Annotated in this window: 49 protein-coding genes and 2 pseudogenes (2 of these 51 only partly in view); 27 read left to right on the top strand and 24 right to left on the bottom strand. The window is 60.8% G+C overall.

The annotated features are described in order from the left end of the window. The 3 genes in view from IEY47_RS11160 to IEY47_RS11150 are tightly spaced (at most 14 nt apart) and all read right to left on the bottom strand, a layout consistent with a single transcriptional unit that may run on beyond the window. Positions 1-180 carry the start of a GGDEF domain-containing protein gene (locus tag IEY47_RS11160; RefSeq protein WP_188983302.1) on the bottom strand. Its footprint begins 1,725 nt before the window's first position, so 180 of the gene's 1,905 nt are visible here — the first part of the coding sequence; the start codon lies at positions 178-180; its stop codon lies off the left edge, out of view. A 3-nt stretch (positions 181-183) separates the two neighbouring features. Further along, positions 184-1,047: an endonuclease/exonuclease/phosphatase family protein gene (locus IEY47_RS11155; RefSeq protein WP_188983301.1), complete on the bottom strand. Its 864-nt coding sequence runs from the start codon at positions 1,045-1,047 to the stop codon at positions 184-186. A gap of 14 nt (positions 1,048-1,061) precedes the next feature. Next, on the bottom strand, positions 1,062-1,691 hold the full coding sequence (locus IEY47_RS11150) for a thiol:disulfide interchange protein DsbA/DsbL (RefSeq protein ID WP_188983300.1): 630 nt from the start codon (positions 1,689-1,691) through the stop codon (positions 1,062-1,064). 269 nt (positions 1,692-1,960) lie between these two features. On the opposite strand from IEY47_RS11150, the gene yihA reads away from it, so the two are divergent. From yihA to IEY47_RS11120, 6 genes are all read left to right on the top strand, one after another. Further along, positions 1,961-2,599 carry a ribosome biogenesis GTP-binding protein YihA/YsxC gene (gene yihA, locus IEY47_RS11145; protein ID WP_188983299.1) on the top strand — a complete coding sequence of 213 codons (639 nt, stop codon included), beginning with the start codon at positions 1,961-1,963 and terminating at the stop codon, positions 2,597-2,599. A gap of 645 nt (positions 2,600-3,244) precedes the next feature. Further along, positions 3,245-4,666, top strand: a complete 1,422-nt coding sequence (locus tag IEY47_RS11140) for a glycoside hydrolase family 5 protein (RefSeq protein WP_188983298.1) — start codon at positions 3,245-3,247, stop codon at positions 4,664-4,666. A gap of 432 nt (positions 4,667-5,098) precedes the next feature. Continuing rightward, positions 5,099-5,821, top strand: a complete 723-nt coding sequence (locus IEY47_RS11135; protein ID WP_188983297.1) for a carbonic anhydrase — start codon at positions 5,099-5,101, stop codon at positions 5,819-5,821. Positions 5,822-6,017: 196 nt separating this feature from the next. Continuing rightward, the gene (locus IEY47_RS11130; RefSeq protein ID WP_188983296.1) at positions 6,018-7,562 is read left to right on the top strand and encodes a SulP family inorganic anion transporter; all 1,545 of its coding nucleotides are present in this window, start codon (positions 6,018-6,020) and stop codon (positions 7,560-7,562) included. Between the two features lie 150 nt (positions 7,563-7,712). Further along, a complete protein-coding gene (locus IEY47_RS11125; RefSeq protein ID WP_373293568.1) occupies positions 7,713-7,940 on the top strand; it encodes a hypothetical protein in 228 nt (75 codons plus the stop codon). A gap of 94 nt (positions 7,941-8,034) precedes the next feature. Beyond that, positions 8,035-8,664: an SCO family protein gene (locus IEY47_RS11120; protein WP_188983294.1), complete on the top strand. Its 630-nt coding sequence runs from the start codon at positions 8,035-8,037 to the stop codon at positions 8,662-8,664. A gap of 33 nt (positions 8,665-8,697) precedes the next feature. On the opposite strand, the gene IEY47_RS11115 is transcribed toward IEY47_RS11120, so the two are convergent. The 3 genes from IEY47_RS11115 to IEY47_RS11105 form a co-directional block, all read right to left on the bottom strand. Further along, positions 8,698-8,922: a DUF1161 domain-containing protein gene (locus IEY47_RS11115; protein ID WP_188983293.1), complete on the bottom strand. Its 225-nt coding sequence runs from the start codon at positions 8,920-8,922 to the stop codon at positions 8,698-8,700. A 67-nt stretch (positions 8,923-8,989) separates the two neighbouring features. Beyond that, positions 8,990-9,205 (bottom strand): dodecin, encoded by a 216-nt coding sequence (locus tag IEY47_RS11110; RefSeq protein WP_188983292.1) that lies wholly within the window; start codon positions 9,203-9,205, stop codon positions 8,990-8,992. A 99-nt stretch (positions 9,206-9,304) separates the two neighbouring features. Beyond that, complete coding sequence (locus IEY47_RS11105) at positions 9,305-9,565, bottom strand: DUF1652 domain-containing protein (protein WP_188983291.1); 261 nt, start codon at positions 9,563-9,565, stop codon at positions 9,305-9,307. A 386-nt stretch (positions 9,566-9,951) separates the two neighbouring features. Here IEY47_RS11105 and IEY47_RS11100 point away from each other — a divergent pair, with 386 nt between their 5' ends. After that, the gene (locus IEY47_RS11100) at positions 9,952-11,865 is read left to right on the top strand and encodes an alkaline phosphatase D family protein (RefSeq protein ID WP_188983290.1); all 1,914 of its coding nucleotides are present in this window, start codon (positions 9,952-9,954) and stop codon (positions 11,863-11,865) included. Between the two features lie 247 nt (positions 11,866-12,112). Here IEY47_RS11100 and IEY47_RS11095 read toward each other — a convergent pair whose 3' ends face one another. After that, entirely contained in the window at positions 12,113-13,690 is a 1,578-nt protein-coding gene (locus IEY47_RS11095) for an aldehyde dehydrogenase (NADP(+)) (RefSeq protein WP_188983289.1), read from the bottom strand. A 943-nt stretch (positions 13,691-14,633) separates the two neighbouring features. Between IEY47_RS11095 and IEY47_RS11090 the strand changes: the two genes are divergently transcribed. Further along, a complete protein-coding gene (locus tag IEY47_RS11090) occupies positions 14,634-16,592 on the top strand; it encodes an AAA family ATPase (RefSeq protein ID WP_188983288.1) in 1,959 nt (652 codons plus the stop codon). 224 nt (positions 16,593-16,816) lie between these two features. On the opposite strand, the gene norR is transcribed toward IEY47_RS11090, so the two are convergent. Beyond that, on the bottom strand, positions 16,817-18,367 hold the full coding sequence (gene norR / locus IEY47_RS11085; protein WP_188983287.1) for a nitric oxide reductase transcriptional regulator NorR: 1,551 nt from the start codon (positions 18,365-18,367) through the stop codon (positions 16,817-16,819). Between the two features lie 143 nt (positions 18,368-18,510). Between norR and hmpA the strand changes: the two genes are divergently transcribed. After that, complete coding sequence (gene hmpA, locus IEY47_RS11080) at positions 18,511-19,692, top strand: NO-inducible flavohemoprotein (protein WP_188983286.1); 1,182 nt, start codon at positions 18,511-18,513, stop codon at positions 19,690-19,692. A gap of 99 nt (positions 19,693-19,791) precedes the next feature. Here the strand turns inward: hmpA and IEY47_RS11075 are convergent, their stop codons facing one another. From IEY47_RS11075 to IEY47_RS11060, 5 genes and pseudogenes are all read right to left on the bottom strand, one after another. Further along, entirely contained in the window at positions 19,792-21,231 is a 1,440-nt protein-coding gene (locus IEY47_RS11075; RefSeq protein ID WP_188983285.1) for a chemotaxis protein CheW, read from the bottom strand. Then, positions 21,231-21,674: pseudogene (locus IEY47_RS20770) on the bottom strand (methyl-accepting chemotaxis protein); the annotation flags it as partial. The gene IEY47_RS11075 and the pseudogene IEY47_RS20770, both read right to left, overlap by 1 nt. A 162-nt stretch (positions 21,675-21,836) precedes the next feature. Beyond that, positions 21,837-22,982 (bottom strand): annotated as a pseudogene (locus IEY47_RS11070) (PAS domain-containing protein); the annotation flags it as partial. A 436-nt stretch (positions 22,983-23,418) separates the two neighbouring features. Continuing rightward, positions 23,419-24,642, bottom strand: a complete 1,224-nt coding sequence (locus IEY47_RS11065; RefSeq protein ID WP_188983283.1) for a CaiB/BaiF CoA transferase family protein — start codon at positions 24,640-24,642, stop codon at positions 23,419-23,421. Positions 24,643-24,786: 144 nt separating this feature from the next. Next, positions 24,787-25,968, bottom strand: a complete 1,182-nt coding sequence (locus IEY47_RS11060) for an acyl-CoA dehydrogenase (RefSeq protein WP_188983282.1) — start codon at positions 25,966-25,968, stop codon at positions 24,787-24,789. A 203-nt stretch (positions 25,969-26,171) separates the two neighbouring features. On the opposite strand from IEY47_RS11060, the gene IEY47_RS11055 reads away from it, so the two are divergent. Next, positions 26,172-27,095, top strand: a complete 924-nt coding sequence (locus IEY47_RS11055; RefSeq protein WP_188983281.1) for a LysR family transcriptional regulator — start codon at positions 26,172-26,174, stop codon at positions 27,093-27,095. Positions 27,096-27,241: 146 nt separating this feature from the next. Here the strand turns inward: IEY47_RS11055 and IEY47_RS11050 are convergent, their stop codons facing one another. Genes IEY47_RS11050 through IEY47_RS11040 form a run of 3 tightly spaced genes read right to left on the bottom strand, consistent with a single transcriptional unit; the run spans position 27,242 to position 29,744 of the window. Continuing rightward, a complete protein-coding gene (locus IEY47_RS11050) occupies positions 27,242-28,018 on the bottom strand; it encodes a MetQ/NlpA family ABC transporter substrate-binding protein (protein ID WP_188983280.1) in 777 nt (258 codons plus the stop codon). Positions 28,019-28,053: 35 nt separating this feature from the next. Then, the gene (locus IEY47_RS11045; RefSeq protein ID WP_188983279.1) at positions 28,054-28,731 is read right to left on the bottom strand and encodes a methionine ABC transporter permease; all 678 of its coding nucleotides are present in this window, start codon (positions 28,729-28,731) and stop codon (positions 28,054-28,056) included. Further along, positions 28,731-29,744 (bottom strand): methionine ABC transporter ATP-binding protein, encoded by a 1,014-nt coding sequence (locus IEY47_RS11040; protein WP_188983278.1) that lies wholly within the window; start codon positions 29,742-29,744, stop codon positions 28,731-28,733. Before IEY47_RS11040 ends, IEY47_RS11045 begins: the two co-directional genes overlap by 1 nt. Before the next feature lie 374 nt (positions 29,745-30,118). On the opposite strand from IEY47_RS11040, the gene katE reads away from it, so the two are divergent. After that, positions 30,119-32,257, top strand: a complete 2,139-nt coding sequence (gene katE / locus IEY47_RS11035; RefSeq protein ID WP_188983277.1) for a catalase HPII — start codon at positions 30,119-30,121, stop codon at positions 32,255-32,257. Between the two features lie 213 nt (positions 32,258-32,470). Here the strand turns inward: katE and IEY47_RS11030 are convergent, their stop codons facing one another. Continuing rightward, positions 32,471-33,400, bottom strand: coding sequence for a sigma 54-interacting transcriptional regulator (locus tag IEY47_RS11030; protein WP_188983276.1), 930 nt, complete (start codon positions 33,398-33,400; stop codon positions 32,471-32,473). A gap of 13 nt (positions 33,401-33,413) precedes the next feature. Further along, positions 33,414-33,989 carry an RBBP9/YdeN family alpha/beta hydrolase gene (locus IEY47_RS11025; RefSeq protein WP_188983275.1) on the bottom strand — a complete coding sequence of 192 codons (576 nt, stop codon included), beginning with the start codon at positions 33,987-33,989 and terminating at the stop codon, positions 33,414-33,416. Positions 33,990-34,199: 210 nt separating this feature from the next. Here IEY47_RS11025 and oscA point away from each other — a divergent pair, with 210 nt between their 5' ends. From oscA to IEY47_RS11000, 5 genes are all read left to right on the top strand, one after another. Further along, on the top strand, positions 34,200-34,376 hold the full coding sequence (oscA, locus tag IEY47_RS11020; RefSeq protein ID WP_188983274.1) for a sulfur starvation response protein OscA: 177 nt from the start codon (positions 34,200-34,202) through the stop codon (positions 34,374-34,376). A gap of 87 nt (positions 34,377-34,463) precedes the next feature. Further along, positions 34,464-35,468, top strand: coding sequence for a sulfate ABC transporter substrate-binding protein (locus IEY47_RS11015; RefSeq protein ID WP_188983273.1), 1,005 nt, complete (start codon positions 34,464-34,466; stop codon positions 35,466-35,468). 170 nt (positions 35,469-35,638) lie between these two features. After that, positions 35,639-36,451, top strand: a complete 813-nt coding sequence (gene cysT / locus IEY47_RS11010) for a sulfate ABC transporter permease subunit CysT (protein WP_188983272.1) — start codon at positions 35,639-35,641, stop codon at positions 36,449-36,451. Between the two features lie 150 nt (positions 36,452-36,601). After that, positions 36,602-37,456 carry a sulfate ABC transporter permease subunit CysW gene (gene cysW / locus IEY47_RS11005; protein ID WP_188983271.1) on the top strand — a complete coding sequence of 285 codons (855 nt, stop codon included), beginning with the start codon at positions 36,602-36,604 and terminating at the stop codon, positions 37,454-37,456. Positions 37,457-37,599: 143 nt separating this feature from the next. Beyond that, a complete protein-coding gene (locus tag IEY47_RS11000; RefSeq protein WP_188983270.1) occupies positions 37,600-38,568 on the top strand; it encodes a sulfate/molybdate ABC transporter ATP-binding protein in 969 nt (322 codons plus the stop codon). Positions 38,569-38,711: 143 nt separating this feature from the next. On the opposite strand, the gene IEY47_RS10995 is transcribed toward IEY47_RS11000, so the two are convergent. Both IEY47_RS10995 and rph read right to left on the bottom strand, forming a co-directional pair. Next, entirely contained in the window at positions 38,712-39,077 is a 366-nt protein-coding gene (locus IEY47_RS10995) for a DUF4870 domain-containing protein (RefSeq protein ID WP_188983269.1), read from the bottom strand. Positions 39,078-39,097: 20 nt separating this feature from the next. Beyond that, on the bottom strand, positions 39,098-39,817 hold the full coding sequence (rph, locus tag IEY47_RS10990) for a ribonuclease PH (protein ID WP_188983268.1): 720 nt from the start codon (positions 39,815-39,817) through the stop codon (positions 39,098-39,100). 165 nt (positions 39,818-39,982) lie between these two features. Between rph and IEY47_RS10985 the strand changes: the two genes are divergently transcribed. The 7 genes from IEY47_RS10985 to IEY47_RS10955 all read left to right on the top strand — a co-directional run bounded on the left by IEY47_RS10985 (position 39,983) and on the right by IEY47_RS10955 (position 47,065). Next, the gene (locus tag IEY47_RS10985) at positions 39,983-40,846 is read left to right on the top strand and encodes a YicC/YloC family endoribonuclease (protein WP_188983267.1); all 864 of its coding nucleotides are present in this window, start codon (positions 39,983-39,985) and stop codon (positions 40,844-40,846) included. A 5-nt stretch (positions 40,847-40,851) separates the two neighbouring features. After that, complete coding sequence (gmk, locus tag IEY47_RS10980) at positions 40,852-41,472, top strand: guanylate kinase (RefSeq protein ID WP_188983266.1); 621 nt, start codon at positions 40,852-40,854, stop codon at positions 41,470-41,472. A gap of 166 nt (positions 41,473-41,638) precedes the next feature. Then, positions 41,639-41,902, top strand: a complete 264-nt coding sequence (gene rpoZ / locus IEY47_RS10975) for a DNA-directed RNA polymerase subunit omega (protein WP_188983265.1) — start codon at positions 41,639-41,641, stop codon at positions 41,900-41,902. A 48-nt stretch (positions 41,903-41,950) separates the two neighbouring features. Further along, positions 41,951-44,056: a bifunctional GTP diphosphokinase/guanosine-3',5'-bis pyrophosphate 3'-pyrophosphohydrolase gene (spoT, locus tag IEY47_RS10970; protein ID WP_188983264.1), complete on the top strand. Its 2,106-nt coding sequence runs from the start codon at positions 41,951-41,953 to the stop codon at positions 44,054-44,056. Positions 44,057-44,288: 232 nt separating this feature from the next. Then, positions 44,289-44,669: a deaminase RidA gene (ridA, locus tag IEY47_RS10965; RefSeq protein ID WP_188983263.1), complete on the top strand. Its 381-nt coding sequence runs from the start codon at positions 44,289-44,291 to the stop codon at positions 44,667-44,669. A 309-nt stretch (positions 44,670-44,978) separates the two neighbouring features. After that, complete coding sequence (locus IEY47_RS10960; protein WP_188983262.1) at positions 44,979-46,415, top strand: amidohydrolase family protein; 1,437 nt, start codon at positions 44,979-44,981, stop codon at positions 46,413-46,415. Between the two features lie 182 nt (positions 46,416-46,597). Continuing rightward, a complete protein-coding gene (locus IEY47_RS10955) occupies positions 46,598-47,065 on the top strand; it encodes a hypothetical protein (protein WP_188983261.1) in 468 nt (155 codons plus the stop codon). 139 nt (positions 47,066-47,204) lie between these two features. Here IEY47_RS10955 and IEY47_RS10950 read toward each other — a convergent pair whose 3' ends face one another. Next, positions 47,205-47,960, bottom strand: coding sequence for an SDR family oxidoreductase (locus IEY47_RS10950; RefSeq protein WP_188983260.1), 756 nt, complete (start codon positions 47,958-47,960; stop codon positions 47,205-47,207). Between the two features lie 119 nt (positions 47,961-48,079). Between IEY47_RS10950 and IEY47_RS10945 the strand changes: the two genes are divergently transcribed. The 3 genes from IEY47_RS10945 to IEY47_RS10935 all read left to right on the top strand — a co-directional run bounded on the left by IEY47_RS10945 (position 48,080) and on the right by IEY47_RS10935 (position 52,033). After that, complete coding sequence (locus IEY47_RS10945) at positions 48,080-48,592, top strand: sigma-70 family RNA polymerase sigma factor (RefSeq protein ID WP_188983259.1); 513 nt, start codon at positions 48,080-48,082, stop codon at positions 48,590-48,592. Beyond that, positions 48,592-49,548 carry a FecR domain-containing protein gene (locus IEY47_RS10940; protein ID WP_188983258.1) on the top strand — a complete coding sequence of 319 codons (957 nt, stop codon included), beginning with the start codon at positions 48,592-48,594 and terminating at the stop codon, positions 49,546-49,548. The genes IEY47_RS10945 and IEY47_RS10940 overlap by 1 nt, the downstream gene beginning before the upstream one ends. Positions 49,549-49,639: 91 nt before the next feature. Continuing rightward, positions 49,640-52,033 (top strand): TonB-dependent siderophore receptor, encoded by a 2,394-nt coding sequence (locus IEY47_RS10935; protein ID WP_188983257.1) that lies wholly within the window; start codon positions 49,640-49,642, stop codon positions 52,031-52,033. An 84-nt stretch (positions 52,034-52,117) separates the two neighbouring features. Here the strand turns inward: IEY47_RS10935 and IEY47_RS10930 are convergent, their stop codons facing one another. Next, positions 52,118-53,008 (bottom strand): LysR family transcriptional regulator, encoded by an 891-nt coding sequence (locus tag IEY47_RS10930; protein WP_188983256.1) that lies wholly within the window; start codon positions 53,006-53,008, stop codon positions 52,118-52,120. Positions 53,009-53,110: 102 nt separating this feature from the next. Here IEY47_RS10930 and IEY47_RS10925 point away from each other — a divergent pair, with 102 nt between their 5' ends. After that, complete coding sequence (locus IEY47_RS10925) at positions 53,111-54,268, top strand: L-talarate/galactarate dehydratase (RefSeq protein ID WP_229779373.1); 1,158 nt, start codon at positions 53,111-53,113, stop codon at positions 54,266-54,268. Between the two features lie 225 nt (positions 54,269-54,493). On the opposite strand, the gene ppnN is transcribed toward IEY47_RS10925, so the two are convergent. Continuing rightward, positions 54,494-55,867, bottom strand: a complete 1,374-nt coding sequence (ppnN, locus tag IEY47_RS10920) for a nucleotide 5'-monophosphate nucleosidase PpnN (protein WP_188983254.1) — start codon at positions 55,865-55,867, stop codon at positions 54,494-54,496. 241 nt (positions 55,868-56,108) lie between these two features. After that, positions 56,109-57,458, bottom strand: partial view of a cardiolipin synthase gene (gene cls, locus IEY47_RS10915; protein ID WP_188983253.1) — the 3' portion only. 96 nt of this gene lie beyond the right edge of the window; only the last 1,350 of its 1,446 coding nucleotides appear in the window; its start codon lies beyond the right edge, outside the window; its stop codon occupies positions 56,109-56,111.

Here is a 57,458-nt window from a genome sequence, read left to right as displayed (position 1 = left end):
GACATTGCGCAGCTCCTTCATGCACTGATCAACCGCCTTGTCGCTTCCTTCTGCTGCAAGGCTGCTCCGGACCAAGCCACGGCGCAGCAGGTCCAGGCGCGTTTCCCAGCGCTGTTCGAACACTTCCTGCTGCTCGAGACTTTCAAGGTACTTCGTTTTCCAGCGCTGTTCGTCACTCATAATTCACGACTGAGCGGGTACGGGGAGGTTGGGATCGGTTCGATGACTATCAGGAAGCCGAATCTCCACAGCCACTGGGAGATGATCGGAAACCGGTAACGGCAATACACCAACGTTACCAAGCGTCAGCTCAGGGCTGATAAGAATGTGGTCCAGGCAACGCTGCGGCCGCCAGCTTGGGAACGTGGGCTGTATCTGGGGCGCTAGCAGCCCGAGATCGCGCAACGCAGACCGCTCCAGCAGGTCATTGGCATGGGTGTTCATGTCCCCCATCAGCACCTGATGGCGGTAACCCCCAATCAGCTCCCGGATGTATCCCAGCTGCAAGGCACGGGTTTTCGCGCCAAGCGCCAAATGCATCATGACGACGACCAGTGCATCGCTGCCCTCGCCGAAACGCATGAGGATCGCCCCTCGCCCAGGCGGACCCGGCAGCGGATGATCTTCCAAGGCTGTCGGCTGCAATCGGCTTAGCACGCCATTGCTGTGCTGTGCGAATTTACCGAGATTCCGATTGAGCTGTTGATACCAATACGGAAACGCCCCGAGCCGCGCCAGTTGCTCGACCTGATTGACGTAACTCGAGCGCAGGCTGCCGCCATCCGCTTCCTGCAGGGCAACCAGGTCGTAGTCCGCGAGAATCTGCCCGATGCGTTGCAGGTTCGCGCCACGACCACGGTGCGGCAAGAGGTGCTGCCAGCCGCGCGTGAGGTAATGGTGGTAACCCAAGGTGCTGTTGCCGACCTGGATGTTGAAGCTCAATAGCCGAAGCGTGCCGTCAGCCGGGAGCCCATGATGTGTACAAGCGGGATTGACGCGCGGATCGCAGACTGCGACCCGCCGTTCGGAAGTCCATCGACGCAGCATGGCAATCGCGCCGCTTACTCGGCGGCGCGCTCCTTCTCGATGAGTTGGTCGGCGACCTTCAGCGCGTTCTCAGGGCCACCTGCAGTGCCCAGGTCAAAACGGTACTTGCCGTTCACGATCATCACCGGCACGCCTTCGATCTGGTACGCCTCAGCCAATTTCTTGTCCTTCTCGACGCGGCTCTTCACGCCAAAGGAATTGTAGGTCTTGAGGAACGCATCGCGATCGACGCCCTGCTCCGCCACGAAATCCGCCATTTCTTCGGGGGTCGCCAACTTTTTGCGCTGGTTATGGATCGCATCGAAGATCGCGGTATGAACTTTGTGCTCGACATTCATGGCTTCGAGGGTAATGAACATCTGCCCGTGGACGTCCCAGATCCCGCCGAACATGGCTGGGATGCGTACGAAATTCACGTCTTCAGGCAGTTTCTCGATCCAGGGATTGATCGTGGGCTCAAACGCGTAGCAGTGCGGGCAGCCATACCAGAAGATTTCAACGACCTCGACCTTGTTCGGCTCGGCCGTGGGTACCGGATTGCTCAGTTCGACGTATTCCTTGCCGGCTTGGATGTCGGCGGCAAACGTGGGTGCGCCGATAAGGCTTAGAGCGGCGACGACCGCACCGAGTAGCAGATTACGCATTTGGCTCTCCTGTATGAGTACATTCCGTATCGACAACGCGTACGGTTTCTAGAGTCCGGGGACATCGCGTTTCGCGCCCAACGGCGCGCAAGCGTAAGCTCCGCGGTCTGGACGCATTGTAGCGACGCTAACCGTCGTAACGTCGATGTTTACAAAGCTTTTATCTTTCACCGTCAAACGGGCCCAACGCGACGACGAGTGACCGAAGTCATGGTCAAGGCATCTATAATGCCGGCCATTTTGCGGATACGAGCGGGAAACGGACGTACATGTCATTCAAGAATCCGATCATCGGGCTGTGCCAGCAGGCTTCCTTCCTCATCAGCGCCGCGAAAGTGGACCAGTGTCCAGAAGACGACGGCTTCGAGGTTGCCTTCGCGGGCCGCTCGAACGCAGGTAAATCCAGTGCGCTGAACACGCTGACGCATGCCAACCTCGCCCGCACGTCCAAGACGCCAGGTCGCACCCAACTGCTGAACTTCTTTCGCCTGGATGACGAACGCCGTCTAGTCGACCTTCCTGGTTACGGCTACGCGAAGGTACCCATTCCACTCAAGCAGCATTGGCAGAACCACCTGGAAGCGTATCTGGGAAGCCGGCGCAGCTTGTCCGGCGTGATCCTCATGATGGATATCCGCCACCCGCTGACCGAGTTCGACCAGATGATGCTTGACTGGGCGCGGGCGAGCCAGATGCCGCTCCATATCCTGCTGACCAAAGCCGACAAACTCGCCTACGGTGCGGCGAAGAACGCTTTGTTGAATGTGCAGAAGTCGTTACGGCAGCAGTGGGGCGATGTGGCCAGCATCCAGCTCTTCTCGGCGCCCAAACGTCAAGGCATCGAAGAAGCCCAAGCGGTCCTAGCCGAATGGCTCGCGCTCGCGGCGGAGCCGGACTCACCGGCTTAGCGGCTCGTTTTACGCCTGGCTGCTCCAGGCAGCTTTCTTTGGACAAAAAAAACCCCGAGCTTCGTATGGGGAGGGGAGAGGCTCGGGGTTCAAGTCCGGACCGCTAGAACGAGTCCAGATATCTGCCAACACTAAACACAGCAAAAGGAGCATCGAAGGGCTGTTAAGCCATTCAGTGTTTCTGACGGGCCGTTCAATAAAAAGTTCAGACGAGCGCAGAAGGTTGGACGCGGATAACGAATTTGGCCGCACCGCAGGTCCGATCGACGACCGGTGCAATTGCAGATTGAGACACCCCTGCCACCGCTTTGACGCCACGTCTATCTCGCAATGGACAACGTCCGCAAACCATTGACGAACATCCAATGACCGTTCTGCTAGTCGTTGTCCTGTGACGCTCCGCGTGCCTTTGATAACGATCTTTCCAGCACTAATTCCTCGAAGTGCTCCAGTTGCGATTGCATTTAGCCATGATTGGCCCGCTCTCAATGCGCCGCTATCGTCCCCACGGGTTACGTGACACGTCTAGCACCTCGCTTGTGGGCTGTATCGCAATTGGACAAAACGCTGCCGCTTTCAGGAACCGCACCTATTAGATGAGGTCGCTGTCCCTACACTCGCACGTCTAAGGCATCGGAGAGCCAAATGAATCTAGTCAAACGCCTCGGCATCAGCCTCGGCCTACTCATGGCGATACCTGCCGTGGCTCAGGAAGCGCCACCTCAACTCATCAGCATTAACGTCGCCGGAGCCGGTTTCGCCGGCCATGTGCTGCCAGGCAAGGTGGGTACGAATTTCTTCTTTCCGAAGGATGGTTATTTCGCCAAGTGGAGTGACCGCGGCATCAAGACCGTTCGTTTTTCCTTCAAATGGGAACGCCTGCAGCCTAAAGCCATGGGAGAGTTCGATCCGGGGTATGCCGCGCTCATCGACAAAGCGCTGGATCAAGCCGGCGCCAATGGCATTCACGTCCTCTTGGACATCCACAACTACGGGCGCTACTACGGCGACATCGTCGGCGACAAAGTTCCTATGGATGCTTACCGCAACCTCATGGAACGCATCGCGCTACGCTGGGGTAACAACCCGGCCGTCTATGCCTACGACATCATGAACGAGCCACACGGCGGTGCTGACAAGTACTGGTTCGAGATGGCGCAGACCGGTATCGACGCGATCCGAAAATACGATCGGAAGAACACGCTGTACATCGAGGGACGTCGCTACTCCTCGGCGTACCATTGGCCCAAATACAACGATGATCTGCTGAACCTCAAGGATCCGTCGGACAACATCGTGTATTCCGCTCACATGTACGTCGATCAGAACTCGTCGGGCCTGTACAAGGAAGCCATCGGCGAAGGCAGCTACATGCCAGACCCAATGGTGGGCGTTAACCGTTTGAAGCCGTTCGTAGAATGGCTGGAGCGCAACGGTAAGCGTGGCCATATCGGTGAGTTCGGGCTGCCAGGCGATCATCCGCGCTGGTTGGAGATCCTGGAAAACACCCTTACGTATTTGCAACAGAACTGTATCCCCGTCAGCTACTGGGCGGCAGGCGAGTACTGGGGTAAGAATTACCCGGTATCGATCGAGCCAGAGAAGGACGGCAAGGATAAGCCGCAGTGGCTGATCATGAAGAAATACCTCGGCACGGGCGGATGCTCGGCGATTGGCCCGAAGAAAGTGGCGGACAAGGGCACCGACAGCGGCAAGGAAACATCTGGACCGGTCAACCCGACCAACCCAGGCAAACCGGAAACACCGGCCTCAACCTCGCCTGCACAACCGATTTCCTCATCTAAGCCGGCAACGCCCGTCGTCACTGCCCCTTCGGTACCTAACGACTCGACAGAAACGCCACCTGCTTCCAATGACGCGAACGCGGAAGTGCCAACCGCGCAGCCAGTGGCCAGTGCACCGACGGCAACAACACCGGCGACCAACCGCAGCAGTGCGGGACAGGCGACCAGTGGATCCTCGGGGCCAACCGGTCCGCAATGGAATGGCCAACGCGAATGGGCCGGTAAAGACGCCCCGGCCTATCAGACGATCGGTTCGCAGTGACGCTTCGGGCTGTATCGATGTGCGATCGTATGTCGATACAGCCTTTTTCACTCTTTTCCTTCACGCGTAACGCGGCCCATCAAAAAGGGTTTGAACGCCCTCCCGCTCTGGATTCGGTCTGCGATCCGCAGGCCACCCCCCTCCCGCTCTACTTGGCAAACCAGCCTGGATTCGCGCCTACGAAAATGTGATGTGTCGTTTTGTGTGTTAACTGCGTCGCAACATCACGAAATAACCGCCGTTGCGCACATTCATAAAACCCTGAACTAGAGCTGGGCTATAACGTCAGTTGCTGAGTGTCGATTCAGCTTGTTTTAAGGTTTGCGCGATAGCGTGTGCCGGACGTGATTGAGCAGCCTGACTTCGTACCGACATCCATAGGGCAGCGAGAACGTCATTGCGCCGTACTGCCCGTACTAGAGAGGAAAGACCATGCCTGGTAATCAGCCGACTCCCGAAGATCTCGCCGCGGAACAACACGAGACCGCCGATGAGGCGATGCAGATTATCGTCGACGGATTTCTCAAGTTCCGTCATGAAGTATTTCCAGAGCAAGAAGCGCTCTTCAAGAAACTGGCCGGGGCGCAACGGCCGCGCGCGATGTTCATCACCTGTGCAGACTCGCGGATCGTCCCGGAGCTCATTACGCAAAGTTCACCCGGTGACCTGTTCGTTACCCGTAACGTTGGCAACGTCGTTCCGCCTTATGGCCAGATGAACGGCGGGGTTTCGACTGCCATCGAGTACGCCGTTCTGGCGCTGGGCGTTAAACACGTGATCATCTGCGGGCACTCGGATTGTGGTGCGATGAAAGCGGTACTGAACCCCGATCCCCTTGAAAAAATGCCCACGGTCAAAGCGTGGCTCCGGCATGCGGAGGTCGCTCGTACCGTTGTTGCCGATAACTGCCCCGCGTGTAACAGCAGTGACATGCTCGGCGTGTTGACTGAAGAAAACGTCGTGGCCCAGTTGAACCACCTGTGCACGCACCCTTCCGTTGCGTCGCGCCTGGCCAGTGGCCAATTGTTCATCCACGGCTGGGTCTACGACATCGAAAGCAGCCAGATCAAGGCGTACGACGCGGAGGCCGGTAGCTTCCGTCCCATCGACGGTACCAACCCTCTGCCCATGGCAACGCCGAAGTCGCGCTACTGATAACGCATTAGTTCTGCCCTGCAGTTCCGGTTGGCCGATAGGCCAACCTTCTTTGCTCCTCGCTTTGAATGCCGGCTGAAGTTGACGACTGGCTGAACAATAAAACTCCCACCGCTGATGACAACGATGCCAAGCGCCCGCGCACGGCAACGCGGATTCGTTCGCGCTCAAAAATAAGTATTGTGGAGAACGTGCCATGCAAGAAAACTTCAAGTCCGCGCTCCCACGAGATGCGCTCGCATCCGTGGTCGTGTTCCTGGTTGCTCTACCCTTATGCATGGGTATCGCCATCGCATCCGGCGTAGAGCCGGCCAAAGGCCTGATCACGGGAATCATTGGCGGTTTGATCGTAGGTTTCATGGCCGGTTCGCCCCTTCAGGTCAGCGGCCCGGCGGCAGGTCTTGCCGTCCTCGTGTTCGAACTGGTTCGCACGCACGGGATCGAGATGCTTGGCCCAGTTCTGTTACTTGCCGGGGCCATACAACTACTGGCCGGTTGGCTGAAACTAGGTTGCTGGTTCCGCGTCACTGCGCCCGCGGTCGTCTACGGAATGCTCGCCGGCATCGGCATCCTGATCGTGTTGTCCCAGGTGCACGTCATGCTCGACGCCACACCTCAAGCGTCGGGACTGCATAACCTGATCGCGTTTCCGGGTGCCGTAGCCGAAGCGCTTCCCATCGTCGGGGGTGGCTTTGGTGCCGACGCATTGCTCATCGGCCTTGGCACGATCGCACTGATGTTTCTTTGGGACAAACTGCGTCCCCAGAACATGCGTTTTTTGCCTGGCGCACTCATTGGCGTTACAGCGATGACCCTTGTCAGTCTGTGGCTGGCGTTGAATGTGAACCGCGTTGAAGTGCCCGAGAACCTTGGCGACGCTATCGCCTGGGTCACCCCCGCAACCCTTTCGCAACTGCTGAACCCTACCCTTATCGTGGCGGCACTGGCGCTGGCCTTCATCGCCAGCGCTGAGACATTGCTCTCAGCGGCGGCCGTCGACCGTATGCACAGCGGTGAGCGCTCCAATTTCGACCGCGAGCTATCGGCGCAAGGGTTCGGCAACATGCTGTGTGGGGCGCTGGGCGCGTTGCCGATGACGGGCGTCATCGTGCGCAGCTCTGCGAATGTCCAAGCGGGCGCAAAAACCCGCACATCGACCATCTTGCATGGGGCCTGGCTGTTGGCGTTTGTTCTTCTACTGCCAGGCGTGCTGCAAAGCATCCCGGTTGCCAGCCTCGCTGGGGTTCTGGTCTATACCGGCATCAAATTGGTGGATATCAAAGCGATCCGCAGCCTCGGCCGCTACGGTCGCATGCCGGTGTTCATTTACGCAGCCACCGCCCTGGCAATCGTTTTCACCGATCTACTGACGGGTGTTCTCATCGGCTTCGCTCTGACGCTTGCGAAGCAGGCATGGCATAGCTCTCGCTTGAAGATCAGCGTGGTGCAGCACAGCGAAAAGGAAGCCGAGCTTCGCCTTGTCGGTGCTGCAACCTTCCTGCGGGTTCCAAAACTGGCCCAGACGCTGGAGTCGATCAAGCCCGATACGCGTCTTCATGTGCCCATGGACTACCTGCACTACATCGACCATTCCTGCATGGAGCTGCTGGACGATTGGGGGCGCGCCGCGGAGCGCAGTGGTGGTGAGCTGGTGATGGGCGAACGCGCACTCAAACGCCGCCTGGAAGGCCGTATGCGCACGACCAGCCGTATCGGCAGCGCAGCGCGCGCTGGAGGCTAGCGGGCACCGCCTCTATACGAAGCGATACCTCGGCAGGCTCAACCGCCGAGCGTATCGCCTGAACCCTTCCTCTTCGGGCCGCCCCAAACAGAAGTATCCCGAAGAAGGAGTGCGCTTTTGGATTTCATCGATTGGCTGCAGTGGCCTGCCATGCTGGCGACCGTCGCCGCAGCGTGGATGGTCGGATCGCTGCGGAGCAAGCGGCGCTTCGTCGGCTTCTACTGCTTTCTTGCGAGCAACCTGCTGTGGGTGGTGTGGGGGTGGCACACCAGCGCGTATGCCCTGATCATCCTGCAAATATGCCTTGCGGCGCTCAACATCCGCGGCCTGCTGAAAAATGATTCAGCCGCTACGACGACGAGCCATGGCACCGCGTGACAATGCGCCCCATGCCGTGTCGCCATTCATGGGTTAACCTTTACCGCTAACGAGGTGCCGCGCGCGCCCTCCCACGCCCAACGCTTGGATTCTCATGAGCCGCACCCAAAAACTTCTCATTCCCTTGATCGCGCTGATGCTCCTTCTGATTGGCGCGATCGTCTATCAAGTCATCGCGGGCAACGGCGAGGCGGACCGTTCGCGCCTGCTAAGCGCAGGAATTGTTCTGCTGCCGCAGAGCCGCGAGCTGCCTTCGTTGGAGATGACTGATCAGGATGGAGAGCCCCTTGCACTAGATGGGCTGACCGACAAGTGGAGCCTGTTGTTCTTCGGCTATACCTACTGCCCAGATATATGCCCGACGACGTTGGCCGAATTACGTCAGCTGGACGAGCAGCTCGCACCAGAGGTCAAGGAGCGTCTACGCGTGGTGCTGGTCACGGTTGACCCGGAGCGAGATACGCCCCAACAGCTTAAGCAATACCTCGCCTATTTCAATCCGACCTTCATCGGCCTCAACGGGGACATGGAGCAGATCAAAACCCTGGCGTCCCGCGTGAGCATCCCATTCATCCCGCCAGATACATCGAAGCCCGGCTATACCGTGGACCACAGCGGTAATCTCGCGGTTATCGGGCCAGACGGCAGGCAGCGTGGCTTCATACGCTCGCCGCTGGACGTGAAGGCGCTGGCAGAGCAGCTGCCGAATCTGATGGCCGAATAGAGCGATGCCCGGCTCATACCGGGCGCTCTGCTATCAACCGCGCTGATAGACGATGACGCGCTGCCCGCCGTCGCAACTTCCAACGGTTTGCAGTCCGGCTTCCTGGCCCTTTTCGACGATCTCCAAGGTGTACTGCGTAACGCCGTTGGCCTGGATCTTCGCCTCGATTTCCTGCTTCAGCTCTTCGCAAGGTTTGACCTGCGCCATACCTGCAGATGCGAAGCCCATCAGCGCTACCAACACACATAGTCTTTTCATCGTCGACACTCCTTCGTTCGTATCCCACGTCGTCGGGGCCATCACGGCCCCGTCCCCACCCGGCGTCTTAGCTGTTTACGATTCGAAAACCTACTTTTAGCGTGACTTGGTAGTGCGCGACCGCGCCGTTCTGAATGTGACCGCGCATCTCTGCCACCTCGAACCACTCCATCAACTCGACGCTCTTGGCCGCTTCCGCCAACGCATTGTTGATGGCGTCCTCGATGCTGGTAGTAGACGACCCTACTAACTCAACCTTCTTGTACGTGTGGTGATCAGTCATGCGCTTCTCCCATTTTTAAGTAGCCGTTATTCACGGCCTGTCATAAATGAGGCTACTGCGCAGGGTCAGAAGTTCAGGCCGGCACCGCGAGTACCGCGGTTACTCCATGCATTGCTTGATCATTGCCAGGGATTGGGGTGATACCGCTGCCAGATCCTCCTCCAGCGAGCGGATAAGCCCGCGCAACTGCTGCATGGATGGATTGTGTGGGCAGCGCAAGCCCCGCACCGCTAGCAAGGTTTCACCGCTAACAGGGTCATTGAGCTCAGCTTGGAATGCCCCTGCGCCATCCTTGCGCACGTCCACCCGGAATGGCTCGAAATAGATGTTCAATAATTCGCACGCGCGCGGAAATTCCATCGCCTATTGGCTCCCCCTCTCCACTCAGACCAACGTGCCCGATAGCCCCACAGACGGAATAGAAAGCGATCTATCCAGATCGCCAAGCAGCCAGCGCCGAACCCGCTGCCAAGCGAAACGATGCCCAAGCTTTAAGCGAAGCGCAACCCTACTTTCGGTCCCACGTGCTGCTCCCCATTTCCACACTCAAAAATCCCACCTATGGGAGAGCTTAGGCGATAGATAGCGGTCCGACACGCGCCGATGCAAGGGTGCCGATAACGGCATAAATCGCTCAACGACCGGCGCTCTGCAGGGGCAGAATACGGAACGGCGCCCCCCTAGGGTGGTCGATGATTCTTTCTCCGGTTGCGTAACCATTAACGCAACGACACCGTTGAGACCTCATGACACGCAACGCTTTGCCAGATGACTTACCTGCCGTACTCGCCGGCCCTTTGCTCAGACGAATTGAAGCCCAGCGAATTTGCCTCTGGCTGGTGGGTTCCGAGCACCTGTCGCTAACGCTCCAGCTACAAGGTGAAGGCTATGCGGCCGAATACCGGCTGTCCGCCTCACAGCTACGTGTGCTACCGCTGGGCACCCATGCCTTCCTGCATCTGATCGACGTCGAGCTGGAACGCGAGCTGCCTGTCGATCAACCGATCGCCTATGACTTGCTCATCGAGCATACGCAGGGCATCGCCCAGTGGGCCCCACATCTGTGTCATGCCAACCAAGCACGGCCGGACTTCGTACTGCGAGGCCGGCTGGATAACCTGCTGCATGGCTCCTGCCGCAAACCGCACCACCCCTCGCGGGATGGCCTGTCGCGGGTGGATGACCTGCTGGCCACGGCGCCCGCCGCGCACGAGCGCCCTGCGGTTCTGCTGATGACCGGCGATCAAATCTATGCGGATGACGTCGCCGGGCCGATGCTCGTTGCCATCCACCGCCTGATCGAGCGCCTGCAACTGTTCGGTGAATCGCTGGATGAGGCGACGACCGCAGACAGCGATGCCCTCTATGCCCATCCCGCGACCTACTACAGGCGCGAAGAGTTGTTACCTGCGATCAAGGCCAACCGTGACCTGCGCGAACGCTTTTTCGGCGGTACCGAGAAGCCGATCTTTACGAGCTCCAGCGCCCATAACCACCTCGTCACGCTGGCCGAAGTCTTCGCCATGTACCTCTTGGTCTGGTCGCCCACGCCATGGACCTTGATCGACATGGACATGCCGGCCCTCGCGGAGGAAAACGCCGAGCGCTACCGCCAAGAGCTGCCGTGCATCGAGGCCTTTCGCGACGGACTGCCTAACGTGGCGCGCGCCCTCGCGCACATCCCGACGTTGATGATCTTCGATGACCACGACATCAGCGATGACTGGAATCTGTCAACCCAGTGGGAGATGACCGCCTACGGTCACCCATTTTCCCGGCAGATCGTCGGCAACGCCTTGATCGGCTATTTGCTATGCCAAGGTTGGGGCAATCAACCGAACATCTTTGGCGAGCTGCTGGATGAATATCAGCAGATGGCGGAAAACGTCGACCAGCGTAACTATGTCGATGGCAAAAGGCTGGACGCTTTGATTGAGAACTTGAGCCGCTTCCAGCGCTGGGGTTACCACTTGGAAGGGACGCCAACGCTGATCGTGCTCGATACGCGCACGCGCCGTTGGCGTAGCGAATTTCACCCCAATCGGCCTTCCGGTCTCATGGATTGGGAAGCCCTTGTGGAGCTTCAGCAGGCATTGCTGGACCAAAAGAGCGCCGTCATCGTTTCGCCAGCGCCGATGTTCGGCGTAAAGCTCATCGAAGCGATACAGCGCATCTTCACCTGGACCGGCAACCCGCTGATGGTCGATGCCGAGAACTGGATGGCGCACCGAGGTGCCGCGCAGGTCATGATGAATATCTTCCGCCACTCCCGCACACCCGGTAACTACGTGATCCTGTCCGGCGACGTGCACTATTCATTCGTCTACGACATTCACCTGCGTCACCGGGACCGCGGCCCAAACCTCTGGCAGGTCACGAGCAGCGGCATAAAGAACGAATTTCCGCGACGACTGCTGGACTGGTTCGATCGCCTGAACCGCTGGCTGTATGCCCCTTGGTCGCCACTGAACTGGCTCACGAAACGTCGCGACCTCGAAGTGGTGCCCCGCGTACCCGACCGAGCGCGCTCTGGCGAACGGCTGTGGAATGGCGCCGGCATCGGTCAGTTGCACTTGAACGACGCCGGCGAACCCGTCGAAATCATCCAGCACAACGCGGATCACAGCCCGTCGGTGCGCTTCCACCGGCGGCAGCCTTAGGAACTCGGCTAGTAAAAGAGCCGCGGCTTTCACTCGCCCTACACGTAGGCGCTCCGAAGCCACGGCTGTCTCCTGCGAACCCCGCAGAAAGTCCCTCAGCGGAAAGCGCTGCTAACAACAACCGGCTCCAACCCCCTACGCATCCCTGCTCTGTAGGGCGGGTAAAACCCGCGGCTCTTTTCTTGCGCACCACGTAAAAAGCCCCTGACCCGCGAACGGGCCAGGGGCTTTCTTTACCGCACCGGTGTTACAGAGCGCCGGTGGATTTCTCGCCGTTCACCAGACGCTGAATACCCAGCGGATTGGCGTTTTTCAGGGCATCCGGCAGGAGTGCATCCGGGTAGTTCTGGTAGCAGACCGGACGCAAGAAGCGGTCGATCGCCAAGGTACCGACGGAGGTACCGCGCGAATCGGAGGTCGCCGGATAAGGGCCACCATGGACCATCGCATCGCACACTTCCACGCCTGTTGGGTAGCCGTTGACCAGCAAACGACCTGCCTTCTGCTCCAGGACCGGCACGATGTCGGCAAAGGTGCTGAAGTCGCCAGATTCGGCAATCAGCGTGGTAGTCAGTTGGCCATGCAGACCATGCAGTGCCTGGATTAGCTGCGCCTTGTCATCTACTTCGACGACGATGGTGGTCGGGCCGAAGACTTCTTCTTGCAGCAGCTCGTCACCGTTCAACAGCAGGCTCACGTCCGCCTTGAACAGCTGCGGTTTGGCCTGGTTGCCCTCTTGGGTCTGGCCTGCCAGGTGCTTCACGCCGCTATGGGCGTTCAGGGCCGCGAGACCTTTCTCGTAGCTCTTCAGCGTCCCAGCATTCAGCATGGTTTGCGGGGCTTGGTCCGCCATGGCGGCGCTCAGACCTTCGAGGAAGGTGCTGAACTCCGGCGAACGGATGCCGATGACCAAACCAGGGTTGGTACAGAACTGACCGCAACCCATGACCACCGACGCCGCCAGCTCAGAAGCGACGGCGCTGCCGCGCGCCTTCAGCGCTTCCGGCAGGACCAGCACCGGGTTGATGCTCGACATCTCGGCGAATACCGGAATAGGTTGTGGGCGTGCCGCGGCCATGTCGCACAGTGCGCGACCGCCTTTGAGCGAGCCAGTGAAACCAACCGCCTGGATAGCCGGATGTTTGACGAGGTTCTCGCCGACACCGCTGCCGTAAATCATGTTGAACACGCCCTTGGGCATGCCGGTTTTTTCCGCGGCGCGGATGATGGCATTAGCCACGCATTCAGCCGTCGCCATGTGGCCGCTGTGGGCCTTGAAGACGACCGGACACCCTGCCGCCAGCGCAGCAGCGGTATCGCCACCCGCCGTGGAGAATGCCAGTGGAAAGTTGGACGCGCCAAAGACGCCGACTGGGCCTACTGCCGTACGATACTGGCGCAGATCGACGCGCGGCATTGGCTTACGATCCGGCATGGCGGTATCGATACGGGCGCCATAGAAATCGCCGCGACGCAGGACTTTGGCGAACAGGCGCATCTGGCCACTGGTACGGCCCGTTTCACCTTTGATACGCGCATTGGGCAGCGCCGTTTCTTGCGTAACGAGTGCGGTGAAATCATCACCCAACGCATCGAGCTCGTCGGCGATGGCTTCAAGGAATTCGGCGCGCTTGGCAGCAGGCAGGCTGCGGTACGCAGGGTAAGCGGCTTCAGCAGCGCGGGCAGCGGCATCCACTTCCGCGGGCGTCGCCTGAGCGAAGTCATAGGACAACTTCTCACCTGTCGTGGCGTCGTAGCTATATACGAACTTGCCGCTCTCGCTGCTGCGGTCGCCACCAATGAAATTCTTGCCGGAAATCTGCATTGTTCTACTCCTTTACCTATCGGGGTTTTAGGTACATGTCCGGGGTCTGGTACGAACTTGAAGCCGGCACCCAGCCAATGCCATAGGAACCAATGTAACAGCCCTAAGCGTTCAAGTCATCGTACAACCGGATAAACACCTAGTTATGGGCAAGCAGACGCTGGTGAAGTTCGATCGCATGTCCAGAAGGTGATCTGCCGCGCTCCGTCACCGCCGGCCCCACCTCCTTCGATGACGTTCGTGCAAACCTTCGGCAATGGCAAAGCCCCGACGGGCAATGTGGACTAACGTTAAAGACGCGACCGAGATGCCAAGCGGAGAAACGTTCATGAACGAGCCACGCGAGACGCCTGAACAAGATGGCCCTCTGAAAGAAGTCCCAGAGGACGTTCGAGAAAACCTGGAGGAACAAGCACCTCCACCTGATCCAATTCCCGATCCGGGACCGCTGTAGCCTGACCCGCTATGCAGGGCTCTTGTAGGGCAAAATCCCAGAGGGCTTCCACCGGGAGGTGACCACCGTATTCGGCTTGGCCTCGTTGTGATGGCCCATATCGCTCGGTGGGTTACGCCTGCGGCTAACCCACCCTACGGATGGACGGGAATTTGTGATCTGCGCAGGCCCTTGTAGGGTGGAATCCCAAAGGGCTTCCACCAGGGTGGCCGCAGTATTTGGCATAGGCTCGGAATAACGTGCCTATATTGCTCTACGAATAGATGGCGGCTGGCTATCGCTGCACCCCTGTCCCGCAACATCCTGTATCCCGCCTAGTTCCTGGCAACCGACGAGTGGCATTTCCGTTCATCACGCGTTGCTTAAGAATGACAGGCAACGCCGATACCTAAGACGCAGGCAAACGTCACGGGTCGGTCATCGACACCGAGCGCGAATATGTCGCCGCCCACCCGCGCAGGGTGCCCGAAGTCTCAGCCCGGATACGCCATGAAAAAACCTTCGCTCGACCGCAAGCGCCGTCTGATCTGCCTCGTTTCGCTCGCCCTTGCGCTGGCCGTGCCCGCTGCGGGCTGGTACGGCTTCGCCCATCAGCCTGCGCCGACCGAAGCCGGCATGCTGGCCGAACTGAAGCAATCGACGAAGCCTTGGCGCGAGCATCGTGCCGACCTTTCCACCCTGGTCGATGACATGCGTGCACAGCGTATCGAAAGCGCAGCGCTCAGCGATGACGCAGTCTACGTGACCACTAAGGACGGTAGCCGGTACTGGCTGGCTGACCAATCCGGACGTATCAGCGAGCGCGTATTGCAGGATTACGGCCAAGGGCAGCAGCCGCTGTTCCCCGTCACGCTCTTCAATACCGACGGCGAGGCACCCTGGTACCGCGACGTGCTCGCCCAGTGGCCGCTGCTGCTCCTCCTGTTCGGTGGTATCGCCTACCTCTTCTACCGCTACCGGCCGCTGGAATCGAAAACCCGCGAAACCGGCATTTCCTTCGCCGACGTGGTCGGTGCGAGCGAAGCCAAGCTCGCCCTGCAGGATGTCGCGGCTTATCTGCGCGATCCACAAACCTATGCCGCGCTCGGTGCCCGGCCACCGAAGGGCGTGTTGCTGACCGGCGACCCAGGTACCGGCAAGACGCAACTGGCCAAGGCGTTGGCCACCGAATGCGATGCGAATTTCATTCAGGTGACCGGCAGTGACTTCTCGTCCATGTATTTCGGCGTCGGCATCCAGAAGGTCAAGGCGCTGTTCCGTAACGCACGCAAGCAGGCGCCTTGCATCATCTTCATCGACGAGATCGACGGGATCGGTCGTCGCGGCGAACAGAACCGCTCCAGCGACGCGGAAGGTAACCGCATCGTCAACCAATTCCTCACCGAACTCGATGGCTTTAGCGCCGATACCGGCATCCTCGTACTCGGTGCGACCAACTTCCCGAATGCACTTGACCCTGCGCTGGTCCGCGAAGGCCGCTTCGACCGCAGCATCGCCGTCGGCCTGCCCACGCTGTCCGAGCGTGAGCAGCTATTCGAACTGTATGCCGGAAAACTCAAGGCCGTCGGCGAGATCGACGTGCCTCTGCTCGCGCGCAATTGCGTGGGGCTGACCCCGGCGGCCATCGCCTACATCGTCAACCACGCAGCCTTGCTCGCGGCACGACAGAAAGCGAGTCGTGTGGACATGCAGCACTTCGTCGATGCCATCGAAACCTGCCGTATCGGCGAGTCGCCGGTAGGTGTTACCGCGCTGTCGCCGACTGATCGCACCCGCATTGCCGTTCACGAAGCCGGCCACGCCATCGTCGCGGCGGCCCTCAACACTGGCCGGGTCGAGAAGGTCACCATCCTGCCGCGGGGCCAGGCGCTGGGCGTTACCTTGGTCACGCCGGTGGAAGACAAGCGTCTGCACCTCGAATCCGAGTTGCGCGCGCGTATTCAGATGTTGCTGGCTGGCCGGAATGCCGAGCAGCTGTACTTCCACGAAGTCTCGTCCGGCGCCGGCCAGGATCTGGTGGAAGCCAGCAAACTCGCGTTGTCCATGGTCGGCCAACTGGGCATGGGGCCGAAGGGCTCGTTGCTCAGTCTGCAAGCCATCCGTGACGCGCATCTTGAGAGTGATCCGCGCGAAGCGCTGCAAGCGGCCGATGATCTGCTGCAGGAACTCAACCGTGAATGCTTCGCCCTACTGCAACGCCTGCAACCGGCGCTGGATCAAGTGACCGAACGTTTGCTCGAAGTAGAGACCGTACCCGGTGGCGAAGTGCTGGACGCCATCGCGGCGCTGCCTCACGACGTGCGCCACATCCATCCTGGGCATCTGCACGGCGGGCGCCACCTGGAACGCGTGGCCGCCAGTGCCTATGACCAGTTCGACCCGCTGTACGATCTGTCGCAACCTGATATCCGCGACCGTGAAGAAGACTGCGGGCCGGGGATGGCGTAAGCGTAACTACGCCGGGTAAGAGGGCGACTAAAGCGGATGGAAGCCCCGTTGCCCCCGATAGTTAACGTTGGGGGCGACGCATCGACCGGATGCCGCAAACTGTGGGATCTAAAAGCGCGGGTTTTACCCGCGCTACGGTTGCGGTCGGCTTTCAGCTCGTAGACCGGGTGTAACCCGGGTGCCGCAGTCGGCCGCCCTGCCGCCAGCCGCGACGGACATCTGCCCTACCGAAGTCCGAGCCGCTTCGCCAGGCGATTGAGATTGGCGCGATCCACCCCCAACGCCTTCGCTGCATCGCTCCAACGATGGCCATGATGTGCCAATGCGGTTTCGATAAGACGGCGCTGATAGGCATCGACTGCCAGGCGCAGGTCCGCCACAGCCGTTTCCGGCGCAGCAAGCGGCAAGTCATCGCGGACGACAGCGACCCCCGGCAGCTGCAAATCCTCACCTTCCAGCGCCAAGATCTGCGAGCGCTCACCGCGATGAGCGGACACCACGCGCAGCGCTGCGCGTGCGATCAGGTGCTCAAGTTCACGAACGTTACCCGGCCAGTCGTAACGCAGCAGTTCGGCCTGGGCAGTGGCGGCGAGTCTCAAACCCCGCAACCCAAGCCGCACGCGGTTCTCCTCAAGAAAGTAGCCGGCCAGCAGTAGCACATCACGCCCGCGGTCGCGCAGCGCCGGCACGCGCAGCGGATAGACGCTCAATCGATGGTAGAGATCCGCTCGAAAACGGCCCACACGGACTTCTTCCGCCAGGTCACGATTGGTCGCGGCCAGCACGCGTACGTCCACACGGTGTTCGCGGTCCGAGCCCACCCGCTGTAGTTGACCGTCCTGCAACACTCGCAGCAATTTGGCCTGGACCGCGAGGGGCAATTCGCCGACTTCATCGAGGAACAAGGTGCCGCCATCCGCTAGTTCGAACTTGCCCGCGCGCGGTTGATGGGCCCCAGAAAAGGCACCGCGGACGTGGCCGAACAGCTCGCTTTCCACCAGGTTCTCCGGCAATGCTGCGCAGTTGACGCTGATCATCGGCTTACGCGAGCGGCGTGAAGCGGCATGCAACGCTTGCGCAACGAGCTCCTTGCCGACGCCCGTTTCGCCGGTGATCAGCACGGCCAAATCGCTCTCGCCGACGAGCAGGATTTCCTCCCGCAATGCGTTCATGGCGGTACTTTGCCCGATGGGCTCCCGCGGCGATCGATCCCCCGCCGCCTGCCGATAAACGTCCGCCAGCTGCCGCTCATCCTCGATCCGGCGGTTAAGCGTGTCGATACGCTCGGCGGCCCGTACAGTCGCCGCGGCCAGCGTTGCAAAGGCTTCCAGAGATTCCGGATCGACCTCATCGAAGCAGGCAGGGTCCAGCGAATCCAACGTCAGCAGGCCCCAGAGGTTATCGTCGACATACAGCGGGCATCCCATACAGTCGTGCACTTCGAGGGAATCGTCGGGCGTCTGGACAAGGCCGTCATAGGGGTCTGGTAGATCACAATCCGCAGCGAAGCGCGTCACGCCGCGATGCGCCAACAAACGCTCCAGGCGGGGATGATCCTCGATTCGAAACCGCCGCCCCAGCGTATCGGGGCTCAGCCCCTCCACTGCAACCGGCACCAGCACCCGTCCCTCCAGGCGCAGCAGGGCCACGGCATCGCTTGGTAACCAGCTGCGGAGGGCCGCCAGGAGCCGGGCGTAACGCTCCTGCTCGGGCATGTCGCGGCCTAAGTCGGCCACCAGCGGCAGCAGTGCCTGAAACAAGGGATTCCGAGTCATTGTGACTCTCCGGCCAGTCAGATTGACTCGAAAAAAGGCGAGTCGAAATGACCCTAATACGCCTACAGGCCGCAATTTGCAAAGGCCTTCGTGCTGGCATGGAAACTGAAAAGCCCTCAGTGAATTCTTCTGGAGACACCGCCATGCTCACTGCAGCCCAACGCGACATCATCAAGGCCACGATCCCTTTGCTGGAAACCGGCGGAGAAGCGCTGACCACCCACATGTATCAACGCATGTTCGCGCGCCATCCCGAGGTCAAGGCCCTGTTCAACCAGACGCACCAGGGCCGCGGTAACCAGCCTCGCGCATTGGCCATGGCCGTTCTGGCGTACGCGCGCAATATCGATCGGCTCGAGCAGCTTGGCCCATTGGTAGGCCAGATCGTCGCCAAGCACGTGTCGCTGAATATTCTGCCAAGACACTATCCGATCGTCGGCGAGAATCTGTTGGCGGCCATCCGGGAAGTATTGGGCGAAGAGATCGCCACCGATGCCGTCATCGACGCCTGGGCCGTTGCCTACGGCCAACTGGCCGATTTGCTCATGGGCATCGAGGAAAAAACCTATGCGGACTTCGAATCCAGTACCGGCGGCTGGCGCGGCGCTCGGCCTTTCAAGGTAGCGCGCAAAGTCCGCGAAAGCGCGGCGATCACCTCGTTCTACCTACAGCCGGCAGACGGCGGCCCCGTGGCCGGTTTCAAACCCGGCCAATACATCGGTGTGCGTTTGTTGATCGACGGTCAGGAGGTGCGCCGAAACTATTCGCTGTCCGCCCTGAGCAATGGGCATGAATACCGCATCAGCGTGAAGCGCGAACCGAACGGCGTGGCGTCGTCCTTTCTCCATGAGCGGGTCGCCGAAGGCGATGTCGTCGAACTCTTTCCACCGGCGGGTGACTTCACGCTGGCCGACTCGAACAAGCCACTGGTGCTCATCAGTGCGGGTGTCGGCATCACGCCTGCATTGACGATGCTCGAAGCGGCGCAGGACAGCGGCCGTCCGATCCACTTCATCCACTGCGCCCGCAATGCTGACGTGCATGCGTTCGATAGCTGGTTGAAAGCGCGCTGCGCCGAGGTACCGCAGCTGCGCTACCGCGTTTGCTATAGCGACCCAGCAGCTGACGATGTGTGCGATGCGCAAGGTCTGCTGGACCAGACGCGTTTGGCCGAATGGCTACCGGAGGATCGTGACGTGGATGCCTACTTCCTCGGACCGAAGCCGTTCATGGCGATGATGAAGCGCTCGCTCCGCGAACTCGGCGTGCCGGACGCCCAAGCGCGCTACGAGTTCTTCGGCCCAGCGGAGGCCTTGGACGCGTAGAGCGGCAGGCGTGCTGGCTTTGGTAGGGCGGGTGCAACCCGCGGCTCTTCAAGAACGCGGGTTGCACCCGCCCTACCGCACTTTTACACACCCGGCTTTTCACACCCGGCTTTCCAACTCCTTGACCAACCCCTGCAGGTCCACCAAGGGCGCCATGCGGGTCCGCCCCTGACTGCCCACGCTCACCAGCGCGCGAGCGCGCGTGTTGACGGCCGCCTGACGCATGTCGGCGGCTTGCCAGGCATCGTCAAGTCGCGCGCTGTCGAATTGGGTGAAGGTGTCGATCGTGTCGATCGTGTCCACCGCCAGACCAAACGTGGCCGCTTCACCGCGGACGATCAGCACTTGGCTGCTCTCCCCACGCCGCAACGCAGGATCGGCTTCCATCAAACCGCTGAGGCTTACCAGCGGAATCTGCTCGCCACGCAATTCGAACAGGCCGAGCAAGTGATTTTCCGGCTGTGCCAGGCTGACCAAATCGTGCGGAACGGGAAGGATTTCCTGAATCTGCCCCAGAGGCGCGACGAACTGGTGCGGCGCATGGAACAGCAGGCAGGCTTGTTGGCGGGCGCGCTGCCGCGTACTGACGGCGTCTTCCTGCGGCCCGCTTTGCTGATAGAGCTTGGCGAGGTTCGCCATGCTACGCCGGCTGCACAGGTTGACGTGGTCCAATAACAGCGCGTGACGCCCACCCTCGAAAGGAAAGGTACCGGCGAACAAGTCCGGCTCGCGCAAGCCGAAGCGGGGAATCTGTCCCAAATTCGCGGACTCCAGCCGCTGCATCGACACCAACGCGTCGTAACCAAAGCCAAAGCGATCGCCCGCTGGCGTCGACAACACCATGAGCTGCGCCCGGTCCGATGTGGTCTTCGTCTCCAACCCCAACAGCATGGACAGATTCACGACCGGCACCCGCACACCGCGCACGTCGGCAATGCTTGGGCACATCTCCCCTGGAAAATCCGCCGGAGAAAGGCGCGGCTTATCGACGAGTTCCGTCACCGCCGCCGCGTCGATGGCGAAGTCACGCCCGTCGCAGGCGAACACCAGATAGTGCCGCTGGGTGAACCGCACATGCCGTTCCGCTTCGCGTTGCGACGGCTGTTCGGCGCTGGCGAAGAACACAGACGGCAGATCCGCCAGCGCCTTCAAATCCAGCCGATAGATCAACCGTTCACCGATCGCCGCCATATGCGGAAATAGCTCACTTCCCTGGGCGCGCGCTGCAATCCCCGTGAAACAGGCCTCTTCGAGCCGAACGACGTCCGCGACCGAGTCGATTGCGACACCCAAGCGCCCCTTGCCAAACCGCAGGACCGCGACGCGGCTCGGCGCCTCGCTTGCCGGCAAACCCAAGCTGCGGCGCAGATCGAACAACGGCAATGGCTGGCCCCGCAGGCTGAACACGCCTAGCAGGTTGTCGGACGCAGCAGGGTGCGGTGCGATCGATGCAGGCCAGTCGACGATCTCTTGCAGAGCCTCGGCGTCCACCGCGATGTCGCTGCCCGCAATACGTACGACCCCGTAGGGGACCTTCATTACGCGAGGCCTTTTTCGACAGCGTTGCTTTCCTTGATGGTCTGCAATTCGTGAATCAATGTGGCCACTGCATCAGCAGCCGACACTTGGGCATCGGTGGCGGTGTTGATGTGGTCGATCGCCCCTGTCGTATGCACAACGCCTTCGACGATTTGCTCGAATGCATTGCCCGCCTCACGGGAGATCTCGTTGCCGGACTGGATACGCTTGACGGTTTCGAGAATGAGCTTGTTGATCTCTTTCGTTGCCGCCGACGACTTCTCGGCAAGCTTGCGCACCTCGTCCGCGACGACGGAAAAGCCCAGGCCGTGCTCACCTGCGCGTGCGGCCTCGATGGCCGCATTGAAGGCCAGCATGTTGGTCTGCCCGGCAATGTCGCTGATGACCTGAATGATGTCCTGGATGCTTTCTGCCGACTGGCCGATGGCGTTCATGGATTCATTCGCCCGCACCAGCGTCTTCGAACCGCGCTCCGCTTCTTCGCGGGTCAGCTGCGCCAGTTGGTTAGCCTCGCGCGTGTTCTCCGCCACCCGGGCAATGGCGGCCGACAGCGAGGCCACCGCTTCGCTCATGGCCTTCGACTTGGCTTCGATCGCCTGCTCCAGTTCGACCTGTGCGGTGATATCGGTGGCGAACTTCACCACCTTGTATGGCTGCCCATCGGCGTCGAAGATCGGGTTGTAGGTCGCCTGAATCCAGATGTGCTGTCCGTACTTGCTCAAGCGCATGAAGCGTCCGGAGAAGAATTCGCCCTTGGCCAGACGGTTCCAGAAATCGCGGTACTCGGTGCCACGCACGTAGCTCTCGGTGCAGAAGACGCGGTGATGCTGACCGAGGATCTCGTCGAGTCGATAGCCGGTGACCTTCAGGAAGTTTTCGTTGGCGTTGAGGATGTTCCCGGACATATCGAACTCGATCACCGCCTGGGCCCGGCCAATCGCATCCACCTTGCCTTTGAACTCGGCGTTGCGCTTGCGCTCCTCGGTGATGTCGGTCGCGACTTTTACCACCTTGTACGGCTTACCACAGGCGTTGAAGATCGGGTTGTAGCTCGCCTGGATCCACACTTCGCGCCCGCCTTTCCCGAGGCGCTTGTACTCGCCTGCGTCGAACTCGCCACGGGACAGTTTTTCCCAGAAATCGCGGTAATCGCGACTGGCCGCGTAGTCATCCGGGCAAAACAAACGGTGATGCCGGCCAATGATGTCTTCAAGCTGATACCCCATCGCCGCCAGAAAATTTTCGTTGGCGTTGAGAATATGGCCCTGCAGATCGAACTCGATCATCGCCTGCGAACGGTCGATGGCTGCGATCTTGCCGGCATAGTCGGCGTTACGCTGACGCGCTTCGGTGATGTCCGTGGCGAACTTGACCACCTTCACCGGTTTGCCACGCATATCTAGGATCGGGTTGTAGGACGCCTGCAACCAGATTTCCTTGCCGTCCCGCCCGACCCGCTGGTACTCGCCAGAGTCGACCTCGCCCTTAGCCAGACGCTCCCAGAACTCGCGGTATTCCCGGCTGGCCGCGTAGTCTTCCAGGCAGAACATGCGGTGGTGTTGCCCCCTGATTTCATCCAGCGTATAGCCGATGCAGGCGAGGAAATTCGCATTGGCATCCAGCACGTGGCCAGACAGGTCAAATTCGATAAGTGCCTGTGAGCGGTGAACAGCGTGCCAGAGGGAATGAACATCGAGTTCGTATTCGCCGTTGTGATCTTCAGCCACAGCGGTTTCGTTAGCGAGCGACATGGGGCGCATCATCCTTGGAGAGGTGGATCGTGCCATTAGCATCGGCTTCTCCCGACCGGACTTGAATCCGCGAACTGACTATCTCGCTGATAGAAAAGAACCATTAAGAGGCTCTAACCCGCGTACTGCGCGGCTTTTTGACGAGTAGTCGAACAAACCCTGCAGACGAGTGGTAGCGAAATGGAATCGGGCGGTGGGAACTTGCGTGCCAGTGCTGCCTTTGTAGCGGGGAACGGTATCGCGGTCTCGCCAGACGCCTTGTAGGGGCGATGGGGCGGCCATCCGCTTTAGTCGCGAGCGATCTTGGCCCAGCCCCCCTGTCGCCTGCCGGAACCATATTTAAGCAGCCCTTCTACGAAGGGCTTGGCGACTGAAGTCGCCCCTACATCCGAGCTGGCTATATCACGCCGCCCGGTCGCCCCTACAGGATGGCCCGCTATATCACGCCGTTCGCTCGCAGCGCGTCGATCCTTTCGGTCGGCATCGCCAGCCAATCGGCGAGCACCTCTCCGGTGTGCTGCCCGAGCAAAGGCGGCGCCAGGCGATAGTCCACCGGCGTCTGGGAAAGCCGGATCGGGCTGGCGACGCTTGGCACGGAGCCCGCCAGCGGATGCGGCAGATCGATACGCAGGGCGCGCGCCTGCACCTGTGCATCGGCGAACACCTGTTCCAGATCGTTGATGGGCCCGCACGGCACGCCAGCGGCTTCCAATTGGGCGACCCATTCGCCCGTCGTGCGGAACACCGTGACCTGCCGGATCAGCGGAACGAGCACGTCCCGGTGGGCGACGCGCGCTTTGTTACTGGCAAAACGCGGGTCGTCGGCCCATTCCGGGCGGCCCGCCACTTCGCAAAAGCGGCGGAATTGGCCGTCATTGCCGACGGTGAGAATGATGTCGCCATCCGCGGTCGGAAAGTCCTGATAGGGGACGATGTTGGGATGCGCATTGCCCAGTCGGCGCGGTGCCACGCCGGTCGTGAGGTAGTTCAAGGCTTGATTCGCCAGGCACGCCACCTGTACGTCCAATAGCGCCATGTCGATGTGCTGTCCTTCGCCGGTCCGATCACGGTGGTTCAAGGCGGCCAGAATGGCCGTTGTCGCGTACAGGCCGGTCAGCACGTCGGTCAGCGCCACGCCCACCTTGACCGGGCCTGCGCCCACCTCGTCGTCGGCACGTCCCGTCAAACTCATCAACCCGCCAAGGCCCTGGACCATGTAGTCGTAACCGGCCCGATTCGCGTAGGGGCCGGTCTGCCCGAACCCCGTGATCGAGCAGTAGACGAGCCGCGGGTTGATTGCCTTCAAGGCTGCATAGTCCAGCCCATAGGCCTTTAGCCCGCCGACCTTGAAGTTCTCCACCAGCACATCACACCCTGCGACCAGATCACGAAGAATGGCCTGGCCTTCCGGGTTGGTGAAATCCACCGTGACAGATCGCTTGTTACGGTTGGCGGCTAGAAAATAGGCGGCTTCGCCCGTTTCGCCACCCGCGTCGTCCTTGAGAAATGGTGGGCCCCAGTGACGGGTGTCGTCACCCACGGCGGGCCGCTCGATCTTGACGACATCGGCCCCGAGATCGCCGAGGATCTGGCTCGACCACGGGCCAGCCAGTACACGGGACAGGTCGAGAACGCGTAGATGTGACAGTGCGCCTGACATGGCTTCATCCTGATCAAGGGTGGGTAGGCGACTGAAGCGGAGCGCCGCCCGGCGGATAGCCGCCCGGTCGCCACTACGAAAAGCAGCGGTACTGTAGGGGCGACCGGGCGGCGCTCCGCTTTAGTCGCCTGCGATCGACGCCACTCAACAAAACGCCTGGATACCCGTCTGCGCCCGGCCCAGGATCAGTGCATGCACGTCGTGGGTGCCTTCGTAGGTGTTCACCACCTCCAGATTCACCAGATGCCGCGCGATGCCGAACTCGTCGCTGATGCCGTTGCCTCCAAGCATGTCGCGCGCCATCCGGGCGATATCCAGCGACTTGCCGCAGCTGTTGCGCTTCATGATCGAGGTGATTTCCACGGCAGCAGTACCTTCGTCCTTCATGCGGCCCAGGCGCAGGCAACCCTGCAGGCCAAGCGTGATTTCTGTCTGCATGTCGGCGAGTTTTTTCTGGATCAACTGGTTGGCGGCGAGCGGTCGGCCGAATTGCTGGCGGTCCAGCGTGTACTGCCGCGCCGTGTGCCAGCAGAATTCCGCCGCGCCAAGCGCCCCCCAGCTGATGCCGTAGCGCGCCGAATTCAGACAGGTGAACGGCCCTTTCAACCCGCGCACGTCGGGGAAGATGTTCTCGTCAGGCACGAACACGTTGTCCATCACGATCTCGCCGGTAATGGACGCCCGCAGACCCACCTTGCCGTGAATGGCGGGCGCCGACAGCCCTTGCCAGCCTTTTTCCAAGACGAACCCGCGGATATCACCCGCGTCGTCCTTGCCCCAGACGACGAACACGTCAGCGATCGGCGCGTTGGTGATCCACATCTTGCTACCGGTCAGGCGATAACCGCCGTCGACCTTTTTCGCCCGCGTGGCCATGGAGCCCGGGTCGGAGCCGTAATCCGGCTCGGTCAGTCCGAAACAGCCGATCCACTCGCCCGAGGCCAGCTTGGGCAGGTACTTCTGCTTCTGGGCCTCGGTGCCAAATTCGTTGATCGGCACCATGACCAGCGACGACTGCACGCTCATCATCGAACGATAGCCAGAGTCGATGCGCTCGACTTCACGGGCGATCAGCCCGTAGCAGACATAGTTGAGGCCGCTGCCACCGTAGGCCTCGGGGATCGTGGCACCGAGCAGCCCCGTTTCGCCCATCTCGCGAAAGATGGCAGGGTCCGTTTGCTCATGACGGAAGGCTTCCAGCACACGCGGCGCCAACTTGTCGGCCGCGAACGCCGCCGCGCTGTCGCGCACCATGCGCTCTTCTTCGGTCAGTTGCCCATCGAGCAACAGCGGGTCGATCCAGTTGAAGCTTGCCTTGGCGGCCATGGGAAGTCCTCGTACGAAAAAACGGGTGCACTCGCAAACGGCGATCTCGCAGGAACGGTGTGCGCTTGCGCGTCAGGTCTTCACCAGACTAGGCAGCGCTAGGCGGGGGCGCAAACGAGTATTCCGCAGCCTGTTGTGCAAAAACCTCACTTCGGAGTAGCGTCAGCGCAAAGAGCTATAAGAACTCAGTGAGGCAATCGCATATGCGCCGCAAGATCCCCAGCACCACGGCTCTGGTCGCCTTCGAAGCCTCCGCGCGGCATCAGAGTTTTACCCGCGCCGCCGGTGAACTGTCCTTGACCCAAGGGGCGGTCTGCCGCCAGATCGCCGGCCTGGAAGACTTCCTCGGCGTAGAACTGTTTCGCCGCTCGCGGCGTGGCGTCGTGCTCACCGAAGCCGGGCGCGCCTACGCCCGTAAGGTCGCCACGCAGCTGGATGCCGTGGAGCGCGACACGCTGGCTGTGATGGGCAATCAAGGTGCAATGAGCATCGAGCTCGCCGTGGTGCCTACGTTCGGCACTCAATGGTTGCTGCCGCGGCTACGAGACTTCCAGCGCGAGTACCCCGAGGTGACCGTGCACCTAACGGACCGTACCCGGCCGTTCCTCTTTGCTGATACGCACTTCGATGCAGCGATCTATCACGGCGACGGCGACTGGTCCGGCACCGAAGCGCACTTCCTCATGCACGAACACCTGATGCCCGTGTGCAGCCCCACGCTGCTTGGTAAGCAACCGGCCAACGCCGAACGTATCGCCGGATTGCCGCTGCTGCAGCAGACTACACGTCCGTACGCCTGGCGCCAGTGGTTCAATGCCCAGGGCCTCGATGTGACAGGCGACATGACCGGTCAGCGTCTGGAGTTGTTTTCCATGTTGGCGCAGGCCGCGTGCCTGGAGATGGGCGTAGCGCTGATTCCTCCATTCCTGATCCAACGTGAGCTGGCCGAAGGCAGACTCGTGATCGCCCTGGACCGGCCAACCCCGAGCGAACGCGCCTATTACCTGATGGTGCCGGAGCGCAAGATTGAATCCGCAGCGCTGAAGGCGTTTCGGGATTGGTTGGTGGCTGAGGCCCGCGCCTATCGTGAAGCCACGGGCGAGCAGGAAGCACCGCTTAGGCGCTGATCGCCACCAAGGTGGCTCCTACAGATCCAACGTTGTCCGTAGACCGGGTGATAACCCGGGAGCCGTGGGTATGCGAACAGCCACTGCTCGGCATTCTCCGCTCCATAAAAAAACGGCCCGAAGGCCGTTTTTTTATGTCATCAAGATTAGAAGGCAGGCACCACGGCGCCTTTGTACTTCTCCTGAATGAATTGCTTCACCTCGGCGCTGTGCAGGGCCTTGGCCAGCTTCTGCATGGCATCGCTGTCCTTGTTGTCCGGGCGGGCAACAATGAAGTTGACGTAAGGCGACTCGCTACCTTCGATCACCAGCGCATCTTCCGCAGGGTTGAGGCCGGCTTCCAGCGCGTAGTTGGTGTTGATCAGCGCCAGATCGACCTGGCCCAGTACGCGTGGCAGGGTCGCGGCTTCGAGTTCGCGGATGCGGATGTTCTTGGGGTTTTCGGCGATGTCGCGTGGCGTGGCGGTAATGCCGGCATCCGGCTTGAGCTTGATCACGCCCGCTTTTTCCAGCAGCAGCAACGCGCGCCCGCCGTTGGTGGCGTCGTTGGGAATTGCGACCTGCGCACCTTCCGACAGATCCGCAATGGCCTTGATCTTCTTCGAGTAGCCGCCGAACGGCTCGACGTGCACGCCAACCACGGTCACCAGATCCGTCTTGCGCGAACCGTTGAACTCATCGAGGTAAGGCTTGTGCTGGAAGAAGTTGGCGTCCAGCTTCTTCTGCGCGACTTGCAGGTTAGGCTGCACGTAATCGGTGAATACCCGCACGTTCAGTTCGACGCCTTCTTTGGCCAACATCGGCTTCACGAACTCGAGAATCTCCGCATGCGGGACCGGGGTGGCCGCAACGTCGAGTGTCTCGGCCGCCTGGGCGGTGGTGATTGCCGCGACGGCGGCAAAAGCGGCTAGCAGCTTTTTCATGAAGAACAGTCCCTTATTTGAAATGGATTGATGAGTCACTTGCGCGAGAAAAACACCACCAGCCGATCGCCGACGGTCTGCAGCACTTGCACCAGCACGATCAGCAACACGACCGTGATGAACATGACATCCGGTTGATACCGTTGATAACCATAGCGCACCGCCAGATCACCCAGGCCGCCACCGCCAATGAGGCCGGACATCGCGGTGTACGACACCAGCGTGATGGCAGTCACCGTGACCGCCGCGATCAGCCCCGGCAGCGCCTCGGGCAACAACGCACGGAAGATGATCTGCGACAGACTCGCCCCCATCGCCTGAGTCGCTTCGATGATGCCCCGCTCGACTTCCCGCAACGCCGTCTCCACAAGGCGCGCGAAGAACGGCGCGGCGCCCGCTACCAACGGCGGAATCGCACCCGCCACGCCCAATGACGTGCCGACCAGGGTCTCGGTCAGCGGAATCATCAGGATCAGCAGGATCACGAAGGGAATCGAACGCAGCACGTTCACGACGAACGACAGCACGCCGTAGAACGTCGGTTGCGCCAGCAGTTGGCGCGGCCCGGTCAGGAACAACACGATGCCCAGCGGCAGGCCGATCAATACGGTAAAGGGCATCGAGCCTGCGATCATCCACAGGGTGTCGAGGCTGCCTTGCCAGATTTCGTCCCAATACACGTTCGGGAAGAAGCGTGTCAGCAACGCATCCATCAGCGCAGTACCTCCACATGAACATCGGCCGCGTGGAACATCGCCAGGGCAGCCTCGACGTCGGTTTCAAGGCCCATCAGCGCAATCGTCAGCTGGCCGTACGGGTCATCCTTGATGCGGTCGATGCGCCCGGCCAGGATGCTATAGTCGATGCCCGTCTCGCGCGCGACCCGCCCGAGCAGCGGTGAATAGGTGGCTTCGCCGCGAAAGGTCAGCCGCAGGATGCGCCCTTCGACATGGGCGAAGTCATCGCGTTGCGACGCCTCGTCGATGTGCTCCGACTCCAGCACGAAGCGCTGCGTGGTCGCATGCTGCGGATGCAGAAAAACGTCCGCGACCGTGCCCTGCTCCACGATCTCGCCGGCATCCATGACGGCAACCCGGTCACAGACGCGCCGGATCACGTCCATCTCATGGGTGATGAGCACGATGGTCAGCTTCAACTCACGGTTGATCTCGGCCAGCAGCTGCAGCACCTGGCCCGTGGTTTGCGGGTCGAGCGCGCTGGTGGCCTCATCGCACAGCAGGATTTTCGGATCGGTCGCCAAGGCGCGGGCGATTCCGACTCGCTGCTTCTGACCACCGGACAGCTGTGCCGGGTACTTCATGGCGTGATCCGCCAGCCCGACACGCGCCAAAAGCTGCGCAACGCGCGCCGCAATCTGGGTTCGGGAAAGCGCACCCGCAAGCTCCATTGGCATCGCCACGTTGCCGGCAACCGTCTTCGAAGACAGCAGGTTGAAGTGCTGAAAGATCATACCGACATGTCGACGGTAGGCCCGCAGACCGCCCGAGGACAGCGCAGTCACATCCTCGCCGTCTACGACGATACGGCCTCCGGATGGGTTTTCCAGACGGTTGATCAGGCGTAAAAGCGTGCTCTTACCGGCACCGGAGTGGCCGATCAAACCGAAGATTTCGCCATTCTGAATGGATAGGTCGGTCGCCTTAAGGGCGGGGATCTCCCGACCAGCAGCGTTGTAGGTCTTGTGAACCTGATGAAACTCGATCACGAGATAAAAAGGGCTCTGTGGATAGGACTCGGCGGCAGGCCGGGGACGGGCATTCTAACGACTTTATAGACCGGTGCTTAGTGTTTGTTGTTCGCCTACCGCCCCCATTGGGAATAAGGCCGACGTGGCCAGCCACTTTTGCGGTTTCAACGAAATTGAGTAGGGCGGATGGAACCCGCCCTACAAAAGCCTTCACGCATTTCCCACGTTGATTTGACCGCCTTTCGATAGAGAACGTGACGCTTCTCGATAGCCTTTTCCAATAGCCCTTATGGAACGAACGGTTTCTCGCTCAAGTCCCCATACATAGACGTGCGCAGTGGATCGGACGCCGAAGCCGATCACGCCCCCCTTCGAAACCGAGGATTGACCTGATGACCGACAAGACTAATCCGGCCAAGAGCGAAATGGCCGGCACGGATACCCTGGACCGACAGAACGTTACCGCCAAGACGGAGCAACTCGAGCAGTACCGTACCGACGCGACTGGCCAGGCCCTGCGCACCAACCATGGCGTGAAGATCAGCGACAACCAGAACACCCTGAAAGCGGGTGCACGCGGCCCATCGCTTCTCGAAGACTTCATCATGCGCGAGAAAATCACGCATTTTGACCACGAGCGCATTCCCGAACGTATCGTCCATGCCCGCGGCGCCGGCGCATACGGCTACTTCCAACCCTACGAAGACTTCTCCAAGCTGACCAAGGCGTCGCTGTTCCGCGACCCATCGAAGAAGACGCCGGTGTTCGTGCGCTTCTCCACCGTCCAAGGCCCGCGCGGCTCCGGCGATACCGTGCGTGACGTTCGCGGCTTCGCGATCAAGTTTTATACCGACGAAGGCAATTGGGACATGGTCGGCAACAACATGCCGGTCTTCTTCATCCAGGACGCCGTGAAATTTCCCGACTTCGTGCATGCCGTGAAGCCCGAGCCGCACAACGAGATTCCCACCGGCGGCAGTGCCCACGATACGTTCTGGGATTTCGTCTCGCTGGTCCCAGAGTCCGCGCACATGGTGCTCTGGACCATGACCGACCGCGCCATTCCAGTGAATTTCCGCTCTATGCAAGGTTTCGGCATCCACACCTTCCGGTTCGTCAACGCCGAGGGCAAGGGTACGTTCGTCAAGATCCACCTCAAACCGGCCGGCGGCGTGCGTTCGCTCGTGTGGGACGAAGCACAGAAGCTTGCCGGTAAGGACACCGACGCCCACCGCCGTGACCTGTGGGAAGCCATCGAATCCGGCGACTACCCCGAGTGGGAATTCGGCGTGCAGATCATTCCCGAAGAGGACGAGCACAAGTTCGACTGGGATCTCTTGGACGCGACCAAGATCATCCCTGAAGAGCTGGTGCCCATTACGCCGCTCGGCAAGCTCGTGCTGGATCGCAACCCGGACAACTATTTCGCCGAGACCGAGCAGGTCGCCTTCTGCCCAGGCCACATCGTGCCGGGGATCGACTTCACCAATGACCCGCTGCTGCAAGGCCGCTTGTTTTCCTACACCGACACGCAGATCAGCCGCCTCGGTGGGCCGAACTTCCATGAGATCCCGGTCAACCGCCCGGTCGCGCCGAACCACAACGATCAGCGCGACGCCGCGCATCGCATGACGATCAATAAAGGGCGCGCGTCTTATGAGCCCAATTCCATCGACGGCGGCTGGCCGAAGGAAACGCCCTCGGCGCCCGTCGATGGTGGCTTCGAGACGTACCAGGAGCGCGTGGATGCGCACAAGGTCCGCGAGCGCAGCGAGTCGTTCGGCGACCACTTCTCTCAAGCCACGCTGTTCTACCGCTCACTGTCCGAAGCGGAGCAGCAGCACGTCATCGACGCGTACAGCTTCGAACTCGGCAAGGTGGATCGCCTATGGATTCGTGAGCGTCAGGTGAACGAAATCCTGGCGAACATCGATCTGGACCTGGCAGCGAAGGTCGCGGCCAACCTAGGTATCCCTGCGCCCGCTAAAGGCACGGTCGAGCCGCGCAAGATCTCCATCGACAAGTCGCCAGCGCTGAGCCAGGTGAACCTGCTGTCCGGCAACATCAAGGGGTTCAAGGTCGCGGTGCTCGTGGCCAACGGCTCGAAAGCCTCCGACGTGGACGACATCAAGGCTGCACTGAAGGCGGAAGGCGCCCACGTGAAAGTGCTCGGCCCTTCGTCCGCACCGGTGAAAAGCGCCGAAGGCGGTGAAATTCCGGTGGATGCGTCCGCCGATGGCATGCCGTCCGTCGCGTTCGATGCAGTGTTCGTTGCTGGAGGTGCCGAGGCGGCCAAAGCGTTTGCCATGAATGGCGCAGCCAAGCACTACCTCTATGAAGCCTACAAGCACCTCAAAGCCATTGCCCTGGCGGGCGAAGCGAAAGACTTGATCGCCAAGCTGGGACTAGACCCCGATGCAGGCCTGCTGGGCGGCGCGGACGCCAAAGCGTTGCAGAAGGACTTCTTCGCCGCGATGGCCGAACACCGCGTTTGGGCTCGTCTGCCGAAGATCACGTCAGTGCCGGCGTAATTGCGGTCAAGGGAAGGCCTGCGTAACGGGCCTTCCCTGTGCAATCCCAAAAACGCTGTCTTCAAACGCGGATCGTCCATGAGGCGGCTCTTACGCACAGGCGTCGAACCCTGTAGGAGAAACCGGCTGCGATCAGCGTGGGGACGATCGCTCTTTACCTCGCCGCTACATAACACGGTGTCCCCTACTGCGAGCGTCTCGCAGAACCTCACCCTAAGACTGCGTACCTTCGTCGAGCAGGTTTCGTAGGGTCATTCGCCATTCTCCGGCTGTAGTCGGGTGCGCGAGCAATTGTTTCAACTGTCGTTGAAGCGATAGTGATGTCACTTCAGGCGTGAGCTTAAGGTGGCGCGGCAGGATCTCGTCGCCGTCGCATACGAGCAGGGCGAAATGGATGCAATTTTCGAGTTCGCGTGTGTTTCCAGGCCAGGCATGCGACTCCAATAACGCCTGCGCTTCATGGCCAATATGCGGCACGGGCCAGTCCAGTCGTGCGCAATACAACCCGAGCAGATACTCGGCCAGCGGCAAGATGTCGGCGATACGTTCGCGGAGCGGCGGCAGCGGAAGACGCGCCTCGCCTAGGTAGTCCAGTAGGCGTTTGTCGAACTTCCCGGCTGCTACCGCCAGCGTGAGGTCGATGCTCGTGGCGGCGACCAGACGGACGTCTACCGGATGCGGATTGTGTGCCCCAACGCGTATGACCTCTCGGGTTTCCAACGCCTTAAGCAAACGGGCCTGCAAAGGCAGCGATAGATCCGCGATCTCGTCGAGATAAAGCGTGCCCCCGTTGGCGGAGCCAAACCATCCCGCACGGCTACTGGGCGCACCAGGCGAGGCGCCGGGCGCATGGCCGAACAACTCGGCCTCTGCGTGCTTTCGGCTAAGCATTGCGCAATTCACAGGCACGAACAGCCCTGGCCGGCCACTGCCCTGATGCAGCTGCCTCGCCAGCAACTCCTTGCCGGTTCCGGTTTCACCTTCGATCAGCACGGGTACAGGGAGCGGTGCCAGCGCTTCGAGCCAGTCACGCAGGGCACGTGAGGTTGGGTCGATGAATACCAGCGCTCGAGCACGGATGCTCAAGGGGCTGCGGTCGTGCTCGGCAAAACTGACGAGGGGAGGCGTTACAGATGCGTTCATAAGACCTGGCAGATCAGGCGCGGCGAAGCACGCGGCTTTCGATAAGTTGACGGAGGCGGGCAAGGTGAACGAACCCCTCGTCCCATTGCGTATGCCCGGACGCGACGTTCAAGTGGCCGACGCCTGACAGGATGCTGGCCTCGGCACCCCAACGTTTGCTGAGCGACAACGCGCGGTCTACGGTCGCTGCAGGATCGTTATCAGACCCCACGACCAGTGCCGGAAACGGAAGCGGTTTCGTAGGCAGCGGCGAAAAGGGTCTCAGTGCTTCGGGACAGCCCGGACGTTCAACATCCGCAGGGGCCACCAACAGCGCACCGAGCACCCGACGCTTGAGCAGCGCGGGCGCCTGGTGTGCCCAATGCGCGACTGTGATGCAGCCGAGACTGTGGGCAATGAGCACGACTGGACGCGTATCGCTCATCAGCGTGTGCTGCAGCGTCGCGACCCACAAGTCGCGGTCTGGGCGAAACCAATCGTCCTGCTCGACACGCAAAGTGTCAGGAAGCGTTCGTTGCCAGTGACTCTGCCAATGATCGTCAGGCGAGCCATGCCAGCCTGGAATGATGAGATGTCGAGTCGCTTGCATGAAGAAGCCCTCCGGAAATTCAGGGCAGTCTAGGCAAGGCGAATGCGCTAACGAAGGAATAAAAAGGAATTTGTTTATTCCTGACTAAAATAACAAAAAAGAATATAAAAATTCTAAAACGATATTTTTAAGAATAAAAACGCCCTTCTATATTTCGCTTCATACCGCGAAACACACGACGCCAAAGACAACCTATCAGGAGCAAATCGCATGAGCGCGAACATTCGCAGCCTCGATGGCCAGGACGAGGCGACTCTCCTACGCGAAATCAAGAACGCCCTGCGCGACCTGCGCTTTGGCTCGGTCGAGATCACCGTCCATAACGCACAAGTCGTGCAGATCGAGCGTAAGGAGAAATTCCGGCTACAGAGCCCGAACGGAAAGTAACCCCACCTCCGATACGCACCGCCCTGGCACACGCTAATACCTAGACCGACAGTTGCGTACCTATGACGTACGCAGAAGGAGCTGCACATGACCATTCGCCGTTTTGCCCTGGCCGCTCTGGCCAGCGCCTTTATCGCCTCGCCTGTCTTCGCCGCGACCGAGCTGCTCAACGTGTCCTACGATCCGACGCGCGAACTGTACGTGGAGTACAACAAGGCCTTCGCCCAGCATTGGAAAGCGGAAACCGGTGAAGACGTCACCATTCGCCAGTCCCACGGCGGTTCCGGCAAACAGGCGCGCTCCGTGATCGATGGTCTACAGGCGGACGTGGTCACGCTGGCCCTGTCCGGCGACATCGACGCACTGAACCTGAACCAGCAGCTGATCGACCCCAAGTGGCAGGCACGCCTGCCGGACAACAGCACACCGTACACGTCCACCATTGTTTTCCTCGTTCGCAAGGGCAACCCGAAGAACATCAAGGACTGGGATGATCTGGTGAAGGATGGTGTTGAAGTCATCACGCCAAACCCGAAAACCTCCGGCGGCGCCCGCTGGAACTTCCTGGCGGCCTGGGCCTACGCCCGCAAGCACCAGGGCGGTGAAGACAAGGCGCTCGAGTTCGTGACCGAGCTCTACCGTCATGCGCCGGTTCTCGACACTGGCGCGCGTGGCGCGACCATCAGCTTCGTGCAACGCGGGCTGGGCGATGTCCTGCTGGCTTGGGAAAACGAAGCCTATCTGTCGCTGGCCGAGGAAGGCGGTGACCAGTTGGAGATCGTCACTCCTTCCTTGTCGATCCTCGCCGAACCGCCGGTAGCCGTCGTCGACAAGAACGTCGAGCGCAAGGGCTCGCAGAAGGTTGCCGAAGCCTATCTGCAATACCTGTACAGCGAAGAAGGCCAGCGTATCGCGGCGAAGAACTTCTACCGCCCACGCAACGAGAAGGTGGCGACCGAGTTCAAGGACCAGTTCAAGAACCTGGACCTCGTGACCATCGACAAGGACTTCGGCGGCTGGAAGGAAGCCCAGCCCAAGTTCTTCGACGATGGCGGCGTCTTCGACGGCATCTTCGAGAAAATAAACCAGTAGCCCCTCTGAACACCGTTCGGAAAACGTAGCGAGCGAAGGTCAGCCAAGGCGAGCGCCACCAGAGAAAGCGGAGTTTACGAACAGTAAATAAGCATTTCACTGGTGGCGCTCAACGCCGGATTACCGAGCGCAGTAGTTTTCCTTTTCGTGGACCTTGACCAAGGACATTTATGTCTCGTCGCACTTCCCCGGTCATACCCGGCTTCGGGCTGACCCTGGGCTACACCATCACCTACCTGGCGCTGATCGTTCTGATCCCTCTCGCCGGCATGCTGATCTATTCCATGCAACTGTCGGCCGCACAGTGGTGGGGCCTGATCACCAGCCGTCAGGTGCTGTTTTCCCTCCAGCTTTCGTTTGGCGCTGCCCTGTTCGCGGCGCTACTCAACGGCATACTCGGCACTGTTCTCGCCTGGGTATTGGTGCGCTACGAGTTTCCGGGCAAGCGCATCATCGACGCGATGGTCGACATGCCGTTCGCCCTGCCGACGGCCGTCGCCGGTATCGCGCTCACTGCGCTCTACGCACCGAACGGCCTGATCGGCTCGTTGTTCCCATTCAAGATCGCCTACACCCCGCTGGGGATCGCGCTGGCACTGGTCTTCGTGACGCTGCCGTTCGTGGTGCGCACCCTGCAGCCGGTGCTGGCGGACATCCCGAAGGAAGTAGAGGAAGCCGCCACCTGTCTTGGCGCACGGCCGTGGCAGGTGTTCCGCTACCTCCTGCTGCCGACCCTGCTACCGGCATGGATCACGGGTTTTGCCCTGGCCTTCGCACGCGGCGTCGGTGAGTACGGATCGGTGGTGTTCATCGCCGGCAATATCCCATTCAAGACGGAGATCCTGCCGCTACTGATCGTCTCCAAACTGGACCAGTACGATTACGCAGGGGCCACGGGCATTGGCGTCATCATGCTCGCGGTCTCGTTCATTCTGCTGCTGCTGATCAACCTGCTGCAGCGCCGTTTTCAGCCGAAAATTTAGAGAGCTTACAAAACAAGCGAGCGAAGGCCAGACAAGGCGAAATTGGCTGAGAAAGCGGAGTTTGCATAAAGCAAATGAGCATTTTGAAGACGATTTCAACGCCGTATGGCCGAGCGCAGCGTTTTGTAAACATCTGCTGAGGTACTCGTTATGAGTCTCGCAACATTGAAGGGCAACACCCGTCGACGCGGGCCTGCCGGCCTCGTCCTTATCATCCTGGCCTGGATCATCTTCGGGTTGATTCTGGTACTGCCGCTTTACATCGTGGTCAGCCAGGGCTTGCAACGCGGCTTCGTCACGTTCTGGGAGGCGATCAGCGAACCTGACGCGATCTCCGCGCTGAAGCTGACCCTGCTGGCCACGGCGATTTCCGTTCCGCTGAACCTCGTATTCGGCCTTGCCGCCGCCTGGTGCGTCACCAAGTTCGAGTTTCGCGGCAAGAGCCTGTTGGTGACCCTGATCGACATGCCGTTCTCGGTCTCGCCCGTGGTCGCTGGCTTGATCTACGTGCTGTTGTTCGGGGCGCAGAGCTGGTTCGCGCCGTTTCTCAATGAGCACAACCTGCAAATCGTCTATGCCGTGCCGGGGATCGTGCTCGCAACGATTTTCGTGACCTTCCCCTTCGTCGCCCGGGAGCTGATCCCGCTGATGGAGGAACAGGGCACGACCGAAGAAGAAGCCGCACGCCTCCTGGGCGCGAACGGCTGGCAGATGTTCTGGCACGTCACGCTACCGAACGTGAAGTGGGCATTGGTCTATGGCGTGGTGCTGTGTACCGCGCGCGCGATGGGCGAATTCGGTGCCGTGTCCGTGGTGTCCGGCCACATTCGCGGCCTGACCAACACCATGCCGCTACACATCGAGATCCTCTACAACGAATACAACATCGTCGCCGCGTTCAGCGTCGCGATCCTGCTGCTGGCGATGGCCCTAGTCGTCCTGCTGCTGCGGCAGTGGTCCGAAGCGCGACTCGCACGCCAGCTCGACGTTAAAGACGATCATTAACCGCACGTTCGAGATCTTGCGAGCTAGCGCCATGCAAGGCAAAAAACGCCGAGGACGCGGAGTTTACGTTTTGTAAATGAGCAGTCCGAGGCGATTTTTAACGCAGCAGGGCCGACGCGCAGCAGATCGTTAGGTGAAAAGACATGAGTATCGAAGTCCAGAATATCAACAAGCGGTTTGGCCAGTTCCAGGCGCTGAAAGAAATCAACCTGCACATCCAGAGCGGCGAGCTGGTCGCCCTGCTCGGCCCGTCGGGCTGCGGCAAGACCTCGCTGTTGCGCATCATCGCCGGCCTCGAAAGCCCGGACACCGGCAGCATCGTGTTCCACGGAGAAGATGTGTCGACCCACGACGTGCGTGACCGTAACGTCGGCTTCGTCTTCCAGCACTACGCGCTGTTCCGTCATATGACGGTGTTCGACAACGTCGCCTTCGGCCTGCGCATGAAGCCGCGTCGTGAACGCCCAAGCGAGAAGGTCATCGCCGAAAAGGTGCATGAGCTGTTGAACCTGGTGCAGCTCGACTGGCTGGCGGACCGTTATCCCGAGCAACTGTCCGGCGGCCAGCGCCAGCGGATCGCGCTAGCCCGTGCCTTGGCGGTCGAGCCGAAGATTCTTCTGCTGGACGAACCCTTCGGCGCCCTCGACGCCAAGGTGCGCAAGGAGCTGCGTCGCTGGCTCGCACGTCTGCATGACGAGGTGCATCTGACCAGCGTCTTCGTGACCCACGACCAGGAAGAGGCAATGGAGGTCGCGGACCGCATCGTGGTGATGAACAAGGGCGTGATCGAACAGATCGGCACGCCGGCGGAAGTCTACGAGCAGCCGGCCAGCGAGTTCGTCTATCACTTCCTCGGCGATGCCAACAAATTCAGCGTCGACGGTGCCGATCCGGTGTTGTTCCGCCCACACGAAGTCGACCTCGACCGCGTGTCTACACCGGGCTACCACGCTGGAGAAGTGAAGGACATCCGCCTGCTCGGCGCCGTGACCCGCGTGACGCTAAAGACCGAAGGCCAGGATGAGCTGATCGAAACGGAAGTCGCCAAGGACCACGCGAGCCTGGCGGGCCTGCGCAAGGGCGAGACGCTGTATTTCCGGCCTCGGGTGTAGGCCGTGCGATCGTGATCCTGGGTTCCACCTGATACGGTGCGGCGCAACCGGCCAATGTAGGGGCGACTTCAGTCGCCGACGCGGCTAAAGCGGTTCGCCGCCCGGCCACCCTACAAAAAAGCACCAGATCTGTGGGGCGCCCCCTACTTCACCGGCCGCCAGGTAAACGGATAGCGATACGCCCGTCCCTGGTTCGCTTTGATCCCGCCGACCACCGCCAGGGCGAACCCCACGACCGAGACCAGCACCAGTAACGGGATGCCAATCAGGATCAGGTACAGCACGAGGCACACGAGTATCCACAGGCTGACGGTGATCTGGAAATTCAGCGCCTCTTTGCCATGGGCGTCGATAAAAGGATCATCGTCCTTCTTCAACTGCCACAACACCAGCGGCCCGATCAGATGGCCAAAGGGAAACACGAGGCCGAAGAACGCCGAGAAATGGCAGAGCATGGCCCAGCGCCGGGCTCCAGGGCCCGGTGAGGTAAACACTTCAGGCTCGTTCATCAATCGGCGTTCCTCTCCTATCACTCGGCCAGCGCAGCTTTTTGCAGCTCGAACAGTTCGGTCAGGCCTTTGCGCGCCAGCTCGAGCATCGCAGTCAATTCTTCTGGCTGGAAGGGCTCGCCTTCGGCCGTGCCCTGGACTTCGATGAAGCCACCGGCACTGGTCATCACCACGTTCAGGTCAGTTTCGGCGGTGGAATCCTCGAGGTAATCGAGATCCAGCACTGGCTCACCCTGAAAAATACCGACGGACACCGCAGCGACCATCTGCTTGAGCGGTTCGCCCTTGAGTGCGCCACGCTTCTTCAACGAACCCAGCGCATCGACCAGCGCAACCATCGCACCAGTAATGGACGCAGTACGCGTACCGCCATCAGCCTGGATCACGTCGCAGTCAATGTAGATGGTGTTTTCGCCAAGCTTGCGCATGTCCAGCGCAGCGCGCAGCGAACGGCCGATTAAGCGCTGGATTTCCAAGGTGCGGCCACCCTGCTTGCCACGGCTGGCTTCACGCTGGTTACGATCGCCCGTCGCACGCGGCAGCATGCCGTACTCGGCGGTCAACCAGCCTTGCCCCTGGCCCTTGAGGAAGCGCGGCACGCCGGCCTCGACGCTTGCCGTACAGATCACCTTGGTATCGCCGAACTCCACCAGCACGGAGCCTTCGGCATGCTTGGTGTAGTTACGGGTGATGCGGACTTGGCGCAGCTGATCAGCAACGCGGCCACTGGGACGCTTCATCGGGCTTACCTGTACGAGAGAATTCGGGCCGCATTATAGGGGTTGCAGGCGACGCTTTCACGACCGCCGGGTCGGCGAGCTGTCCCGCGGGTGACGTACGCTGGGTCAAACCCCCGCTCTGCGCTACAATCCAGCGCTTTTCGCCCACCGTCTTGAGAGGATCCGATGGTGCACAGCATGACTGCTTTCGCCCGAGTCGAGCGCCCGGTTGCTCACGGCACCCTGAGCTGGGAGCTGCGCTCGGTCAACCATCGGTATCTCGAACCGCACCTGCGCCTGCCTGACGCGTTCCGCGATCTCGAAGGTCCGGTCCGAGAAGCGCTTCGCCAGGGTCTTTCACGCGGCAAGGTCGAGTGCACGCTGCGCTACACCGAAGCCGGCGGGGAGAGGCGTCTGGAGGTCGATCAAGCACGTGCCCGCCAGCTCATCGCCGCGGCGGAAACGGTCGCGACGCTGATGCAGCGCCCCGCGCCCGTCGATCCCATGGATGTGTTGGCCTGGCCCGGTGTGCTCGTGGCTGATGCCGCCGACCCGCAAGCCTTGAATGCCCAAGCCCTGGCTACCTTCAATGCGGCGCTCGACGAGCTCAAGGCCGGTCGTGCCCGCGAAGGCGCGGAACTGGCAAAGCTTCTGAATGAACGGCTCGAAGGCATCCTCTTGGAAGTCGCCAACTTGCGCGAGCTGGTCCCACAGATGCTGGCCAATCAGCGTCAGCGCATCCTCGACCGTTGCACGGAATTGAAGATCGAGCTAGACCCGCAGCGTCTCGAACAGGAGCTGGTGCTCCTTGCCCAGAAAAGCGACGTAGCCGAAGAGCTGGACCGCCTGACGACTCATGTCACCGAAGTGCGCCGCGTGCTGAAAAGCTCCGGCGCTGCAGGCCGGCGTCTGGACTTCCTAATGCAGGAACTCAATCGCGAAGCCAATACCCTTGGCTCCAAAGCCTTCGACCCTCGCTCGACGCAAACCGCGGTCAACCTCAAGGTGCTGATCGAACAGATGCGCGAACAAGTCCAGAACATCGAGTGATCCCAATGAACACCGTCCCCGGCACCCTGTACATCGTTTCCGCCCCCTCCGGGGCAGGCAAGACCAGCTTGGTGAAAGCGCTGCTCGATGCCTCGCCCAACGTTCGCGTCTCGGTTTCCCACACCACACGGGCGATGCGGCCCGGCGAGGTTGACGGCACGAACTATCATTTCGTCGACCGGGAAACGTTTCTTGAGATGCTCGCGCACAACGACTTCCTGGAGCATGCCGAAGTGTTCGGTAACCTCTATGGCACCTCGCTGAAGGCACTGGCGCGAACCCTGGACGAAGGCCACGACCTGATCCTCGAGATCGATTGGCAGGGCGCACAGCAAGTGCGCAAACTCCTGCCAGACGCCAAATCCATCTTTATTTTGCCGCCGAGCCGCGAGGCCCTGCGCCAGCGCCTCACCAACCGTGGCCAGGACAGTGACGACATCATCGACGGTCGCATGCGCGAAGCTGTCAGTGAGATGGCGCACTACGTCGAGTACGACTACCTGGTCATCAACGACGACTTCGCCCACGCCCTGGAAGACCTCAAGGCGATCTTCCGTGCCAATTGGCTGGGGCAGTCGACGCAGAATCGGCGTCATGCGGCGCTATTGGAAAACCTGCTGGGATGACCGTTCCGCCCGTGCGGCTTGAAGCTTTACGCGCGCACGCATAGACTGCCGAGTCCGCACGAGTCGATGCTGGCGAGGGTTAGACGCTCTCCAATGTGACTGACCCGTTAGCCAGCACGCCGACCGCACGCCCCCTATCAAGCTCTTGTGAATACCGAGGAACACCATGGCCCGCGTTACCGTAGAAGACTGCCTGGACAACGTCGACAACCGTTTCGAGCTGGTCATGCTCGCCACCAAGCGCTCGCGCCAACTCGCCACCGGCGGCAAAGAGCCAAAGGTTGCATGGGAAAACGACAAGCCCACCGTCGTTGCCCTGCGTGAAATCGCCAGCGGCCTGGTCGATTACGATGTGATCGCTCAAGACGACATCGTCGAAGACGAACCGCTGTTCGTATCCTTCGACGACGAGGCCAACGAGGCCGTCTGACGCGATGCCCGAACGACGCAGGACGTCACGCAGCCACGGTGAATCGCCATGCGCGGCATAGAAGCGTTCGCTGATCGTCTTTCGAATTACCTAGGCCCGGACCAGGTCAACCTGGTCCGCCGCGCCTACTTTTACGCCGAACAAGCCCACGACGGGCAACGTCGGCGCAGTGGCGAACCCTACGTCACGCATCCCCTTGCCGTCGCCAACATCCTCGCTGACATGCACATGGACCATCAGAGCCTGATGGCCGCCATGCTGCACGACGTCATCGAAGACACCGGCATCGCCAAGGAAGCCCTGATCGCGCAGTTTGGCGAAACCGTCGCCGAACTGGTCGACGGGGTCAGCAAACTGACCCAGATGGACTTCCAGACCAAGGCCGAGGCCCAGGCGGAAAACTTCCAGAAAATGGCCATGGCCATGGCACGCGATATTCGCGTGATCCTGGTCAAGCTCGCCGATCGCCTGCACAACATGCGCACGCTGGAAGTGCTGTCCGGTGAGAAGCGCCGCCGCATCGCCAAGGAAACGCTGGAAATCTACGCCCCGATCGCCAATCGTCTCGGCATGCACAATATGCGCGTGGAGTTCGAGGATCTGGGCTTCAAGGCGATGTACCCGATGCGTTCCGAGCGCATCCGCCAGGCGGTCCGGGGTGCGCGCGGCAACCGTAAAGAAATTGTCGCCAAGATCGAAGAATCCATCACTCATTGCCTGGAGCGCGAAGGGCTGCAAGGCTCGGTGATGGGCCGTGAGAAGCACCTGTACAGCATCTACCAGAAGATGCGCGGCAAGCGGCGCTTCAACGAGATCATGGACGTCTACGCCTTCCGCATCGTCGTCGACAAGGTCGACACCTGCTACCGCGTATTGGGCGCCGTTCACAGCCTCTACAAGCCGCTGCCAGGGCGCTTCAAGGATTACATCGCGATCCCGAAAGCGAACGGCTACCAGTCGCTGCACACCACACTCTTCGGCATGCATGGCGTGCCCATCGAAATCCAGATCCGCACGCAGGAAATGGAAGAGATGGCCAACAACGGCATCGCCGCGCATTGGCTGTACAAATCCGGCGAGAACGAAGCGCCAAAGGCGACCCATGTCCGCGCTCGCCAATGGGTGAAAGGCGTGCTGGAAATGCAGCAGCGCGCCGGCAACTCATTGGAATTCATCGAAAGCGTGAAGATCGACCTGTTCCCGGACGAGGTCTACGTCTTCACGCCCAAGGGCAGCATCATGGAGCTGCCCAAAGGCTCCACGGCAGTGGACTTCGCGTATGCCGTCCATACGGATGTCGGCAACAGCTGCATCGCCTGCCGGATCAACCGCCGCCTGGCCCCGCTGTCGCAACCACTGGAAAGCGGCTCGACCGTAGAAATCGTCACCGCCCCGGGCGCGCGCCCGAATCCGGCCTGGCTCAATTTCATCGTTACCGGCAAGGCGCGTACGCACATCCGCCATGCGTTGAAGCAGCAACGTCGTTCCGAGTCCATCAACCTGGGCGAGCGTTTGCTCAACAAGGTACTGGCAGGTTTCGATACGGAGCTCGCCAAGATCCCGCAAGAGCGCATCGACCATGTGCTGACCGAGTACAGCCAACCGGTCATCGAGGATTTGCTCGAAGACATCGGCTTAGGCAATCGCATGGCCTATCTCGTCGCGCGGCGGCTGTTGGCGCGGGAAGACGAGTCGGCCACCAACGACGAAAGCCCATTGGCGATCCGCGGCACCGAGGGGCTCGTGCTCAGCTACGCGCGTTGCTGCACACCCATTCCTGGCGACCCTATCGTCGGCCATCTGTCCGCCGGCAAGGGCATGGTCGTGCACTTGGAAAGTTGTCGGAACATCGCCGAGATTCGCCATAACCCGGAAAAATGCGTGCAGCTTTCCTGGGCCAAAGAAGTCAACGGCGAGTTCAACGTCGAGCTGCGCATCGAGCTGGAAAGCCAACGCGGTCTGATCGCAGTGCTGGCAACGCACGTCAATGCGGCCGATGCCAATATCGAGAAAATCAGCATGGACGAACGCGACGGTCGCACCGCCGTGGTTCAGCTTGTGGTCAGCGTGCGCGACCGCATTCACCTCGCCCATGTCATCCGCAAACTGCGCAAGCTGACCGGCATCATCAAGATCACCCGCGCCAAGGCGTAGGCCTAACGTTAAGCGACGACCGCTTTTTGTAGGAGCCCATTTATGGGCGATCAATACGGTGGAAGCGGATCGCCCACGAGGCGATCGCAGCCCGATGAGCTCCTACAGCGCGCAGACGGGATAACGATGGCTGTATTTCTGTCTGCCTGATGCCACGAAACCGCTGATATCTGGACGAAACGCCGATCTTGCTTCAGCCTTTCTTCTTTTCCCGACGAGAGAAGGAATCATCATGAGCAAGACCGTCATCAACAGCGACAAGGCCCCCGCCGCTATCGGCACCTACTCCCAGGCAATCAAGGCCGGGAACACCCTGTACATGTCGGGCCAAATTCCCCTCGATCCCAAAACCATGGAATTGGTGGAAGGCTTCGAAGCCCAGACCGTCCAGGTGTTCGAGAACCTCAAGGCGGTGATGGAAGCCGCGGGCGGCTCGTTCAACGACGTCGTCAAGCTGAACATCTTCCTGACCGACCTCTCCCACTTCGCGACCGTCAATGAAATCATGGGTCGCTACTTCCAGCAGCCATACCCGGCACGCGCTGCTATTGGCGTCGCCGCGCTACCTAAAGGCGCCATGGTCGAGATGGACGCGATCCTCGTCATCGAGTGATTCGAACCCGACGGCCGCCTCGCAGATAGCGAATGGCGGCCGTATCGGTAAGCAGGACACCTCTAGCCCCAAAGGTGTTAGTCCCACACGATTGACGGACTCCGCCAAAGACCGCTTTCGCGAGCATGGCTCGCTCCCACAGGCGCGCTACCCAACCCGCCTCACACGCCTTGCCAATCCAACGGCGCAGCTTCGGCAGCGCAAGCGCAGTGGCTGAAGAGTCCGCTCACCGTTTCGATTGAACCGCTCTGCGATGCGCCTCTCAGATTCTATTCTGACAATCCGCTCAGCCGAACGGGAGCCGCACGCATGTCCGACGCACGACAGTACACGCACTTCTGGAAACGCCGCGCCGTACTCAAAGCAGGCAGTGGCGGTATTGCAGGCGCGATGCTCGCGTCGTTGCTGGGCAGGCCGGCATCCGCGCAAGATCAAGCGCCACAGGACGCACTGCCCACCCGCGAGACATTGCTCATCCAGAACGCACATATTGTCACCATGGACCCAACACTGGGGCAGCTCTCGGGTGACGTCCGTATCGAGGACGGCAACATCGCGGCGGTCGGCAACAATCTTCAGCCCAGCGGCGCTCGCATGCTAGACGGGCGCGGGATGATCGTCATTCCTGGTCTTATCGACACCCACTGGCACATGTGGAACAGCATCGCCCGCAGCTTCGTACCGATGCCCTCCGGTGAGCCTTTCGCCGAGGCGATGAAAAAGATCAATACCGGCTACGCGCCCGAATATGCCTACCTGGGCGTAAGGCTCGCCGCAGCCGAAGCGCTTAATAGCGGTATCACCACCGTTCACAATTGGGCGCACAACATTACCGGCCCCGCGTTTGCCGACGCCGAATGGCGCGCCCTGCAAGACAGCGGCCTTGGCGGTCGTTTCTCCTATGGCTACCCGCAGTCGCTGACCGCCGACAAAACGATGGATTTCCACGACGCCCAGCGCATGCGGTCAGTCGTCGAGGCGCATCCGGACTGGCACTACGGGCTCTGCCTCCGCGGTCCCGAACGCACTGAAGAAGCTGTCTGGACACGCGAATGGGCCTTTGGCCGCGAACAGGGCTTGCCGATGACCACGCATATTGCCGTGACGCGGGAGCTGCAAAAGCGACACGCCATCCAGGCGCTGGCCAAACGCGACCTGCTCGGCCCGGACGTGCAACTCGTTCACGCCACGCATGCCGATGCCAACGACTGCCGAGCCATCGTTGCCCAAGGCTCACCGGTAAGCCTTAGCCCCTTCACGGAAATGCGCGTCGGCTACGGCCTCCCGCCCGTCATGCGTCTGCACGAGGCCGGTGTCGAAATCAGCCTGTCCGTGGATAACACACCCCTGGCTGGCAACGCCGACTTTTTCTCCATCATGCGATTGACCCTGAACCTAGCGACCGGCATGAGCGAAGACCAGCTCGCCCTCACTCCGGAACGCGTCCTCCACTGGGCGACGCTTGGCGGCGCCCGCGACCTGGGCATCGCCGACCGTGTAGGCTCGATCACGGTCGGCAAACGTGCCGATCTGGTCATGCTCGATGCGCGTCGACTCGGCACCGTCCCATTGACCGATGCCCTGGCCATCGTCACCCAGTCCGCGCAACCAGCCGATGTCGACACCGTCATCGCCGGTGGCCGCGTGATGAAACACGCCGGACGGCTGGTCGGCCTGGACGACCGCCAACTGGTCGCGGATGTCGAGCGTGGCTGGGCCGAGCTGAAGGTAAAGGGCGGATTTTAAAGTCGGGATAACGCGGCTTGATGCGGAATTCGCCAGGTCAGTAGCGGAAACCCCTTGATAGGCGGCCCCTGGTGCTGGGCATTTCCGGCCTGGGATAGTAAGTACGCACATCGGCGCACATGCCAGCGCCCCTGGCCTGCATGGTAGGATGGCGGCCTTTTCCGCTTGACCTGAGGTTCGTGATGAGGCCGCTTTCCATTCGCTCTCTGTGCGCAATCGCCTTCGCCGTGACGTTGTCTGGCTGCCAGTTCGGCCCGAAGACACCACAAGATCCCTATGCGGACGATTACGCCCGAGTCGAACAGAGTCTAGCGGCAGGCCGTCCCGGTGAAGCACAGATCCGCCTCAACGCCATGCCGGAAGCGTCCCGCAGCGATCCCCGTAATGCGACGTTCCGTCAACGCTTGTCGGACGCGTACCTGCAACAGGGCCGCCGTGCCCTTCAGGCGGGTGATATGGACACCGCCACCAAAGCCTTGAGCCATGCGCGCAGCCTCATGCCAAGCGCACCCGCGCTGACCACGGGTCTGGACGGTGCTGTGGAACAGGCGCGCAATGCGCAGAAGGCGCAACAGGAAGCTGACCGTGCGCGGGCGGACGCCGAACGGGCCGCAGCAGAAGCGGCTGAAGCCGCCCAGAGTACGCCGTAGTTCTCGCGGCCTAAGTTGGCTTCACTTAGCGTCCATCTAACCTCCTGAGGCTCGCGAGAACGACATTTAATCGGTGGGAGCGGGCATGGCCCGCTCCCACCGGTAAAACTATCGCCTGTACAGCGCAACTGATTCGTGCTCAGCCTCGCCCTATGAACGGCATCTTCGTCGCCATCACCGTCAGCGTTTGCACGTTCGCGTCCAGCGGCAAGCTCGCCATGTAACGCACCGCATCGGCCACATGGCGCACGTCCATCCGTGGCTCAACGGCTTTTTCCCCGTTGGCCTGCAGTACGCCGCCCGTCATGCGTTCGGTCATCTCGGTGGCCGCGTTGCCGATGTCGATTTGCCCACAGGCGATATCGAATGCACGACCATCGAGCGACAGCGATTTCGTCAACCCCGCCACAGCGTGTTTGGTCGCGGTATAGGGCGCGCTGAACAAGCGCGGGGCGTGGGCTGAAATCGAGCCGTTATTGATGATCCTTCCACCGCGTGGCGTCTGATTGCGCATTATCCGGAACGCTTCGCGGCAACACAGGAAAACGCCGGTCAAGTTGGTGTTCACTGCACGATGCCAAAGCTCGAGGTCCAGCTCATCGATAGGGATCGCTGTAGCACCTACTCCGGCATTGTTGAACAACACATCGAGGCGCCCGTAGACCTCGGCAGTATTGGCGAACAGAGCCTCGACACTCGCCGCGTCGGTGACATCGCATTGCACTGGCAGCACCTCGTATCCCTGTGCGGCCGCTTCATCCCTCAGCCTCTCCAACGGCTCCAACCGCCGCGCAGCTGCGACGACCTTGTAGCCGTCGGCTGCCAGCGCCAGGACAACTGCCTTGCCGATACCCTGTGAAGCGCCCGTAACCAGCGCGATCTTGTTATTGGACATGAGAGGACCTCGAACGATAGGAGAGACCGAAGCCTAGTTCATCCGCATGAATATGTGACAAAACGTTCATTACGTTGATGGGAATCAGTATCATTCTCTAATGACACCTTCTAGGACGTATGACCGTGAGCGACCACACACTCGGGCAAATCTACCGCGCTCACGGCAGCTGGCTACGGAATTGGTTGTATCAACGCCTCGGGTGTTCGGCCCAGGCCGCCGACCTCGCCCAGGACACCTTCGTGCGCATTCTCCAAGCGCAGCGTAAAAGCGGGTATTCGCCTGATCTCCGGCAGCCGCGGGCATACCTTGCCACTGTGGGGCGCCGGTTGATCTGCGATCACTTCCGGCGGCAGTCGCTCGAGTCGGCTTACCTCGAAGCGCTCGCCCGAGAACCGGAACTGCTCGCGATATCGCCGGAGGCGCAGCTGCAGATGCGCCAAGCCTTGTTCGAACTCGACGCCCTGCTCGATAACCTGAAGCCGATCGCGCGGCAGGTCTTCCTGTTGTCGCAGCTCGAAGGTCTGAGCTATGCCGAGATTGCGCGCCAGCTCGCCATTGGCGAACGAACGGTGAAGCGCCATATGGCACTCGCCTTCGAGACCATCATTCTTCACGCGGATGCGTTCTGATGACTGAGCGCACGGTCCCCATCGATCGCGATATCGCGCGCCAGGCCGCGCATTGGCTGATGCGGATGCATGCCGGGCGCGTTCCGCCGACCGATCAACAGGCCTGCGCCCATTGGCGCACTGCCCATCCTGACCATGAACGTGCCTGGCAGCGTGTCCAGCAGGTCCAACAGAAGCTTGGGTTACTTCCGACCGACCTGGCAATGGGCACACTCAACCGCGAGCGACGCCATGCGCTAAAAACGCTGCTGGTATTGGCGACACTCCTACCGGCTGGCTACCTCACCCACCAAACCATAAGCCGGCAGCATTGGCTGGCGGACATGCGCACAGGGGTCGGCGAGCGCGGTGAGCACAGGTTGTCCGACGGCAGCCAGCTGTTCCTCAATACCGATAGCGCTGTGGATTTGGCTTTCACCGCCCACGAGCGACGGATTTACCTGCGACATGGCGAGTTGCTGATCGACAGTGGCACCGACAAGGGTCCGCATGCGTATCGTCCGCTACGGGTAGTGACGAGTCAGGGCGTGATGCAGGCACTCGGCACACGCTTTTCCGTGGCGCGTCAGGACGAGCGCGCGCTCACCCGTCTTGCAGTGCTTGAAGGCGCCGTTCGCATCCACACGCATACCGGCGCGACCGCGACCCTCACGGCAGGCCAGCAGGTCAGCTTTTCCAGCGACGCCATCGGTCCACACACGAAAGCCAATGAGTTCGCCGCGAGCTGGACACGTGGCCAGCTCGCGGCGGATGGGCTGCCACTCTCCGAGTTCATTGCCGAATTGAGTCGATACCGCCACGGTTGGCTACGCTGCGACCCCGATGTTGCAGCCCTGCGCATCAGCGGTACGTTCCAACTCGATAATACGGATGCCATTCTCGCGGCGTTGCCGCACACCTTGCCGGTCGCCCTCGAACAGCGCACGCGCTACTGGATCACACTGCGCCGACGCTGATCGGCGCCTCTATTTTTCCTCGATTTGGCCCTTTTTCTCCGTTCGCACGTCCTGAACAGGAAATCTACCCAACACACAGGATGTCGATGCGATGAAACGATCCAAAGGCGCGCCGCAGCTATTGGCGCTGTCACTGCTTGCCAGCGCTATAGTGGCCTATCCGCTGGCAAGCCATGCCGAGGGCATCGATTACCAGATCCAGGCTGGCACGCTGACTCAGGCGCTCAAGCGCTTCGCGGCTGAGGCCGGCATCACCGTCCTGTTTGCCCCGGAGCTCACTCAGGGGCTAAACGCCGCAGGCCTGCAGGGCGAATACACCGTCGAGCAAGGCCTGGCTGCCCTGCTAGCGAGTTCCGGGCTCGAAGCCATACGCCGGGGCGATGGGGTTTATGTGCTGAGCCGTCGGCCTCAGAGCAGCGGCTTGGAGCTGGGCGCGACGAACGTGACCAGCACTACGGTCTCGGGCGCTACCACTGAAGGTACGGGCAGCTACACGCAAGTCGGGCCAACGAGTACCGCCACTGGCCTGAACTTGAGCCTGCGGGAAACGCCCCAGTCGGTGACGGTGATGACGCGCCAGCGCATGGATGACTTTCGCCTGGAGACGCTGACGGATGTCCTCCAGCAAACGCCTGGCGTCACCGTTTCACGTCAGGCCGACTCGACAACGTTCAACGTGCGCGGCTCGACGGTGAATTTGCAGCTGGACGGCAGTCGCCAATTTACTAGTGGTTGGGGCTGGAACAGCCATACGATGTATTCCCTCGATGACATGGCGGACATAGATCGCGTAGAGGTCCTGAAAGGCTCGTCTGGCCTGATTAACGGCGACGGTGCCTACGGTGCGACCGTCAACCTTATCCGCAAGCGTCCGACCCGGGACTTCCAGGCCAGCGTACGAGGCGGCGTCGGCAGTTGGGACACCTATCGCACTGAGGCTGACGTATCCGGCCCGCTCACGGCGGATAGTAATTTGCGTGGGCGCATGGTGGCTGCCTACAAGGATGGCAATAGCTTCCGCGATAACCGTACCAATCGTAATTCGCTGTTCTATGGCACCTTCGAGTACGACCTCACGCCGGACACGCTGCTGAGCGCGGGCGTCACCTACAAGCAGCGGGCGCTACGTGGTGCGGCAGGCACGACCCCTATCCAAGGATTTGATGGCAATGGCAATGCCGTCCCTCGACAGTCACGCTCATTCAACATCGGGGCGCCTTGGGCTGGTTACGAACAGGATTCGCTGAACCTATTTGCCCGCCTGGAACACACGTTTGAGAACGGCTGGACTGCAAAACTGCAAGCATCCCATGACCGCATCGAAACCCCCGAGATGCTGATCGGCTCCCTGCGTTATGCGCTTCCCGGTGAGGCGCAGCTTGGTGCCTACAAGGACATTGAGGATCGCAACGAAAGCGTCAGTCTCGATTTACAGGGGCCGTTCCTGTTACTCGGTCGCCAGCATGATCTGCTGGTAGGCGCAGGGCTATCGAAAAACCGTACGACCTTGCGGCGGGGCTCGGGTGATGGCTTCACACTTGGCGAACTCGGCATCGAATACGCCCAGGGCGGCAGTGCCATCCCGCAACTCGACTGGCACAGCCTTGACTACTCGGACGACACCTTCAGTCGCAAACGCCGCTATGTTTACAGCGCGATACGCCTCAATCCGGCCGACCCGGTCAAGGTGATACTTGGAGCGCGCGTGACGGACTACGAGCAAAAGGACGTCACCGATATCGGATGGTACAACTACGACATGCGCGAAACGGGTGTCGTAACGCCCTACGCCGGCCTAGTCGTCGACGTCACGCCGAACATATCCCTCTACACCAGCTACGCCAGTATCTTCGAGGCGCAAAGCAGCAAGGATCTGAACGAAAGCTCACTGCCTCCCATGGAGGGCCTCACCTATGAAGTGGGCGCCAAGGGCGAATTCTTCGACGGCCGCCTGAACGCCAGCCTCGCGTATTTCTGGATGCGTGTGGACAACGAGGCCGAAGCGGTTGGCCTGACGCCCTCGGGTGAGACGGCGTACCGCGCAGTAGCCGGAGCCATACGCCGAGGCTATGAAGTCGAACTCTCGGGCGAACTGGCACCCGGTTGGCAGGCGCAAGGCAGCTACGTGATGAACAGCAGTACGCTCGACAGCGCGAGCACGACACCTCAGCACCAATTCAAGTTTGGCAATACCTATGCGTTTGCAGGCGGCGCGCTAGAAGGCTTGACCGTCGGCGCCGCCACTCGCTGGCAGAGCACCATCTCAGCAAGCCGCAACACGGCGAAACTGCAACAGAGCGGTTACTGGCTGCTCGATCTTATGAGCCGCTATCAAATCGATGAACATTTGAGCGTATCGGGCAACGTGAACAACGTCTTCGACAAGAGGTATTTCTCCGGCGTTACCAATTTCAACGCCCAGGGACTCTTCTATACCTGGGGTGACCCCCGAGACTTCACCGTGAGCGCCCGCTACGATTTCTGATCCACTGTTTACCGTTCTCATGGTTCCACGTGGAACCCTCATTAAGAGGGTTCTACCTTTACTGCAGCGAACCTGTCAGGAGTGTCACCGGGGTACCGCGCGACGAATAGCATCTAGCATGGTCAGGAAGGCGGGATTGTCATTATCGCTGCGCCATATCAAGTGGAGTTCGCTTCGTATCCCCTCCCCTAGGTCAATCTCACGAAATTTAACGCTTTCGAAGCGAATCGTTGCCGCGCTCTTGGGCACCAGCGCGATCGCCATTCCGGTGTTGACCAGGGCGAGAATCGTCAAAGTCGAGCCCAACCACTGGACGTAGTTTGGGGTGATCTGCGCCGACCTGAACATCCCTGTGAGCAACTCGTTGAAGGGCTGGTAGGCCGAATGTGAGTACATGATGAACGCTTCCCCTTCCAGATCATCCAGGCCGATGGACCCACTACTGGCGAGCGGATGGAAAGCGGGCATCGCCAGCACGAACGGCTCACGTACCAGGCACTCGCTGGAGACCGCTGACTGCCGCAATGTCGAGCGTACGATCCCCAGGTCGATACGGCGCGAGGCCAAGGCCTCGTGTTGTTCGTACGTGTTCATTTCCGCGAGCGATATGTGGATATCGGGCTGGCGCGCCTTGGTATCGGCAATGACGCGCGGCAGGAACTCATAAATCGCGCTAGGAACGAAGCCGACTGACACCGTACCGATGTCGCCCTGGGCAAAACGTCGGGCCGATAGCGCGGCCAGTTCCGCCCGCTCGAGCAAGCTTTGCGCCTCGACGAAGAACGCGCGACCGGCAGCGGTCAGCGCAACGCTTCGCGTGTTACGGCTGAACAGCTCGACGCCGAGTTGATGCTCCAGCAGTTGCACCTGCCGGCTCAGGGGCGGTTGCGTCATGTTCAAACGTCGCGCCGCGCGGCTGAAGTTCAACTCGGTGGCCACTGCGGTAAAACAACGAAGCTGAGCAAGATCAAACATCTATTCAATCACTGCATAAATCCCGTGAGACTTTAGATTAGACCCGCATAAATTCGGCTGTCTATGATCGGTTCCAGAACAAGGCCAACAATCGGAACCCTTATGAAGTCTGCCCTGCACAACCAATCGATTACCCGAGACCGTATTGCGCGCATCCAACTGCGCTCAGTGAACCTCCCGCTGAAGTCCGCCGTCAGCGATGCCAAAGTGCTGACAGGGCGACAAAAAGCGCTCGCCGATGTCGCCTTGTTATTTGCGGAGATAGAAACCGAGCAAGGTGTACAGGGGCTTGGATTCAGCTACACCTTGCGCGCCGGCGCCTCGGCGCAATTCGCCTTTGCTAGCGAAGTCGCCCCGCTGCTGATCGGTGAAGACCCGAACGATATTTCGCGGTTGTGGAGCATGTTGGCCTGGGCCGGCGCGTCAGTAGGCCGAAGCGGTGTATCGACCCAGGCAATTGCGGCGTTCGATACCGCGCTGTGGGATCTGAAAGCTCGCCGCGCCGGTTTGCCACTGGCGAAACTGCTGGGCGCGCATCGCGAGAGCGTGCGGTGTTACAACACCTCAGGCGGTTACCTCCAGGCGTCGGTGGAGGAGATCATCGAGAAGGCGCAGGCCTCGTTGGCGCGAGGGATCGGCGGGGTAAAAATGAAAGTCGGTCACCCCGATCGTAAGGTGGACCTGGCTCGCGTCGAAGCGCTGCGCAGAGCACTCGGCGATGAGACACCGCTCATGGTGGACGTCAATCAGCAATGGGACCGCACCACCGCCATGCGCATGGGTCGCGCACTCGAGCAATTCGACCTGCAATGGATCGAGGAGCCGTTGGATGCCTACGACATCGAGGGTCATGCGCTGCTTTCAGCGGCCTTGGACACCCCGGTGGGTACCGGCGAAATGCTCGTGAGCGCAGCGGAGGTGAACGCCTACGTACACGCTGGCGCCGTCGATGTGCTGATGCATGATGCGCCACGCGTGGGCGGCATCACGCCCTTCCTCAAGGTGGCGACCCTCGCCGAGAGCCGCGGCATGATCCTGGCGCCGCACTTTGTCATGGAGATCCACCTGCACCTGGCGGCCGCTTACGAGCATCAGACCTGGGTCGAGCATTTCGAATGGCTTGAACCGGCGTTCAACGAGCGTTTGGAAATCCGCGATGGCCACATGATCGTGCCCGCCCGACCAGGCCTGGGGTTCACACTGCATGAGCAGCTTGATGGATGGACGGTGGCCAAGGCTGCGTTTGGCCGACGGCCTTAATCGATGCTGCAGTATCGCAGGCTGCTCAGAGGGCCCATGCTCTTGGATCGGGCGCAAATAGCCCTAAAAACTTTCGGTGGATAACCGCTTCGCGGGTTATCCACCCTGCTTCTCCGCTCCGGCGCTGGCTCGACGTCCCACACAACATCCAAAACGCTTACCGGTGGGATCCGGCCTGAACGTAGGGTGGAAAACGGCGAAGCCTTTTCCACCCGTCGGACGCCCCTAGCTCACCACGCGATAACACGGCACGTAGGCCGAGCCGCCGGGCAACTTCATGCGGTGCTGCTCGACGAAGGCCTGCAAGAGGCGATCGAGCGGATCCATGATGCCTTTCTCACCGCGTAGCTCGTAGGGCCCGTGCTCTTCGATCAATTGAATCCCATGTGCCTTCACGTTACCGGCAACGATGCCGGAGAACGCGCGGCGCAGGTTCGCGGCCAGCTCGTGCATTGGCTGATTGCGCGTCAGGTTGAGGCTCGCCATGTTGGCGTGGGTCGGCTCGAAGGGGTGCTGGAAGCTGCCGTCGATTTTCAACAACCAGTTGAAGTGGAACGCGTCGTTGCGCTCGCGCCGGAACTGCTTCACCGCCTTGATCCCCGCGGCCATCTGCCGGGCAACCTCGGCGGGATCGTTGGTAATGAGGACATAGCGCTGCTGGGCTTCGGCGCCGAGCGTTGCGCCAATGAACTCATGTAGCTGCAGCAAATAGGGCGCTGAGCTTTGTGGCCCGGTCAAGATCAATGGGAACGGCAGGTCCCGATTGTCCGGGTGCATCAGAATGCCCAGCAGATACAAAAATTCCTCTGCCGTACCGGCACCGCCCGGGAAGATGATGATGCCGTGCCCGACTCGCACGAACGCCTCAAGGCGCTTCTCGATGTCCGGCAGGATCACCAGCTCATTGACGATGGGATTCGGTGCTTCCGCGGCAATGATGCCAGGCTCGGTAAGGCCCAAATAACGGGCGCCGGTGATGCGCTGTTTGGCGTGGGAAATGGTGGCGCCTTTCATGGGCCCCTTCATCACGCCGGGACCGCAGCCGGTACAAACGTCCAGCGCGCGCAAGCCAAGTTCATGCCCGACCTTCTTGGTGTACTTGTATTCCTCGGTGCTGATGGAGTGGCCACCCCAACAAACGACCATTTTCGGCTCGACGCCCGCGCGCAGGGTGCGGGCGTTACGCAGCAGGTGGAAAACATAGTCGGTGAGGCCGCTGGAGGTCTCGACGTCGACACGTTTGTTTTCCAGTTCGCTTTGCGTGTAGACGATATCGCGCAAGGCGCTGAAGAGCATTTCCCGGGTACTGGCGATCATCTCGCCATCGACGAAGGCGTCCGCCGGGGCATTGAGCAGCTCCAGACGAATACCCCGGTCCTGCTGGTGGATCTTCACTTCGAAGTCGGGATAGGCCTCGAGAATCGTTTTCGCGTTGTCGCTGTGCGAACCGGTGTTGAGGATCGCCAGGGCGCACTGGCGAAACAGGGAATAGAGACTGCCGGTTCCGGTTTCGCGGAGTTGTAGCACTTCACGCTGGGAGAGGGTTTCGAGGCTGCCTTTCGGCGATACGGACGCATTGATGGTGTTACGTAGTGACATTGGCTATCTCATCATCGCGACGACGGCTTGGAAACAGTCGCAGGTTGCAGAGCCGGCGGCAGGCAGGCCTCCGGGTAATACGTATGACAGCCATTCGACTCCTTCGACGGTCAGGATGCAACTGGAGTAAGTGTCGGTAGCCTTCCAGAAGAGCGTCATTCGCGGGTTGGCACCCGGTCTACACGTAGGGCGGATGCCAATCCGCGTAATCGGGTGCTAGAAGCCACTGTTTGTTCAATGGCTACAACACCGGCGCCACCAGCCGCGCCACCCGCATGCCCAGCTGTTGGATACGCGCCGGCTTGGGATCGTCTTCGGGGTCGACCTCGACGGATTGAGCGAAATCATCTTCGAGCATGCGCGCTACGCTGTCGGCGAAGGTCTTGTCTGCCGTCAGGACCATCACCTCGAAATTCAGGCGGAACGAGCGGTTGTCGAGATTGGCGCTGCCCACGGCGGCGATCTCGTCGTCCACCAGCACCACCTTCTGGTGCAGGAAGCCTGGCTGATAGCGGAACACGCGCACGCCAACGCGAGCGATTTCCAGAGCGTAGAGACTGGAGGCGGCATAGACGATGCGATGGTCCGGGCGCGACGGCAGCAACAGGCGCACGTCCACGCCGCGCAGCACGGCGAGGCGCAAGGCCGAGAACACCGCTTCGTCCGGTACGAAATAAGGACTGGTGATCCAGACGCGCTCCAGTGCGGTGTTGATCGCCTGCACGAAGAACAGCGATCCGGTTTCCGCCTCGTCCGCCGGCCCGCTGCACACCACCTGACACACCATGTCGTCCTGCTCGGCATAGGCTTCGGGCAGTAGTAGCGGCGGCAACTTGCGCGCAGCCCAGTACCAGTCCTCGGCGAACGATTCCTGCAAGCAGGCCAGCACCGGGCCGCGGAGTTCGATGTGCGTGTCACGCCATGGAGACAGCTTCGGCTTACCGCCAAGGTACTCATCGCCCACGTTGTGCCCACCCACGAACCCTACCTGCCCGTCGATGACGACGATCTTGCGGTGGTTGCGGAAGTTGAGTTGAAACCGATTGATGAAGCCGCCGCGTGCCGAGAACCCGCGCACATGCACGCCAGCTTCACGGAGTTCGTCCACGTAGCGCTGTGACAAGGCATGGCTGCCGATGCTGTCGTATAGGAGATAGACCGCGACACCCGCTGCGGCCCGCTCGCTCAAGGCCGCATGCAGTCGTCGTCCGATGCGGTCATCGTGGACGATGAAGAATTGGACGAGCACGACATTCTGGGCCTTGGCTATCGCCTCGAGGATTGCATCGAAGGTCTCGGTCCCATTTACCAGCAGCCGAACGCTGTTGCCGGCAAGGCTGGGTACGCCGGTCAATTTGGCGAATGGGCGGAATGGATGCGGCTGCTCCTGGGAGTCCGAGACGGCCAGCGCCTCTTCGATCCAGGGTCGCCAATCGAGGGCCGCCATCGCGTCACGCATTTGCCGATTGGCCCGCCGACGAGACCGAATATAAGCGTCGTACTGGCTGCGCCCGAAGACGAGATAGGGCAATAGCGTGAGGTAGGGCATGAACACAAGGGAGATCGCCCAAGCAATCGCTCCCTGAGAGGT

The organism is Pseudomonas matsuisoli (genome assembly GCF_014647635.1).
Lineage (GTDB): Bacteria > Pseudomonadota > Gammaproteobacteria > Pseudomonadales > Pseudomonadaceae > Pseudomonas_P > Pseudomonas_P matsuisoli.
This window is presented reverse-complemented; position numbering and strand designations above follow the sequence as displayed.

What these genes read in the sequence shown, in the direction of transcription:
- IEY47_RS11155 (WP_188983301.1), bottom strand. Translation starts at nt 1,047, where the DNA reads ATGCTGCGTCGATGGACTTCCGAACGGCGGGTCGCAGTCTGCGATCCG.
- IEY47_RS11150 (WP_188983300.1), bottom strand. Translation starts at nt 1,691, where the DNA reads ATGCGTAATCTGCTACTCGGTGCGGTCGTCGCCGCTCTAAGCCTTATC.
- yihA (WP_188983299.1), top strand. Translation starts at nt 1,961, where the DNA reads ATGTCATTCAAGAATCCGATCATCGGGCTGTGCCAGCAGGCTTCCTTC.
- IEY47_RS11140 (WP_188983298.1), top strand. Translation starts at nt 3,245, where the DNA reads ATGAATCTAGTCAAACGCCTCGGCATCAGCCTCGGCCTACTCATGGCG.
- IEY47_RS11135 (WP_188983297.1), top strand. Translation starts at nt 5,099, where the DNA reads ATGCCTGGTAATCAGCCGACTCCCGAAGATCTCGCCGCGGAACAACAC.
- IEY47_RS11130 (WP_188983296.1), top strand. Translation starts at nt 6,018, where the DNA reads ATGCAAGAAAACTTCAAGTCCGCGCTCCCACGAGATGCGCTCGCATCC.
- IEY47_RS11125 (WP_373293568.1), top strand. Translation starts at nt 7,713, where the DNA reads ATGCTGGCGACCGTCGCCGCAGCGTGGATGGTCGGATCGCTGCGGAGC.
- IEY47_RS11120 (WP_188983294.1), top strand. Translation starts at nt 8,035, where the DNA reads ATGAGCCGCACCCAAAAACTTCTCATTCCCTTGATCGCGCTGATGCTC.
- IEY47_RS11115 (WP_188983293.1), bottom strand. Translation starts at nt 8,922, where the DNA reads ATGAAAAGACTATGTGTGTTGGTAGCGCTGATGGGCTTCGCATCTGCA.
- IEY47_RS11110 (WP_188983292.1), bottom strand. Translation starts at nt 9,205, where the DNA reads ATGACTGATCACCACACGTACAAGAAGGTTGAGTTAGTAGGGTCGTCT.
- IEY47_RS11105 (WP_188983291.1), bottom strand. Translation starts at nt 9,565, where the DNA reads ATGGAATTTCCGCGCGCGTGCGAATTATTGAACATCTATTTCGAGCCA.
- IEY47_RS11100 (WP_188983290.1), top strand. Translation starts at nt 9,952, where the DNA reads ATGACACGCAACGCTTTGCCAGATGACTTACCTGCCGTACTCGCCGGC.
- IEY47_RS11095 (WP_188983289.1), bottom strand. Translation starts at nt 13,690, where the DNA reads ATGCAGATTTCCGGCAAGAATTTCATTGGTGGCGACCGCAGCAGCGAG.
- IEY47_RS11090 (WP_188983288.1), top strand. Translation starts at nt 14,634, where the DNA reads ATGAAAAAACCTTCGCTCGACCGCAAGCGCCGTCTGATCTGCCTCGTT.
- norR (WP_188983287.1), bottom strand. Translation starts at nt 18,367, where the DNA reads ATGACTCGGAATCCCTTGTTTCAGGCACTGCTGCCGCTGGTGGCCGAC.
- hmpA (WP_188983286.1), top strand. Translation starts at nt 18,511, where the DNA reads ATGCTCACTGCAGCCCAACGCGACATCATCAAGGCCACGATCCCTTTG.
- IEY47_RS11075 (WP_188983285.1), bottom strand. Translation starts at nt 21,231, where the DNA reads ATGAAGGTCCCCTACGGGGTCGTACGTATTGCGGGCAGCGACATCGCG.
- IEY47_RS11065 (WP_188983283.1), bottom strand. Translation starts at nt 24,642, where the DNA reads ATGTCAGGCGCACTGTCACATCTACGCGTTCTCGACCTGTCCCGTGTA.
- IEY47_RS11060 (WP_188983282.1), bottom strand. Translation starts at nt 25,968, where the DNA reads ATGGCCGCCAAGGCAAGCTTCAACTGGATCGACCCGCTGTTGCTCGAT.
- IEY47_RS11055 (WP_188983281.1), top strand. Translation starts at nt 26,172, where the DNA reads ATGCGCCGCAAGATCCCCAGCACCACGGCTCTGGTCGCCTTCGAAGCC.
- IEY47_RS11050 (WP_188983280.1), bottom strand. Translation starts at nt 28,018, where the DNA reads ATGAAAAAGCTGCTAGCCGCTTTTGCCGCCGTCGCGGCAATCACCACC.
- IEY47_RS11045 (WP_188983279.1), bottom strand. Translation starts at nt 28,731, where the DNA reads ATGGATGCGTTGCTGACACGCTTCTTCCCGAACGTGTATTGGGACGAA.
- katE (WP_188983277.1), top strand. Translation starts at nt 30,119, where the DNA reads ATGACCGACAAGACTAATCCGGCCAAGAGCGAAATGGCCGGCACGGAT.
- IEY47_RS11030 (WP_188983276.1), bottom strand. Translation starts at nt 33,400, where the DNA reads ATGAACGCATCTGTAACGCCTCCCCTCGTCAGTTTTGCCGAGCACGAC.
- IEY47_RS11025 (WP_188983275.1), bottom strand. Translation starts at nt 33,989, where the DNA reads ATGCAAGCGACTCGACATCTCATCATTCCAGGCTGGCATGGCTCGCCT.
- oscA (WP_188983274.1), top strand. Translation starts at nt 34,200, where the DNA reads ATGAGCGCGAACATTCGCAGCCTCGATGGCCAGGACGAGGCGACTCTC.
- IEY47_RS11015 (WP_188983273.1), top strand. Translation starts at nt 34,464, where the DNA reads ATGACCATTCGCCGTTTTGCCCTGGCCGCTCTGGCCAGCGCCTTTATC.
- cysT (WP_188983272.1), top strand. Translation starts at nt 35,639, where the DNA reads ATGTCTCGTCGCACTTCCCCGGTCATACCCGGCTTCGGGCTGACCCTG.
- cysW (WP_188983271.1), top strand. Translation starts at nt 36,602, where the DNA reads ATGAGTCTCGCAACATTGAAGGGCAACACCCGTCGACGCGGGCCTGCC.
- IEY47_RS11000 (WP_188983270.1), top strand. Translation starts at nt 37,600, where the DNA reads ATGAGTATCGAAGTCCAGAATATCAACAAGCGGTTTGGCCAGTTCCAG.
- IEY47_RS10995 (WP_188983269.1), bottom strand. Translation starts at nt 39,077, where the DNA reads ATGAACGAGCCTGAAGTGTTTACCTCACCGGGCCCTGGAGCCCGGCGC.
- rph (WP_188983268.1), bottom strand. Translation starts at nt 39,817, where the DNA reads ATGAAGCGTCCCAGTGGCCGCGTTGCTGATCAGCTGCGCCAAGTCCGC.
- IEY47_RS10985 (WP_188983267.1), top strand. Translation starts at nt 39,983, where the DNA reads ATGGTGCACAGCATGACTGCTTTCGCCCGAGTCGAGCGCCCGGTTGCT.
- gmk (WP_188983266.1), top strand. Translation starts at nt 40,852, where the DNA reads ATGAACACCGTCCCCGGCACCCTGTACATCGTTTCCGCCCCCTCCGGG.
- rpoZ (WP_188983265.1), top strand. Translation starts at nt 41,639, where the DNA reads ATGGCCCGCGTTACCGTAGAAGACTGCCTGGACAACGTCGACAACCGT.
- spoT (WP_188983264.1), top strand. Translation starts at nt 41,951, where the DNA reads ATGCGCGGCATAGAAGCGTTCGCTGATCGTCTTTCGAATTACCTAGGC.
- ridA (WP_188983263.1), top strand. Translation starts at nt 44,289, where the DNA reads ATGAGCAAGACCGTCATCAACAGCGACAAGGCCCCCGCCGCTATCGGC.
- IEY47_RS10960 (WP_188983262.1), top strand. Translation starts at nt 44,979, where the DNA reads ATGTCCGACGCACGACAGTACACGCACTTCTGGAAACGCCGCGCCGTA.
- IEY47_RS10955 (WP_188983261.1), top strand. Translation starts at nt 46,598, where the DNA reads ATGAGGCCGCTTTCCATTCGCTCTCTGTGCGCAATCGCCTTCGCCGTG.
- IEY47_RS10950 (WP_188983260.1), bottom strand. Translation starts at nt 47,960, where the DNA reads ATGTCCAATAACAAGATCGCGCTGGTTACGGGCGCTTCACAGGGTATC.
- IEY47_RS10945 (WP_188983259.1), top strand. Translation starts at nt 48,080, where the DNA reads ATGACCGTGAGCGACCACACACTCGGGCAAATCTACCGCGCTCACGGC.
- IEY47_RS10940 (WP_188983258.1), top strand. Translation starts at nt 48,592, where the DNA reads ATGACTGAGCGCACGGTCCCCATCGATCGCGATATCGCGCGCCAGGCC.
- IEY47_RS10935 (WP_188983257.1), top strand. Translation starts at nt 49,640, where the DNA reads ATGAAACGATCCAAAGGCGCGCCGCAGCTATTGGCGCTGTCACTGCTT.
- IEY47_RS10930 (WP_188983256.1), bottom strand. Translation starts at nt 53,008, where the DNA reads ATGTTTGATCTTGCTCAGCTTCGTTGTTTTACCGCAGTGGCCACCGAG.
- IEY47_RS10925 (WP_229779373.1), top strand. Translation starts at nt 53,111, where the DNA reads ATGAAGTCTGCCCTGCACAACCAATCGATTACCCGAGACCGTATTGCG.
- ppnN (WP_188983254.1), bottom strand. Translation starts at nt 55,867, where the DNA reads ATGTCACTACGTAACACCATCAATGCGTCCGTATCGCCGAAAGGCAGC.